This is a genomic window from Actinoallomurus sp. NPDC050550, from assembly GCF_040655075.1.
Classification (GTDB): domain Bacteria; phylum Actinomycetota; class Actinomycetes; order Streptosporangiales; family Streptosporangiaceae; genus Actinoallomurus.
In genome coordinates this window covers 54,706-108,882 of sequence record NZ_JBFAJC010000034.1, presented here as the reverse complement: position 1 = coordinate 108,882, position 54,177 = coordinate 54,706, and the positions used below count along the sequence as shown (strand labels likewise).

Sequence of the window (54,177 nt, the reverse complement as noted above, 5' to 3'; positions counted from 1 at the left end):
GGTCGGCGTCGGTGTTGACGATGAACGCGTCCTTGCCGCCGCACTCGGCGACGATGGGGGTGAGGCGCTCGGCGCAGGCCGCCATGACCTTGCGGGCGGTCGGCGACGACCCGGTGAAGGCGATCTTGTCGACGGCGCCGCGGGCGAGCGCCGCGCCGGTGTCGCCGAGGCCGGTCACGACCTGGAAGACCGGCTCCTCCGGGATGACCTCGGAGATGATCTCGGCGAGCAGCAGGCCGACGCCCGGGGTGTACTCCGAGGGCTTGAAGACCACCGCGTTGCCCGCCGCCAGGGCGTACGCGATCGAGCCGACGGGAGTGAAGAGCGGGTAGTTCCACGGGCCGATCACGCCGACGACGCCGAGCGGCTGGTACTCCAGGACGCACTTCTGGTTGATGGCGACGATGCCGGGGAAGACGCCGCGCGGGCCGAGGACCTTCTGGGCGTTGCGCGCGGCCCAGTCCAGGTGCGTGATGGCCATGACCGTCTCGAGCTGGGCGTCCGCCACCGGCTTGCCGGTCTCCCGGTGGATCGCCGTCGCCACGCGGTTGAGCGCGCGGGTCAGGGCGCCCTTGACGTTGAGCAGCCTGACCTTGCGCTCCTTCCAGCCGAGGCCCGCCCACCAGATCTGCGCCGTGCGGGCGCGCTCGATGGCGGTGTTCACCGCGGCCTCGTCGTGGACGGGATGCTCGCCGACGACCTCACCGGTCGCGGGATCGAAGGAGCGGAACGTCTCGGCGGTCTTCTCGTTCGCGGTCGCGGTCATCGGCGTCACCCGGTCTATAACGAGGTTCGGTTTCCTCGTAAGTTACCCGTTTCGGCCGGGTGGAGGCAGGATGCCGCGTTCGAGCGCCGCGGTCACCGCGGCGGTCCGGTCGGAGACCCCGAGTTTGCCGAACGCCCGCAGCAGGTGCGTCTTCACCGTCGCCTCGCTGATCAGGAGTTCCTTGCCGATCTCGGCGTTCGTACGGCCGCGGGCGACGAGTCGCAGCACGTCGATCTCCCGGCGCGTCAGCTCCACCGGCGAGCGCATCCGGGACACGAGCTTGGCCGCCACCGACGGTGCCAGGACCGTCTCGCCGCGCGCCGCCGCGCGTACGGCCTGCGCGAGGTCGTGCCGCGAGGCGTCCTTGAGCAGGTAGCCCGCGGCGCCCGCCTCGACGGCGCGCAGGATGTCGGCGTCCGTGTCGTACGTCGTCAGCACCACGACGCGGGTCTGCGGGCGCTGGACGAGCACCCGCGCGGTCGCCTCCACGCCGTCCCCGCCCGGCATGCGCAGGTCCATCAGCACGACGTCCGGTTCGTGCGCCCGTACCGCCGCGACCGCCTCGGCGGCGCCTCCGGCCTCGGCCACGACCGTCAGGTCGTCCTCGGCCGACAGCATGCCGCGCAGCCCCTCACGGACGACCGGGTGGTCGTCGACCAGCAACACCTTGATCACGCCGGCACCTCCACCACGACCGCGGTTCCCGCTCCGGGCTCGCTCCGTACGTCGAGGGTGCCGCCGACCTGGCCGACGCGTTCGCGCATGCCGTGCAGCCCGAATCCGTGCGACGCGCCCGGCGTGAAACCGACGCCGTCATCGCGTACCTCGAGGCGCACCGACTCCGCCGCGTATGCCAGGCCGACCTCGACCCGATCGGCCTTCGCGTGCTTGCGGACGTTGGACAGGCTCTCCTGGGCGACGCGCAGCAGCACGACCTCGGCTCCGGCCGTCAGCCGTCGCGGCTCGCCGGTCAGCGTGTAGTCGGCCGTCACCCCCAGCTCCTCGCGGAGCCGCTCCGCCAGCCGCTCCACGGCCTCATCCAGCGAGGACCCGCCGAGCGGTGCGGGCGGCAGGGCGGCCACCAGCGCACGGGCCTCGGCGAGGTTCTCCCGCGCGGTGCGCGCCGCCAGGCCGACCTGCCGTCGCGCCGCCTCCGGGTCGCGCCCGACGTACGCGTCGGCCGCCTGCAGCAGCATCAGGATGCTCGTGAAGCCCTGCGCGAGCGTGTCGTGGATCTCCCCGGCCATCCGCTCGCGCTCGGCCATCACACCGGCCTCCCGGCTGACCTCGGCCAGCTCCGCCCGCGTCGCCTCCAGTTGCGCGATCAGCTCCCGGCGCTCCCTGCTCTGCTGGATGATCCGCTCGATCCAGAGGCCGAAGAACGCCGAGAAGCCGATGACCACCACCGTCCAGACCAGGAACACCGCGATCGAACCGGCGTCCGGGCCGCCGCGGAGGAACCGCAGCGCGGGGATCGCGTTGAGGAACACCAACGCGACGACGCTGGACTGCCAGCGCATCAGCATGAAGCACTGCGGGGACGCGGCGAACAGCACGAGCGAGCTCTCCGGGGCGACGAGCGCCGCCGCGGAGCACAGCACGATCATCCCTGCCACGTAGACGTACGTCATCGGGCCGGGGCAGTCCCGCCGGAGGAGCCGGCGGCCGAAGAAGAAGTACCACGGCACCAGGGCGAGCAGGAGCACGGCGGTCGGCACGCTCCTGCTCGCCGGCTCGACCGCCAGCACGTACATGAGCGTGGAGACGAGGACCAGGCCGAAGTACGCCTCCCACCGGCCCAGTCCCCAGTCCCACGCGTCCTTGGTCGTCATCCGTCGCGGCGCCGTTTCCAGCGGAATGTCGTCAGGCACAGGGTCAAGCCTGCGGCACCCCAGGCCGCCAGCACCAGTCCGGTGCGCCCGTGCTCCCAGGAGTGCGCGGGCTCGGACGCCAGCAGGGCGTCCGGCAGCAGCGCCGACCGCAGGCCCTGGCTGATCCACTTGAGCGGGAAGAGCGCGCCGACGTGCTGGACGCCGGAGGGCAGGTCGGCGAAGGTGAAGTACACGCCGGAGATGAACTGCAGGACGATGTACGGCAGGTTGAGCACGGCCGCCGCGCCCCGCCCCGAACGCGGCACGCTGCTGATCGCGATGCCGAGCAGCGTGCAGACGGCGACTCCGGCGACGAAGACCCAGGCGAACGTGAGCCAGCGCTCCGGCGTGCTCGGCGGCTTCAGCCCGAACAGGAGGTTCCCGAGCACGAAGAGGATGACGGTCTCCAGCACCGACAGCGTCAGCGCCAGCACGGTCTTGCCGAGGAAGTACGCCGCCTTGGGCATCGGCGTGCCGTACAGCCGCTTGAGCGTGCCGTCGTCGCGTTCCTGCGCGATGGAGATGCCCAGGCTGACGAACGTCGTCGACATGATGCCGCTGGCGATGATCCCGGCCGCGAAGTACTGCCGGAAGTCCACGCCCGTATTGCCGACCTTTCCCTTGAAGATCATGCCGAAGATCAGCATCAGCATGACGGGCATGGCGAGCGTGAACGCCACGGCCGACTTCTCGCGGAAGTAGCCCCTCAGCTCGAGGCTCCCGCGGGACAGCCCGATCTGCAGCGTGGACGGCATGGCGGGGGTGGTCATCGCGCTTCTCCGATCATGGCGAGGTAGACGTCCTCGAGGGTGGGACGGGCGACGGTCAGCCCCGGCACCTCGCCGCCGAACTTGTGGCTCAGCTCGGCCACCACCTGCGTGGGGCAGTCCGTCGCGATGGACTGTCGCCCCTCCGGCCCGAACCAGCCGACCCGCGCGGTCGCGTTGGCCCGGCCGCCCAGCTTCATCGGCGAGCCGACCTCGAGGACCCGGCCGTCGGCGATGACGCCGACGCGGTCCGCGAGCGCCTCCGCCTCGTCCAGGTAGTGGGTGGTCAGGAGGATGGTCGTGCCGTCGTGCGCGAGCCCTTCGATGAGCTTCCAGAACTGCCGGCGCGCGTCCGGGTCGAACCCGGTCGTCGGCTCGTCGAGGAACAGCAGCTCCGGGCCGCCGATGATGCCGAGCGCCACGTCGACCCGCCGGCGCTGGCCGCCGGACAGGTGCGCCAGCCGCGCCCCGGCCTTCTCGGTGAGGCCGACCGCCTCGATCACCTCGTCGACGTTCCGGGGGCGGGGGTAGTAGCCCGCGAAGTGCCGGACGATCTCCCGGACGCTCAGCTCCGGCTGCTCGTTCGAGGTCTGCAGCACGATGCCGAGCCGGGTGCGCCACTCCCGGGTCGGCTTCCCGGGGTCGGTCCCGAGGACGGAGACCTCACCGCCGGTCCGCCGCCGGTGTCCTTCGAGGATCTCGACCGTGGTGCTCTTGCCCGCGCCGTTGGGGCCGAGCAGGGCGAACACCTCGCCGCGGAAGATGTCCAGGTCGACGCCGTTCACCGCGTCGACGTCGCCGTATCGCTTGCGCAGGTCGCGGACCCGCACCGCCGTGTCGTTCATGCCTCCAGCGTCGTGGCGGCGGGGCCGGTCCGGGATCGGCGGTCCGGTGATTCCCGTGTCCACCGTTCGGTGGACACGAGGCTTCAGCGGGACTCAGCCCGCGAAGCTGACGTTCTCCCAGAACCGGAACAGCCCGTGCCCGACCGAGACGAGGTCCTGGTCGATGCCGAACAGGTCGGTGAGGTGGTAGACGAGCGAGAAGAACTGCTCGTTGACCGCGGGGATCCACAGCAGGGCGAGCAGCGCCATGAAGGCGTAGCCGCCGATCCGGTCCGCCTGCGCGACCCAGCTGCGCGGCAGGTACGGCTCGACGATCCCGAAGCCGTCCAGGCCGGGTACCGGCAGCAGGTTCAGCACGGCCGCGGTGACCTGCAGGAACGCCAGGAATGCCGCGCCGGTCCAGAACAGCAGGTGTGCCGGGTCCTTGGCCAGGTTGGTGATGACGACGCCGAGGATGATCGCGAAGAGGAGGTTGGCGATCGGCCCGGCCGCCGAGATGAGGCTGTGCCGGATCCTCCCGGGGATCGCCCCCCGGTCGATGTAGACGGCGCCGCCCGGGAGACCGATCCCGCCGAGCAGCACGAACAGCACGGGCAGCAGGAAGCTCAGCGTGATGTCGCCGTACTTCAGCGGGTTGAGCGTCAGGTAGCCCTTGGTCGCGACGCTCCGGTCACCCGACCTGTAGGCGAAGAACGCGTGCCCGAACTCATGCAGGCACAACGACACGATCCAGCCGCTGACGACGAACACGAACAGGAACAGCCGGGCGGTCCGGTCCGGGCTTATGCCGTACCGCCAGACCGCCAGGCCGGACAGCGCGAACAGGCCGAGGACGAAGAGGAACGCCGGGCTGGGCCGTACGGCGGACCGCACCGCGCTTACATCGGACATCTATCTGCTCTCTACGAGGGCGGGGACGACATAGGTGCGCAGGAACTCCCGGGGGTCCCCGTCACGGGGGAGGGCGATCATCGAGGAGATGATCCGGAAGAGGAACTCCACCGCGCCGTCCACCGTAATGTCCGCGCGGAGCAGACCCTCACGCTGGGCCGTCGTGAAGTACGGCCGCACGCGGTCGGCGCACAGGCGCAGGACGTGCTCGGCGGCCCCGGCGATGGCGGTCTGGGTGTGCCCGGCGGCCTCCGGGGTGAGCAGGGCCGCCACCCGCGGCTCGCCGCGCACGAACGCGACCGCGTCGACGACCCCTTCGACGATGCCGTCGGAGACCGAGGTCTGCGTGCCGAGCCGGGCGGCCAGCCGGTCGAGGAAGCGGCGCATGTCGCGGAGGAGGACGGCGAGGATCACCTCGTCACGCCCGCCGGCGAAGCTGCGGTAGACGGTCGCCCGGGACAGCCCCGCCGCGGCCGCGATGTCCTCGACGGTCGTCTTACCGACGCCGTACCGCGCGAAGCAGTGCTCGGCGGCGTTGACGACCCGCTCCCGGACGTCGGTGGTGGCCTGCGGCATGCCTCGCAGGGTACCGGTCTCGTGAGACGCGACACATGATACGAATATTGCTTCTTGTCGCAAACGGCGTAACGTGGTCGTCGCGTCCCGAGGAGGCTGTATGAATCCGCGTACGTCGATCGATGAGGCGTTCTGGGCGATGCTGGCCGCCGCGCACCTGCCGGGCGAGCAGTACACCGACCCGCCCGGCGACCCCGGGCTGTTCGGCCCGGGCTCCCGGACTGGGCGCTCACCCTCCTCGGCGGGCGCCCGCCCTTTCCGCACGCGACCCGGATCGCCGGCCACGCCCTCATCCGCACGCTCCGGTACGGCGTGCGGTACCGGATGATCGACGAGGCACGGGCCCGCTGCGCCGCGACATCTGTTGAAACTACGGCCTGACGTGGCACGATGCCCGCATGAAGATCGCTAAGGCGACCGCCCTCATCACCGGGGCGACCGGGGGCATCGGCCAGGCCATCGCACGCGAACTCGCCGGCCGCGGCGCGTCGGTGGTGCTCACCGGACGCCGCGCCGACGTGCTCGAATCCCTCGCCGCGGAGCTCGACGGCCGGTCGATCGTCGCCGACCTCACCGACCGGGACGGAGCCGCCCGCGTGCTGGAGGAGGCCGGGCCGGTCGACATCCTCGTCGCCAACGCCGGGCTGCCCGCCAGCGGGCCCCTCACCGACTTCTCCGTCGAGGACATCGACCGTGTCCTGGACGTCAACCTGCGCGTGCCGATGGTCATGGCCCGCCTGGCGGCCGAGGAGATGACCTCGCGCAGGCGCGGACACCTGGTCTTCGTCTCGTCGATCGCGGGCAAGGTCGCGTCGGGAGGCACGGCGCTGTACAACGCGACCAAGTTCGGGCTGCGCGGTTTCGCCCTCGGTCTCCGCGAGGACCTGCACCCGCACGGCGTCGGCGTCTCGGCGATCTACCCGGGATTCATCCGGGACGCCGGGATGTTCGCCGACGCCGGGGTGGACCTGCCGCCGGGCGTGGGCACCAGCACGCCCGGCGACGTCGCCCGCGCGGTGACCCACGCCATCGAGCGCGACCGCGCCGAACTCGACGTGGCCCCGCTGCCCGTCCGCGTCGGGGTGGTGCTGGGCGGCCTGGCTCCGAGCCTGTTCGCCCGGCTTCAGCGGCGGGCCGGCGCGGACAAGCTGACCCAGGCGCTCGCCGAGGGCCAGCGCGACAAGCGCTGACGGGTCCTCAGCCCACCTCGTAGTCGAGCGTGTAGGAGTGGCCGCCGTCCTCAAGGATGATGATCTGGCCCTCGCCCTTGATCCCCTTGAGGTCGCCGGTGCCGCTCGTCTCCACGATCTTCCAGGTCAGCCACGGCTTGCCGTCCTCGCCGCCCGCGTTGTGCTGGAGCACGAACCCGCCCGTACGGCCGTCCAGTGCGCCCTGGAACCGCTCGACGCCGACGTAAGCGGCGGGGTTCTCGGTGACGACGGTGATCAGCTCGGCGGTGCTGGTGCCGACGAGGCCGCCGCTGAACGTCTTGTCGACATGGACACGCGTGAACGTGACCCCGTCGCGCTCGTCGTACGGGTTCTCGGCGTCCCAGGTGTCGAGGGTGAAGGTGCCTTCTGCTCGCTTGTTCATGCGACCAGCATGGCGGCGAAGACTGCCACCTTCTGTCAGCTATTTCGCTGGAGTCAGAAGAGCGTGCCGTCCCGCTCGATGCCGCGCAGCGCGTCGTAGTCCAAGGTGACGCAGCCGATGCCGCGGTCCTCGGCGAGCACCCGCGCCTGCGGCTTGATCTCCTGTGCGGCGAAGATCCCGCGGACGGGCGCCAGGAGCGGGTCGCGGTTCAGCAGGTCGAGGTAGCGGGTGAGCTGCTCGACACCGTCGATCTCGCCGCGCCGTTTGATCTCGATGGCCACCGTCCCGTTCGCGTCGTCGCGGCACAGGATGTCGACCGGGCCGATCGCGGTGGGGTACTCCCGGCGGATGAGCTTCCAGCCCTCGCCCAGCGTCGTGATGTGCTCGGCCAGCAGCTCCTGCAGGTGGGCCTCGACGCCGTCCTTCTGCAGTCCCGGGTCGACGCCCAGCTCGTGGCTGGAGTCGTGCAGGATCTCCTCGATCGTGAGGATCAGCTGCTCGCCCGACTTGCCGTGCGTGACCGTCCAGCGGCCCTCGTCCTCCTTGACGGAGCACGGCGGGTTCATCCAGTTGAGCGGCTTGAACGCGCGGTCGTCGGCGTGGATCGAGACACTGCCGTCGGCCTTCATCAGGACCAGCCGCGTGGCCAGGGGGAGGTGGGCGGTGAGCTTGCCGACGTAGTCGACGCTGCAACGGGCGATGACGAGGCGCACGGTCGCCCACCTTAGCCGCCGCGCGCGCCGCCCGCGCACGTTCCGGAGGGCGTCAACCGGTAAGTGCCGTTGCCGGGCAGGGGGTGTCATCTTTCACGGTCGTGCGGTGGGCACGTTCGATGGCCTGGCCCCAGTAGGTTCCGGCGACCATGAGCGCGGCGCCGAGGGCGGCCACGAGCGTGAGCCGTTCGCCACCGAGACCGATCCCGGCGGCCACGGCCCAGATCGGTTCGGTGCCCAGGAGAAGGCTCGCCCGGCTGGCGGAGGTGCGCTGCACCGCCCAGGTCTGCGCCAGGAAGGCGAACACGCTGCAGAACAGGGCGAGATAGATCAGCTGGATCCAGGTAGTGGCACTGCTGCGGACCAGCTCCGGCAGGCCGCCGAGGGCGGGCACCAGGAACAGCGCCGAGCCGACGAGGGTTTGGACGGTCGTCAGGTGCAGCGGATCCACGGTGCGACCTGTGGTGAGCCGCCCGACGAGCGCGACGTGGCCCGCCCGCACAACCGCGGCGGCGAGGATCAGCCCATCGCCGACCTGTGGGGCGTGCAGTCCGCGGCCGGACACGAGGAGTCCGATGGCCAGGGCACAGACGCCGGCGGCGAGAAAGAACCGCAGCGGCAGCCTGCCGCGGCCGCCGGCCCGGTCCAGCAGGGGCGTCAGCACGATGGTCAGGCTGATGATCAGCCCGGCGTTGGCGGCGCTGGTATGCGCCACCCCGTAGGTCTCCAGCACCAGAACGGCAGCCTGGGTGACTCCCAGCAGCGCCCCGGCTCGGATCTCCTCGCGCGTCCAGCGCCGGAATCCGCGACGAGCGGCGACGAGGGCGACACAGGCGAGCGCGGAAATCGCATACCGAGCGAACAGCAGCGCCAGGACGGGGATGGCAGCAGCGGCCGTCTTCGCCGCCAGGTAGCTGGAACCCCAGACGAGCGCGACGAGCAGGAGGACGGCGTCGGTACGGCGAGCATCAGGCACGTCCTCACGGTGCACCACCAGGACAATGAAGCCAACCACCAACTTCTGAAACGAACCTTTAGTTCATCTACACTGTTCGAGTGGACGAACGGCAGTTGCGGATCCTCCGCGAACTGGGAGAGCTCGGCAGCGTCAGCGCGGTCGCCGAGGCCATGCACGTGACGCCCTCGGCGATTTCACAGCAGCTGCGACTACTGCAACGTTCGAGCCCCGTCCCGCTCACCGAACGCGCCGGACGGCGGATTGTGCTCACCGACGCCGGGCAGGCCTTGGCAGGTGCGGCGATCGAGGTGGAGACCGCCCTTGCCCGCGCGCGGCGCACCATCGCCGACTTCGCCGAGCAACCGGACGGCGACGTGTCGGTGGCGGCCTTCCACAGCGCGGCCACGGTGTTCTTTCCGCTCCTGCTGCGCGGTCTGGCCGGGCCGGGCCGTCCCCGCTTGACTCTTGCCGACGAGGACGTGGCGCAAGACCGCTTCCCCCGTCTCACGCGGGACTACGATCTCGTGCTCGCTCACCGGCTCGACCATGCTCCGGCGTGGCCGCGCACCGTGACCGCTGCCACACTGCTGCGCGAGCCGCTCGACGTCGCTCTGCCGACCGACCACCCTCTGGCTTCCAAGCGGCAGCTCCTCCCGCGCGACGTGGCCGATCAGCCCTGGATCACCGTTCACGACGGCTTCCCGCTGATGGCCACCATCGAGGCCATCGCCACCGTCGCCAACCGCCAACTCGACGTCGTCCACCGCATCAACGAATTCTCAGTGGTCGCCGAGGCCGTGGCCGCCGGCGGTGGCCTGGCACTGATGCCCCGCTGGACCTCGCGTCCGCACCCCGCGGTGGTCCTCAAGCCGCTGAGCGGTGTGAACGCCAAGCGCCATATCGACGTACTCCACCGCCCTGAGCGCACCGCACGAAAGGCCGTCCGAACCGTCCTCGACGAGTTGCATCGCGCCGCCGCCGCCATTCAGAGCCGAGACACCAGCGCGCCTCAGCCAGGTGTCGACACCCGCAACGCGTCCTGATCGGGCGACCAGGAGCACCGGCGTCACCCGCCGAGCACCGCACGGCGGTGCCGCAGGAAGTCGCGTTCGGCGGTGTTCTCGGTGCGGGCGATCGCCGCCTCGTACGCCAGGGCCGCCTCGCCGGTACGGCCGAGACGCCCCAGCAGATCGGCCCGGATGGCGTGGTACAGGTGGTGCCGGTCGAGGTCCAGGCCGTCGACGAGGGCGAGCGCCGGCCCGGGACCCTCCACCTCGGCCACCGCCACGGCGCGGTTCAGGGCCACGACCGGGCTCGGGGCGAGCGCGAGGTGCAGGTCGTACAGCTCCAGGATCTGCCGCCAGTCCGTGGCGGCCGCGTCCGGCGCGTCGCTGTGCACCGCGTTGATCGCCGCCTGGATCTGGTACGGCCCCGGCCGGTCGCGCCGGAGACATCGCCGGACGAGGGCCTGCCCTTCGGCGATCAGCTCGCGGTCCCACCGGTTCCGGTCCTGCTCGGCCAGCGGGACCAGGGATCCGTCCGGTCCGGTCCGCGCCGCCCGGCGCGACTCGACCAGCAGCATCAACGCGAGCAGGCCCGTCACCTCCGGCTCGTCGGGCATCAGCTCGGCCAGCAACCGCCCGAGGCGGATCGCCTCCGCGCACAGCTCCGCGCGGATCAGCCGGTCGCCCGAGCCGGCCACGTACCCCTCGTTGAAAATCAGGTAGATGACGGCCAGCACGGCCCGCAGGCGATCCGGCAGGTCCGCATCCTTCGGGATCCGATACGGGATGCGCGCGTCGCGGATCTTGCCCTTGGCCCGGACCAGGCGCTGGGCCATCGTCGCCTCGGGCACGAGGAACGCCCGGGCGATCTCCGCGGTGGTCAGCCCGCCCAGGAGCCGGAGCGTCAGCGCCACCCGTGCGGCGGGCGCCAGCGCGGGGTGACAGCAGGTGAAGATCAGGCGTAGCCGGTCGTCGCGCACCGGTCCCTCCTCGGCCGGTTCGTCGGGGGTCCGCAGCAGGGTGGCCTGCGCGTGCCGGTCCGTGCGGGACGCCTCACGGCGCAACCGGTCGATCGCGCGGTTGCGGGCGGTGGTGATGATCCACCCCGCCGGGCGCGGGGGCGCTCCGGCCGACGGCCAGCGCCGCAGCGCCTCGGCGAAGGCGTCCTGGACCGCCTCTTCGGCGAGTTCGATGTCGCCGAAGACGCGGACCAGGACGGCCACCGCGCGGCCGTACTCCTCGCGGAAGACCGCCTCGACCTGCGCGGTGGCGGACACGTCAGTCCTCGCCCAGCATCGGCCGTACCTCCACCGGAAGGGAGGTGATGCGGGTGAAGGCCCCCGCCCATTCGAGTGCGGCGTCGAGGTCGGCCGCCCGGACGACCGTGAAGCCGCCGACGTACTCCTTGCCCTCGGCGAACGGGCCGTCGGTCGTGAGCACCTCGTCGTCGCGGAGCCGTACGACCGTGGCCGTGCTCGGGGCGTGCAGGCGCCCGGTGAACACCCACGCACCGGCGGCCTGCAGCTCCTGCTGCCAGGCCTCGACCTCACGCATGATCCGCTCCAGGTCGGCCGGGGGCTCTGCTCCCGAAGGCTGGTAGATGCTGAACAGGTATTGCTTCATCGCGTGCTCCTCTTCCGGACCGGCTCTCACCCTCTATACGAACGGCCCCGGGCAGGATCGACAGACGGCGGCGTCGAACATCTCACGGTTCTCAGTTCGTTCTCATCCAATCTTCATGGGGCGCGGATAGCGTCGCTCGACGCGGGGGCCGACTGATCGTCATAGCCGTTGTCAACCCAAGGTGGCGAACGCATGACCGAGCACGAAGACCACACGCAGTCGCCGGAATCCAGCGCGGTGAACCGCCGCGCCGCGCTGACCGCCCTCGGCGGCGCGGGCCTCGGAGCGGCCGGAATCGTCGCGCTGGGTCGTGCGGCGGCCGGTGCCTCCACCACCCACGGGCCCACCGGTCCGAAGCCGGCGTGCGTGCTGGTGCAGGAGCTGACCGAGGGCCCCTATTACCTCGACTACGAGCTCTTCCGCCGCGACATCACCGAGCACAAGGAGGGCGTGCCCCTCATCCTGCGCGCCACCGTCGTCGACGCGACCACCTGCGCGCCCATCCCGGGGGCCGCGCTGGACATCTGGCACTGTGACGCCCTCGGTGAGTACTCCGGCTACACGGCCATGGGCATCGGCGGCGCGAACGGCGGCGGTCCGGGCGGCGGCACCCCGCCCACCGGCACGCCGACACCTCCGCCCGGCTCCCCGCCGCCGGGCGGCGGCGGAGGCCACGCCGAGCCGACCGACAAGCTCACCTTCCTCCGGGGCGTCCAGCTCACCGACCGGCGCGGCGTCGTGGAGTTCCGGACGCTGTATCCCGGCTGGTACATGGGTCGGGCCATCCATATCCACGCCAAGGTCCACATCGGCGGCAAGGTCGTCGGCAAGAAGTACACCAGCGGCCACGTGGCCCACACGGGCCAGTTCTTCTTCGACGAGAAGGTCACCGAGCGGATCGCCAAGCTCCAGCCGTACGCGATCAACACCACGCACCGCACGACGCTGGACGAGGACGGCATCTACCGGGGCGGAGGCTCGGCCGGCCTGGTCACACTGCGCCCGCTCCACAAGGGACCGATCACCCACGGCCTGCTCGCCACCATCGTCGTCGGCGTGAACCCCGACGCCACTCACTGACCCTTCCGGACGCCCGCCCCGGCCCGCCTCGGGGCGGGCCCAGACGACCTTGGATCATGCTGGTGCCAGCACCGCATGGATCCCGGCGAGCAACTCGAGCACGTCGTCCCGCGACTCGGCCTCGAACGCGGCCTCGACGGCGTTCGCCAGACGGCCATCCGTCAGCCACGCGGTGACCTGCCGATATCCGGGACCGTGCCGGTCCCAGAACAGGATGAGCCGCGGGCCCGGACGCCATTCGACCTCATCGGTCACGAACTCGTGCAGGTGCCGGATCGCAGCGGTGGTCGCCAACCAGCTCCAGGCGTCGCCGCGGCACGAAGTAGCGGAACTCCTCGACACCGCCCCAGGTGTTCAACGCCTTGGCCGCATACCGCGCCAGATCCTCGGGCGGCAGCGAGCGCAGCGGCCGGTCCAGCAGACACCGGTCCTCGTCGGGGCACACACCCCATCATCTCGTTCACGTATGATCAGAGATCTGTATGATATGTTTCTCATAAGATATCCTCGGGGGGTGCAACACACAGGAGGCGTGGTCGCCATTGAGGAAGAAGCTGGCTCTGTCGGCGATGGTCGTTGAGCGTGCAAATGCTTTCGGCCGTTTCGGCCCATGCTGAAGGCCCGAAGATCGGTGCGCTGGCGCGGGGTGCGAGCGGAAGCGTCAATAACTCGAAGAACTTCATCGCCTGATCCCGACAAGGGATACGGCCGGGTTACCCTACACCGGATTCGCCGGCGGTCGGTCGGCCTCTGACGGTAATGCGGATATCGAAAAGGAACTGAATATGCGTATACGTGCAGCGCTCGCGAGTGCGGGAATCGCCGTCATGGCGGTCGGTGGAATGACCGCTCAAACCGCCCATGCGGCTTCATGGCACTTCACTGGAAACCTTTATTCTACCAAGTTTGACTGCGTGGACGCTGGTCAGCAGTATGAGCGTGAAGGTTACCCGTACAAGTGCCTCTATTCTTGGTATTCCAATCAAACCCTTTACTGGCTTTACATCTACGAGTAATGCCTAATTCGATGCATCGCGGAAGGCATCGCACGCGCCAAGGAGATCGCCACTGCCGGGCCGGTACCGTCGATCGCGGTCTGCACCACCACGCCGACGGCATCCGAACCGCGCACCGCGCTCAGTGGCACGCGGCCGGATCGGGCGTCATTGACGCTTAAGCCAAGTCATCAGGTCCGTGGCGTCAGGTGTTCGATCGCGCACTGTCGGAACTCGGCCACCAGACGCCCGTTGTCGTCGGCCCGGGTCGCCAGCACGACTCTGCTCGGGGCGACCCCGAGCAGAGGGATCAGTGTCAGATCCGATCGGGTGGTCTGGACGTGGTCGGGGGTGGCGACGGCGAGGGTGTCGCCGGAGGCTACGAACTCCCACGTGTCGTCCAGCGAGTTCATGATGGGCCCGGCGGGAGCGGGACGGCCGTCCGGCCGCGGTTCCAGGTGCCAGAAGGCGCGGCACACGGAGTCGAGGCCGGATACCTGGGGCAAGGGTTCGTCGGCGATGTCCTCGAGGACGACGAACGGCCGTCCGGCCAGGCGGTGATCGCGGGGGACGACCACGACGCGTGGCTCGTCGTAGAGCGGCGTGACCTGAAGCCGATCGGCCGGGAACAGCAGGCGGGTGACGACCGCGTCCACATGATGGTCGAGGAGGGCCTCAGCGGGCCGGCGCCACCCGAGGTACACCGTCCGCACTGTTGCGTCCGGGTGCCGGCGACGCAGTTCGCGGGTCGCCGCGGTGACGACGAGGCCTGGCATGTATCCGATCGATACGCTGCCGAGCCCGGCTGCCGCCCGCGCCGTGGCGATGGCCTCATCCGCGGCTCGGAGCAACGCCCTGGCCCTGGGCAGAAACGCTTCCCCAGCCGCGCTGAGGCGGCTGCCCGCACAGTGTCTCCTGGTCCGAATACGGTTGCACGACCGGGGTGTGGCGGCTGCTCGAGATCCTGCGATCCCATCGCATGCCCGCCACCTTCGGTGTCAACGGTCTGGTGGCCGAACGGTTCCCCGAGGCGGTGCTGGCCGTACACGACGCGGGACACGAGATCGCCGCGCACTCCTACGCGCAGGACGTCATACCGGCGCTGCTCGACGTACCGGCCGAACGCGCGAACATCCGCCGCTGCACCGAGATACTCGAAAGCCTCACCGGCGTCCGTCCGACCGGCTGGATGAGTCCCCGTGCCTCCGGCACCGCAGGCACTCCGGAGCTGCTGGCCGAGTCAGGCTACTTGTGGTCGGGGGACTACAACGACCACGAACTGCCCCAGGTGATACCAACCTCGGCCGGCCCGCTCGTCACGATCATGCACAGCGAGCTGTCCGACGTCCGCGGCGCCGCCGGACCGCGGGCCTTTCTCGACAGCCACGCCGACCTGCTGGACCACCTGCTCGGCGCATCCCGTCCTGGGGTGTTCAACCTGACCGTGCACGCACACGTCGGCGGAAGACCGCTGCCGTCCAGCATGTTCGACCGGATCCTCGAGCACGTCGAGCAGGCGCGCAACGACGTGTGGATCGCCACGCACCAGCAGGTCGCCGAGCACGTTCTCGGACATCTAACGAAAGGACCGGTTACCAGTCATGGGTGACACACTCGTCATCGGCGGCACGGGCGCGATGGGACGCAGGGTCGTCTCCCGCCTTCTCGAATCACCGGATGCGACGGTTGCCGTGCTCACCCGCGATCCTCGTTCGGAGCGAGCCACCGACTTGCTCGCGCGGGGCGGCGGCCGGGTCCGGATGCTCCAGGGCCACCTGGACGATCCCGGCAGCATCCACGCGGCTGTGTCCGATGTGGACCAGGTGTTCTGTAACACCGACTTCTTCTCCAGCGGCAGCGTACTTGGCGAACACCGGCAGGGGATCACCGTTCTCGAGGCCGCGAAAGCGGCCGGCGTCGAGAGGTTCATCTGGTCGTCGCTCGACAGCGCTGTGACCCTGACCAACGGAGCCATCCCCGTCCCGCACTACGACGCCAAGGCCGCGGTCGCGGCACACATCAACCTGCTCCGGTCGGAGGAGATGATGCGGGAGGAAAAGGACGGCTGGTACAGCGAACACGTGTCGATCCTGACGACATCGCCGTACTTCGAGAACCTACGAGTGCGGCTCGCGCCGGGTCGCGGCCCGCTGCCCGACGGTCGTTCCGGGCTGCTGTTCTCACTCCCGCTGGGAACAGGGAAGTACCCGTTGATCGGTCTGGACGACATCGCCCGGTTCAGCGACTTCATGTTCAAGCACTGGCAGAGCTGGGGCAGTCGCGATCTGGCCGTCACGGGAGACAGCCTCACCGGCGAAGAGATCGCCGCGACCTTCGAGCGCGTCACAGGAACGCCATGCGGATACAACCCGGTGCCCCTCGACGTCCTGAGATCCTCCATTCCGGATGTGGGACACGATTACTCAGCCATGTTCCAGTTCTTCCAGGCACGCGACGTCTTCGGTCTGGATCGGGACATTCCACTCCTCCGTGAGATCCACCCCGAGATGATGACTTTCGAGGGCTGGCTGCGCTGGACAGGATGGGACGGGACCGAAGTAGTGGCCGACCGATGAGTTCTGGTCGCCTGGGACGTTTCACTGGGCAGAGGAACCCACCGGGAGGTCCACATGGCCAAGGTCTACACCCACATGACGATGTCCCTGGACGGCTACATCGCCGACCCGAAGGACGGGACCGATGAGCTGTTCGGCTGGTACGGCGCCGGCGGCGTCACGGTGCCGAGTGCCGACGAGCGCTGGTCGTTCCAGGTCGACGCGAACAGCGCGGAGATGCTGCGCGAGATTCTCTCCGGCGTCGGTGCGCTCGTCTGCGGCCGCCGGCTCTTCGACCTGACCAACGGCTGGGACGACAGTCACCCGATCGGGGCCCCGGCCGTCGTCGTGACCCACAACGCGCCCCAGAACGCGGCGAAGTGGCCGCGAACCACCTTCGTCGACCGCGTCGCGGAAGGCGTCGCGCGGGCCAAGGAGATCGCCGGCGAGAAAGACGTCAGTGTCGCGAGCGCCGACATCGCGCGGCAGGCCCTCGATCTGGGACTGGTGGACGAGGTCTGCGTCAGCCTCGTACCGGTGCTACTCGGCAAGGGCATCCCGTACTTCACCGACCTGGCCGGCGCCCCGCACCGCTTCGACGACCCAGTCGTGATCCAGGGCAATCGCGCCACCCACCTTCGCTACCGCGTGCGACGCTGAGCCTTTGAGGACGGCGATGAGTTCACGTCGGCTCTCCGGTCAGTACGGTCGAACCGACCTATGGAGATGACTCATGGAACTCGCACAGGGCGACCTGCGCCTGTTGGAGACGGACACCGCCCAGCGCCTCCTGCACTCGACGATCCCGGCTCGGCTCGCCTACGTGGCGACGGATGGGACGCCCCGGGTGATGTCGACGTGGTTCGTCTGGACCCGCGGCGAACTCGTGATGGCGACGTACGTCCACTGCCCGCCGATGGGGATCACGCGCCCGGCCGCGCGGCTGCGCGCCCTGCGCGCGAACCCCGCCGTGGCCGTCACGATCGACACGGAGCCGCAGCCGCCGGAGGTGCTCCTCCTGCGCGGCCGGGTGTCGATCACCGAGGTCGACGGCATGGTGCCTGAGCAGGCGCAGGCGGCACGCCGTTTCCTCGGAGAAGCGGGCGGTGCCGGGTACGTCGCCCAGGCCTCGCACCCGGATACGAGGATGGCACGCATCGCGCTACGCCCCACGTGGGCAGGCGTGCTGGACTTCCAGAACCGGCTCCCCGGCATCCTCGGCGGCTGACACCTGGGCGTTGGGAGACGGCCCCGAGCCCAGGTCGCAACGTACGTTCAGCCGGCCTCGGTCCGGAGCGGCAAGGGAACGAGAGCCGCCGTCTCTTCGGCGAGATGCAGGCCCTCGTACACCCGGCGGAAGGCGGTGGACCACAGCGCGACCTCGTGCTCGTCGGCGCCGCAGGCGCGGACGAAGCCCTGCACGTACCTGAGCTTCGCCCGCGTCCTGCCGTTGAGCACCGAGGCGATGGTGGTGTGCGAGAACGCGCCGTTCGACCAGGTGCTGAGCTGGCGGGGTGGAGTGGTCGCCCGCCCACTTGCGGAACGCCCGCATCACCGCCACGAACTCCTGTTCGTCGGTGGCCCGCGTCGGCTTCGGAGCGGTCCGCCGCCACTGGTCCAGGACATCGTCGGTGCCGAGTGCAAGCCGCCCTCAGGTTCGGTCGCCGGGACGCAGGCCCTGGCCGGCCAGCAGGCCGACCAGCATCATCTCGGCCTGCCGAACGTCCCCGCCGGTGTAGACCACGAGCAACAGCCCGCCTATCACCGCCAGGACGGCCATCGGCCGCGGTCAGGAATAACTGTTGCTGCTTGATATTCGGCCGCCTTCTAAAGACTATTTCCGTGAGCGTTCGCCCTTCGATCGGTACGAGACCCGACAGGAGACCGAGGCGCTCACGGTGTGTCAGTTGCGGCTGGCCCACCCTCGACGAGCGGCGGCGGGCGATGCGCCCGAGGCGCCTCGCCCGCCGCGCGTTCCGCAACTCGGCTCACCGAAGACCGCATCAGCCGTCATTCGTCCGCCGGAGGTACAGGGTCGCGAACCCGAGCGTGCCGCGGTAGCCGTGAAGCCAGGCGGAACGATGGTCGTCGGAGGCCTTGAGCGCCTGACCGCTGTCCGGATGTTCCGGGTGGTCGAGGGCCCACCGTGACAGGGCGCCGGCCCAGGACCACTCGTAGTCGTCCCACTCCTGCTGCGTGCTGACGTGCCCGTACAAGAGGACCCATCCGCGCGACCGGATGTGATCGACGGTCATGGCAAGGTTGTCGTACTCGTCGTCGGCGAAGCCGCAGTCGAGAGTCGCCTGGCCGGGCGGGCGCTCCCAGAACCCGTCGCCGATGAGGACACCGCCCCCGGCGGCGAGATGGCGGGCGGCCGCGTCGAGCGTCGACATCAGGCGCCCGAAGGCATGCACGGCACCGACGCTGATCACCAGGTCGAATCGGTGCGGAGACGTGAACTCGCCGGCATCCACTTCATGGAAGACGACCCGATCGGCCACTCCGGCGGCGCTCGCGGCCTTGCGAGCCCGAGCGATCGCCGAGGCGTCCACGTCGACACCCTCGGCCCGAAGCCCGGGACGCCCGGCCAGCGCGCGTACCAGCCAGGTTCCCTGCCCGCACCCGAGATCGAGGATCCGCTCGTCACCGCGTCGCAGAGCCCGATCGAGCAGCGTACGCACTGAGTCATCGGCGAGAGGAGCCATGATCGGATGGTCACCGTGGGCGATCCCGCTGATTTCCTGACGATTCATAGGCGGCATCCTGCCCGCGACTTCGTGGAGCGTCTTCCGAATATCCGCACCCACGGCCCGTACGAGCACTGCCGCCGGCGGCAGTATCCGTCGGGACGCCGTCGATCGTCGCACCCATGCTCAATAATTCCGGCCATGGGATTTTGGGGAACCTTCCTGGTGGCGCGCGCTGATCGGCCTCTCCCGGACCTCGACGGTGTCCGAGACCTGGCCGACCACATTGTTTGGCACGGCAAGGGCCAGGACGGCTGGCAGGCGGTTCAACTGCACCGAGCACCGGAGGACTGGCACCCGCCGATGACCGGTGCGGACGACAGGGAACACCTGCTGAAGTCGGTGCTGGCCCAGACCGGTCGGCCGGTGCTGGCGGCCATCGTGCTGGCCAGCGACGGCGCCCAGCTGATCGGTTACAGCCCACTGGCCGGCCGGTGGAGCGGCTGGCTGACGCTGGAGGTGCTCATCGACTACCTCGACTCGCAGTACACCGAGTGCCTCGAAGTGGATGACGACGAAGAACTCCCTGCCGACCTCGACGAGTTCTGGCAGAGCCGTTATCGCGAGGCCTGTCGCCCGCTGTACGAGCTGGTGCCGCCCGCCGACATTGCCGCACCGCATGCCGTGGCATGGGCGGTCGAGGCGGGTTACGCGCCGAGTGCGGAGGCGGTGGCGGCGGTCCTCGACGGCGGCGATGTCATGGTCGAGGATCAGTTCTTCAAGCTCCTAGCGGCGCTGGGGCTACCCGCGCTGACCGGGTCCGCCTGACAGGCCGTGGTGTCCGGTGACCGAACGGACTTACCGGTACGTGGGCCCCTCCGACCTTCTCGCCACGGTGCGACCCGGGGGTGAGGGCCGTGCGATCCGTTCCCCGGACGACCTCACCGCCTGGTCGACCGGTCGTGGCGACGCCGAACTCGACGAGCCCTTCACCTACGTCGTGGATCTGAGTGGAACGTTGCGGCTGGCGCCGAGGCGAAGCGAACACGTCGCATGCGCGGGCGGAGCCCCGGTTCTGGGCGCCGGAGAGGTCGCGTTCCGCCGCGAGCGGGGCCGCTGGGTCGTCGATGAGATCAGCAACCAGTCGACCGGCTACTGCCCGGACGTCACGAGCTGGCCAGCGGTCCGCGACGCCCTCGACCACGCGGGTATCGCCTACCCGGGCGGCTTCACCCATCCAGTCATCTTCCGCCGCTGCCCGACCTGCCACGAGCGGAACATCGTCCGCGACGACGACTTCCACTGCGCTCTCTGCGACACCGAACTCCCCGCCACGTGGAACATGGACCCGCGCGCCTGACCGGTGGGTTGGCGGGCCTGTCATCAGCTCAAATCAAAGCCGTATGACAGCGACCTGCACGCACTCGCCGCCCTGATCCGCGCTATGGCTGCTGGTACGCCACACGGCGGCGACCTGCACGCATGTCCCGCCTTGCTCGCCGCTGCGCTTGCTCGTCCGCCAAGCAGCAGCTGTGAGATCGGTCTGTGTCATAGCTTCGACATTAGCCTCTCGATCATCGCGCGGGAATGGTCTTCGGAGAGGGCCTTGGCACGCAGGTGTTCGAATGCGGTCATGTACACGTGGACATCTTCAACTTCCTCGCGGTACGAGATGGAAGTCAGCGAATCGACGGTTACGAGTGTGAGGCTGCCAGGAGGGGCTATGTCCATGATCGTGAACGAGCCTGTCATCCCCTGATATTCGCCGACCGCAAACGGTAGAACCTGCAGGGTCATGTTCGATGCCTCGGATGCCTCTACCAAACGTCGGAGCTGGCTCTTTGTGGTTGCCGGCCCGCCGACCAGCCGTCTCACCGCAGCCTCATCAACGATCGCATGGACCCGGGGCGGATTCGCTCGGCGGAGGACCTCTTGTCGTTTCATCCTCACGGCGATCAAGCGCTCTACCCGATCAGAGAGGTGCGCGAACGGGCCGACTTTGAACAGCGCGCGAGCGTACTGCTCGGTCTGAAGCAATCCGGGGATGAGCATTACGTCGAAGAAATCAATGGACGTGGCATCGGATTCGAGGCCAATGAAGTCCATCATTTCGGGGGAGAGGTCGGTGGCGTAGCGCTGCCACCAGCCCTTCTTACGGCCGTTGCGGCACCAGTCGAACAGGCGGCCAGTGATGGCGGCGTCGGTGACGCCATACTTGCCGAGGATGTACTCCAGGTCGCGGACCGGGAGGTGGTGCAGGCCCTTCTCGATTCGGCTCAGCGACGAGGGCGAGCGCATCAGGACGTGGGCGGCGTCGTCTAACGTGAGGCCGGCCGCTTCGCGGTGGTCGCGAAGGGCCATACCCAGCCTGCGCAGCCGGATCGTCGGCGTGATGGTGGCCATGGCGGCATTGTGACCAGGCGCGAGTCGCGTCGCCACGCGAATCGGCGATGTGCAAATCGGCTCCTCGCCGTCACTCCCCTTTGACGAAGCGTGTTGAACGCATTACCCGGCGCGACGATGCTTGCGGCGACATCGGCGAGAGGAGTCGTCATGGGGGCGATGATCGTGCTGGGAACTCTGACGCTTCCGGGCAGCGAGCGGTGCGTCGTCCACGCCCGGCGCTTCGTCCGCGACCTGATGGGCGAGGCCCATCCGGCCGTCGACGACGCCGAACTGTGCACCAGTGAGCTGGTCACCAACGCCGTCGTGCACACGAAGTCGGGCCGAGGCGGCCACGTGACCATCACCGTCGCGCGGGACGGCGACTTGGTCGAGATCTGTGTCGGGGACGACGGCGCGGGCGGCGAGGTGCCGCACGTACGGGATGAGCCCTTCGCGGAGGACGGCCGGGGCATGGTCATCGTGACGGCGCTCGCCGCCGAATGGGGCGTGGAGGCCGAGCGCGGCGGCACCACGACCTGGTTCCGCCTCCGCAGCTGAAAGGCGGGCTCGGGGTAAGGCCTACGCGGACGACGAGCGGAGCTTGGCCATGATCCGGTCGAGGGCGGCGAGTTCGTCCGGCTCGAGGGCGAGCAGGGAGCGGGGCGGCCGGGCCAGGATGTCGTGCGCCTGACGGGCGACCGCCGCCCCGGCCGGAGTGAGCGAGACGATCTTGGAGCGGCGGTCCTCGGGATGGACGCTGCGCTCCACGTAGCCGCGTTTTTCGAGGTCGTCGACGACCAGGGTGGTGTACGGCTTCTCGGTCTGGAGGCGGGCGGTCAGCTCGCGCATCGTGAGCGGGCCGGGCAGCAGGCGGCGCAGCGCCTTGACGCGGAAGAAGCTCATGCCGAGCGTGTCGGTGATCTCCTTGCGGCGATCCTCCTGCCGTAGGACGAGGTCGCCCATGGCCGCCCAGACGCGGACGGCCGCCTCCGGCTCCGCCACGCCGGAGGCCGACGGGCCGGTTGCGTCCGCGGGGCCGTTCGTCGCGTCGCTCATGAGGTGTCCGCCGTCCTGATCGAGCCGTGGTCGAGCCGCTCCGCGGTGCGCGCGGCGGTCTGCCTGGCCCAGCGGCCGGTCGTGAGGATACCGAGAGCCAGGATCACGCTGCCACAACCCACGCTGACCCACCATCCGAGGTGGCTGGCCTGCGGGAATCCGGTGCGCAGCGGCCCGTGCACGGCCGAGGTGACCAGGGATCCGATGACGGCGACGCCCAGGGACTGACCGATCTGGCGGCTCGTGGAGGCGACGGCGGCGGCGACTCCGGCCTGGGCGCGCGGCATGCCGGAGACGGCGGTGTTGGTGATCGGCGCGTTGACCATGCCGAACCCGAGCCCGAACAGCACGTACGCCGCCATGAGACGCCACGTCGGGGTGTGGCCGGTGAGGCTCGTGAGGATCAGCGCGCTCGCGGCCATCGTCCCGCCCGCGACGATCAGCGGTACGCGCGGCCCGGCCCTACCGACGATGCGGCCGGACAGCGGTGCGCAGAGCAGGGTCATCCCGGCCATCGGCAGGGTGAGCAGACCGGCGTGGAACGCGGAGTGGCCGAGGACGTCCTGCAGGTAGAGGGTGTTGACGAAGAGGAAGCCGCCGAGCGAGGCGAACCCGCAGATGGCGATGACCGTCGCGCCCGCGAACGGGGTGCTGCGGAAGAACCGCGGGTTGATCAGCGGCTCGGCGCGGCGCAGTTCGTACGGGATGAGGCCGGCCAGCGCGAGGGCGGCCGCCGCGAGGCAACCCACCGTCTGCGCGGAGCCCCATCCGGCGCTCGGCGCCTCGATGATCCCGTACGTGAGGCCGGCGAGCAGCACGACGATCAGGAGCTGGCCGACCGGGTCTACCGGCCGCGGGCGCGGGGCGCGCGATTCAGGTACGAACCGTGCGCACAGCACGAACGCGGCCAGGCCCACCGGAATGTTGATCCAGAAGATCGCCTGCCAGCCGGCGGAGGCGGCGAGCGTACCGCCGAGCAGCGGGCCCAGCGCCATGCTGATGCCCACCACGCCACCCCACACACCGATGGCGCGGGCCCGTTCCCGGGGGTCGGTGAAGGTGTTCGTGATGATCGACATGGCGACCGGGTTGAGCATGGAGCCGCCGACCGCCTGCACCATGCGCGCGGCGACCAGCCAGCCCAGGCTCGGCGACAGGGAGCACAGCAGAGAGCCCAGGGTGAACAGGATCAGGCCGGTCTGGAACGTCCGCCGCCGCCCGATCCGGTCCGCCGTCGAGCCCGACAGCATCAGCAGGGCGGCGAGCACGACCGTGTACGCGTCGATGATCCACTGCAGGCCGGAGACGGATGCGTGGATATCGCGCTGAATGGAGGGCAGGGCGACGTTCACGATCGTGTTGTCCAGGCCGACGATGAACAGGCTCATGCAGCAGATCGCGAGGATCAGTAGGCGCCGCCGCTGGTCCGGCGGGGCGGTGTCGCCTGGGGCGGGAGAGCGGTCGGCGCGTCGTCTAGTTCCGTACATATAACTATTATACAGATATAACCAACCTGACCGGGTCGGCCTTACAGCTGGACCAGAAGCTCTGGGAGACTGCGGGCATGGGTGCTTCGCTGAACAAGGTCGGGGTCGTAGGGCTCGGCACGATGGGGGCAGGGATCGCCGAGGTGCTCGCTCGGAGCGGGCTGGACGTCGTCGGGATCGAGGTGGGCGACGAGGCGCTGAAGCGCGGCCGCGGGCACCTGGAGAGCTCCACCGGCCGGGCCGTGAAGCGCGGCAAGCTCTCGGCCGAAGAACAGCAGGCGATCCTCGACCGGATCGAGCTGTCCACCTCGTTCGGCGCCCTGAGCGACTGCGACCTGGTCGTCGAGGCCGTGCCGGAACAACTGGCGCTCAAGCGCCGGGTGTTCGAGCAGCTCGACGAGGTCTGCCGGGCCGACGCCGTCCTCGCCACCAACACGTCGTCGCTGTCGGTCACCGAGATCGCCGTCAGCACGAACCGCCCCGAGCAGATCGTCGGCGTGCACTTCTTCAACCCCGCGCCGGTGATGAAGCTCGTGGAGATCATCCACACCGTGCTGACCCGGCCGGAGGCTCTGGCCGTCGTCCAGGACCTGGTCGAGCGGCTGGGCAAGGTCGGAGTCACCATCGGCGACCGCGCCGGGTTCATCGCGAACCGGCTGCTGTTCGGCTACCTGAACCAGGCCGCGGCGATGTACGACTCCGGGCACGCGACCCGCGAGGACATCGACGCCGCGATGAAGGCGACCGGCCTGCCGATGGGGCCGCTGACGCTGATGGACCTCATCGGACTCGACGTCTCCCTGGAGGTCTGCGAGGCCATCTACCGGGAGACACGGGACCGGCGGCACGCGCCCGCGCCGATTCTGCGGCAGTTCGTCACCGCCGGGCTCCTGGGCCGCAAGACCGGCCGCGGCTTCTACTCCTACGACAGGCCGGCCGTGCCGACCGCGCAGGCCGAGGCCGGGGCCGTCGAGCCGCCGCCCCGGGTCGGGGTCGTCGGGTCGGGCCCGCTGGCCGTCGCCCTCATCCGAGGGTGCCTGCGCGCCGGCGCCGACGTCCGATTCGTCGCCGGCGACACAGAGAAGGCCCAGGCCGTGGCCGCGGCGCTGGAGCAGCCCGTCGAGGGCGGCACCGAGCTGGCGCTACTCGCCGAGTGCGACCTGATCATCGAGGCGGTGGCCGAGGACACGTCGGTGAAGCGGTCGCTGTTCGCCGCCGTCGACGACGTGGCCAAGCCGGGTGCCATCCTCGCCACGACGGCCACGACCGTGCCGGTGATCGAGCTGGCAGCGGCCACGGACCGGCCGCAGGACGTCGTCGGGCTGCACCTGCCCGATCCGGAGGGCGAGCTCGCCGAGATCGCCACGACCGTGGTGACCGCGACGGAGGTCGCGCGCCGGGCGACCGAGTACGTCACCGCGCTCGGCAAGCATCCGGTGCGCTGCCGGGACCGCGCCGGCTTCATCGTCGACGCGCTGCGCGTCCCGTACCTGGGCGACGCCGTACGGATGCTCGAGTCCGGGTACGCCGACGCCGACGCGATCGACGCCGCGATGCGGTACGGCTGTGGATACCCGATCGGTCCGATCGCCGACCTGGACCGGATCGGCCTGGGCCACGCGGTGGAGGTGCTGCGCGCCCTCTACACCGAGCACCGCGAGCCCGCGTACGCGCCCTCCGCACTGCTGGAGGAGCTGTTCACCGCGGGCCGCACATTCCGCTGAGCACCGGCTCGTCCCGTACGACGCTGGCCCCTGAGCACCGGTTCGTCCCGTACGACGCTGGCCCCTGAGCACCGGTTCGTCCCGTACGACGCTGGCCCCTGAGCACCGGAGCGATCCGTACGGCGCCGCCTCCTGAGGAGGCGGCGTGACCCGTACGGCACTGGCCCTCCGAGAACCGGTTCGTCCCGTAAGGCACCGACCACTGCAGACCGGCGCGACCGGTGCGGGCCGATTCGTCCCGTACGGTCCCGGTCCCCGTACCCTGAACGGCATGAGTCCGCGCAAGAACCGCCGTGACCGCGATGCCGTCCGGGAGACCGGGCCCGGCGCGTACGGCGGTCCGCAGCGGAGCGAAGAGGGGTCCGACGGCGACTGGATCGTACGGCCGATCGCGGGCGGGACGAAGGCGTACCGCTGCCCCGGGTGCGACCAGGAGATCGCGCCGGGCGTCGGGCACATCGTGGCCTGGCCCGCCGAGGGCGGCGGGCTCGACGACCGGCGGCACTGGCACCGGCCGTGCTGGAACCATCGCCTCAACCGGCTGCCGAACGTTCAGCGGTCCCGCCGCGGCCCGCGCTACTGAAGGGACGGAGATGGGGGAGATCCGGGCGAGCACGGTGCTGCCCGCGCGCCGCACCGACATCGAGTTGGGGACCGCCGACGGCCTCACCCTCGTCGGCGAGCTGGCCCTGCCGGAGGACCGGCCGCCGGTCGCCACCCTCATCTGCCTGCACCCGTTGCCGACACACGGCGGCATGATGGACAGCCATGTCCTGCGCAAGGCGTCGTACCGGCTGCCGGCGCTCGCCGGGCTCGCCGTGCTGCGGTTCAACACGCGCGGCACGAGCAGCGACCGGGGGACGAGCGAGGGGGAGTTCGGCGGGGGCGACTCGGAGCGGTACGACGTCGCGGCGGCGCTCGAGTACGCCGAGTACCACGACCTACCGCGTGCGTGGCTGCTCGGCTGGTCGTTCGGTACCGAGCTCGCGCTGAAGTGGGGCCGCGACCCGCTCGTGGAGGGCGCGATCCTGCTGTCCCCGCCGCTGCGCCGGGCGACCGACGCCGACCTCGACGCCTGGGCGGAGTTCGGCCGGCCGCTGGTCGCGGTCGTCCCGGAGCATGACGACTACCTGAAGCCGGCGGAGGCGCGCGAGCGCTTCAAGCGGGTGCCGCAGGCGCAGGTCGTGGCCGTCGACGACGCCAAGCACCTGTGGGTCGGCGAGCCGTACGTGCGGATCGTGCTGAACGAGATCGTGCGGCAGGTCGCGCCGGAGGCGTACCCGTTGCCCACCGACGTGGAGTAGAACTTTCGTCGCATCGGCGTAAGAGGTTTTCCACCGCCGTGGACGGTTTCTAAACCTCTGCGACCGAACTCGGCCACGCTCTCGGCGGATCGAATCGCAGCGGTGAGGATGAGCTGTGCTCGTGCGTTCGCCGGGCTGGGCCGCATTCGTACCTGATGAGGTGATAGTCGTGCCGCTGTACAGCCGCGACGTCGGGAACGGAACACCGCTGGTACTTCTGCACGCGTTCCCGCTGTCGTCGGCCATGTGGCTGGCCCAGCGCGAGGCCCTGGCCGAGCGGTTCCGGGTGGTGACGCCGGACCTGCGCGGCTTCGGCGGCTCGCCCCTCGGCACCGCCGAACCCTCGGTCGACGTCATGGCGGACGACGTGGCCGCGCTGCTCGACGCCAAGGGCATCGACCGCGCCGTCGTCGGCGGCCTGTCGATGGGCGGCTACGTCACGCTGGCGTTCTGCCGGCGGCACCCGGACCGGGTCCTCGGCGTCGTGCTCGCCGACACGAAGGCCACGCCGGACACCGAGACGGCGCGGGCCGACCGGCTGCGCATCGCCGAGCGGCTGGAGGCGGACAAGACCGTCGACGTCCTCCTCGAGGAATTATTGCCGCGGCTGGTCGGGCCGACGACCATGCGGCAGCGGGCGCTGATCTATGGACGCGTGCGCGGCCTGGTGCAGTCGGCGCCCCCGTCCGCCGCGGCGTGGGCGCAACGCGCCATGGCGGCCCGCCCGGACGCCCTCGAGTCACTCGCCGGGCTGCACGCCCCCGCCCTCGTCGTCCACGGCGCGGAGGACGAGATCACGACGGAGGACGATGCCCGGGCGATGGTCGAGGCGCTCCCGAACGCCGAGCTCACGCTCGTACCCCGCTCCGGTCACCTTCCCCCCGTCGAGCAGCCGCAGCTGTTCAACGAGGCGGTCGGGGAGTTCGTCGCCGCGCTGGGCCGTACGATCCGCTGACGCCGGATCACACCCGCTCCTGGCGAGGCATGAGGACCTCGCGGATGATCAGCGCGACCGCGGCCGCCGTGGGGATGGCGAGCAGCGCGCCGATCATGCCGAGGAGCGCGCCGCCGATCAGCGCCGCGATGACCGTGACGGCCGGCTGGACGTCGACGGACTTCTTCATCACGCGCGGCTGGACCACGTAGTTCTCGACCTGCTGGTAGATCAGGAAGAAGATCGCGGACGCGATGCCGATCCAGAAGCCGGAGAAGAACGCGATGGCGGTGACGAGGACCGCACCGATCGTCGCGCCGATGAGCGGAATCAGGTCGGTGATGGCCACGAGCAGTGCCAGCGCGATGGCGTACGGCACGTTCACGATCAGCAGGAAGATGTACGACGTGACGCCGGCGATGATCGAGATCAGCACGTTGCCGGCGACGTACCCGCCGATGCGGGAGAGGATCTCGTCGCCCAGCAGCGCGACGCGGGCCCGCCGCGACCGGGGCGCGAGGCGGTACATGAAGCCCGTGATGCTCGGCAGCGACCCCAGGAAGTAGAGCGTCAGGATCAGCACGGTGAACGTGCTGAACACCCCGCTGATCACCACCTGGCCAACGCCGAGGATGCCGTTGGCGGCCTGCTTGCCGAGGTCCTTGCTCTGCAGCGCGTCCCTGGCGCGCTGGAGCAGGTGGTAGCGGTGGTCCCAGTCCTGCAGCTTCGGGTTGTTCTGCAGCTGTTCGAGGTAGCCGTTGCCGCTGGTGAGGTTGTTGACGAACGCGGTGATCTGCTCGGTCAGCGGCGGCACGATCGCGAAACCGAAGCCCACGAAGAAGCCGACCAGGCACAGGAACACGATGAGCACGCCCCACCGACGGCCCACCCCGACCCGCGTCAGCGCCTCGACCGCCGGGTTGAGGCCGACGGCGAGGAACAGCGACACGATGATCAGGATGATCACATCCCGGGCGTCGCCGACCGCCTTGACGAGCATGTACGCGGCGAGCACGCCGAGCGCGCCCCAGAAGCCGAAGATGAACGGGTGGCCGCGGGTGAGCGGTCGGCCGGGGCGGCCGAAGGGGAAGAGCGCGTCGACGCCCGCCTCACGCTGCCGGGCCTCGAGGTCGGTGACCGGATCGACGGCGGCCACCTCGCCCCCGGACCCGGGACTCTCCGTGAGGGTGCCGGTCTCCTCGCGCTGCTCGCCGTCGATGTGGGGTTCGGCAGGCACGCCCGTCTCCTTGCGTTTGTCCCGAAATGATGACAAGAGCCTAGGAGATCACTCCTAGGCTCTTCACCATCTCGTGCACCGATCCGCGGTGACGCAGGTCACCGCGGATCGGTCATCGCCTGCAGCCCAGCGGAGCCGACCGTCAGGTCAGCTCACTCCTGCCACCAGTCGTCGTCATCGTCCTTCTTCTTGGCCTCCGCCGGCGGCGGGGTGGCCGCGGCGGGTGCCGGCTTGGGTGCGGGCTTCGGCTCGGCCGGAGCGATCGCGGGCTTCTCCGGCGGGGCGGAGATGGCCTCGTCGCCTCCGCCGCCGCCCAGCGGCGCGGAGACGCCGCCGATGAGCTGACGCAGCTGGTTGAGGTGGCTGGTGATGCTGTCGCGCTGGCGCGTGAGCTCGTCCACCTGACGCTGCGCGGTGGTGCGCATCTTCTCGGCTTCGTTCTTGGTCTCGGTGAGCAGCTGCTCGGCCTGGGACTTCGCCTCGGCGATGATCTGCTCGGAGCTCTTGCGGGAGTTGGCGACGAGCTGCTTGGCGTGGTTGTCGGCCTCGCGGCGCGTCTGCTCGGCCTGCTGGGTCGCCTTGGTGGCCCGCTGCTCGGCGGACGCGGCGCGCTGCTCGGCCTCGGCGACGAGCTTCTGGGTGGCGCTCTGCGCCGCCGCGTGCCGCTCGGTGTCCTGCCGCTCGGCCTCTTCGCGCCGGGCGGCCAGCTGGATCTCGAACTCGGCCTCGGCCTGAGCCCGCTGCGCATCGCTCTCCTCGAGGATGCGCTGGGCCTGGGCCCGCATCTCGTCGGCCTGGCGCTTGGCCGTGGTGAGGATCTCGTCGCGCTCCCGCTTGGTGGACGCCCGCAGCTGGGCGACCTCCCGCTCGGTGGTGGTGCGCAGCTTGGCGATCTCACGCTCGGCGCCGGCGCGCTTCTCGGCGACCTCGTGGTCGGCGGTGGCGCGCAGCTTCGCGACCTCGCGCTCGGTCGTGGAGGTCAGCTCGTCGGCGTGCCGGCGAGCCGTCGTGCGTACCTCCTCGGCCTCGCGCTCGGCGGTCTGACGCATGTCGTCGCCCTCGCGCTTGGCGGTGGCGCGGACGTCGGACGCTTCGCTCTCCGCGGCGGCGCGCAGCTCCGCTGCGTCGACCTTGGCGGCGGCCTTGATCTCGTTGGCCTCCGTGCGGGCGGCCTGGACGAGCTCGGTCGCCTGCTCCTCGGCGAGGCGCAGCAACTGCTCGATGCGCGCGCCGAGACCGGAATAGGTGGGTCGCTCCTGCTCCTGGAGCTGGCGATGCGCGTCGGAGAGCTCGCGCTGCAGCGCCTGTGTCTGCTCGCGGCTCTGTCGGACCTCGCCGTCGAGCTGCTTGATGTGCTCTTCGACCTGGTGCCGGTCGTAGCCGCGCAGCACCACGTCGAACTCGCGTGGGGGCGTGCTGTCTTCGAAGAAGTTGCTGAGCTGGGCGTCGATGTCGGACTGCATGAGGCTCAATCCTGCTGTGACGAGACGGCTACAAGTGGTGGAGGTACCAGACGATGGCCGCACGAGTACTGCGTGTTACGGGGTAAGGCACGGGCGGGACCACTTTCCGGCGACAGCAGAGTACTCCGGACACTGCCGTGTTGGGGGCTCAACTTTACGTCCTGGGCAGTTTGTCGTGATTGTCAGAGCCCATGTAGCGCCCGGGTAAGGCAACCGTCCGTGGTGTCGAGCCTTGAGGTCAGTGCTCGCGCGGTCGCGCCTGGACGAGTTCGGTCAGCACGCCGCCGACGTCCTTGGGGTGCAGGAACGCGATCGACGCTCCCATGGAGCCGTGCCGGGGACGCTCGTCCAGTAGCCTGACGCCCTTCGCCCCGATGGCCTCCAGCGCCGCCGTCACGTCGTCCACGCCGTATCCGACGTGGTGCACGCCTTCTCCCCGTTTCGCCAAGAACTTCCCCACCGGCGTATCGGCGTGCAGCGGCTCCAGCAGCTGGACGTACGACGAGCCCGCGGGCCCGTCGGCGACGTGGAGCATCGCCTCCTTGACCCCCTGCTGCTCATTGACCTCCCGGGACACCACGATCAGACCGAACGTGCTCTCGTAGAAAGCGATCCGCTCCTCCAGATCATGGCATGCGATCCCGACATGATCGATCCGCGTGAGCATGGCGCCGACCTCCCTGGAAAGTCCTGGCTTCCTTATGGGTATGTTGGCAAACGTCGCCCCCATCATTCGCGGAGGTCTCGTTCCCATGGCCGGATCCGTCATCGTCGCCGGAGCGCGGACGCCCATCGGGCGCCTGCTCGGCTCTCTCAAGGACTTCGCAGCGGTGGACCTCGGCGCGATCGCCATCCGGGCCGCCCTCGAGCGCGCCGGCCTCACCGGCGACCAGGTCGACTACGTCATCATGGGCCACGTGCTGCAGGCGGGCGCAGGGCAGATCCCGTCCCGCCAGGCCGCCGTCAAGGCCGGCATCCCCATGAACGTCCCCTCCCTGACGATCAACAAGGTCTGCCTGTCCGGCCTGGACGCCATCGCCCTCGCCGACCAGCTCATCCGGGCCGGTGAGTTCGACGTCGTGGTCGCGGGCGGCATGGAGTCGATGACCAACGCCCCGCACCTGCTGCCGAAGGCGCGCCAGGGCTACAAGTACGGCTCGATCGAGGTGCTCGACGCCACGGCCCACGACGGCCTCACCGACGCCTTCGACGGCGTCTCGATGGGCGAGTCGACCGAGCGGTACAACGCGAAGCTGGGCATCTCCCGCGAGGAGCAGGACGAGTTCGCCGCCCGTTCGCACCAGCGGGCCGCCGACGCGATCAAGAACCAGCTGTTCGACGACGAGATCGTCCCGGTCGAGATCCCGCAGCGCCCGGGGGCGGCGGGGCGCAGCCAAGGGGGTGGAAACCGGCGCGACCCGGTCGTCTTCTCCGCCGACGAGGGTGTGCGCGCCGACACGACGGCCGAGTCCCTCTCGCGCCTGCGGCCGGCCTTCAGCAAGGACGGCACGATCACCGCCGCCTCGTCCTCGCAGATCTCCGACGGCGCGTGCGCGGTCGTCGTCATGTCCAAGGCCAGGGCCGAGGAGCTCGGGCTGACCTGGCTGGCCGAGATCGGCGCGCACGGCAACGTCGCCGGTCCGGACAACTCCCTGCAGTCCCAGCCCTCCAACGCGATCAAGCACGCGCTCGGCAAGCAGGGGCTGACCGTCGGCGACCTGGACCTCATCGAGATCAACGAGGCGTTCGCGTCGGTGGGCATCCAGTCGATGCGCGACCTCGGCGTCGACGCGGGCAAGGTCAACGTCAACGGCGGGGCCATCGCGCTGGGGCACCCGATCGGAATGTCGGGCGCCCGGATCGTCCTGCACCTGGCGTACGAGCTGCGCCGCCGGGGCGGCGGGATCGGCGCCGCCGGGCTGTGCGGGGGCGGCGGTCAGGGCGACGCCCTCATCCTGAAGGTTTGAGGGCACGGGGTGGCGCGCAACGTCGACGTCGAGGATCTGGTCGAGCGGGCGAGGAAGGGCCAGCCGCGCGCGCTGGCGCGGCTGATCTCCCTGGTGGAGAACGCCTCGCCGCAGCTGCGTCCCATCATGGCCGCGCTGAACCCGCTCGCCGGCCGCGCCCGGGTCGTCGGCCTGACCGGCGCGCCGGGCGTCGGGAAGTCCACGTCGACCGGCGCGCTGGTCACGGCGTTCCGGAAGCGCGCGTTGCGCGTCGGCGTGCTGGCGGTCGACCCGTCGTCCCCGTTCACCGGCGGCGCGCTGCTGGGCGACCGCGTCCGGATGCAGGACCACGCCGCCGACTCCGGCGTGTTCATCCGCTCGATGGCCAGCCGCGGCCACCTCGGAGGCCTGTCCTGGGCGGCCCCGCAGGCCATCCGCGTGCTCGACGCGGCGGGCTGCGACGTCGTGCTCGTGGAGACCGTCGGGGTCGGTCAGGCTGAGGTGGAGATCGCCTCGCTCGCGGACTCGACGATCGTGCTGGTGTCGCCGGGCATGGGCGACTCCATCCAGGCCGCCAAGGCGGGGATCCTGGAGATCGCCGACGTCTTCGTGGTCAACAAGGCCGACCGGGACGGCGCCCAGCAGACCGTACGCGACCTGCGCAACATGATCGCGCTGGCCGGTGACGTGGGATGGAAGCCGCCGATCGTGCCGACCGTCGCGGTCAAGGGCGAGGGCGTCGACGACGTCGTACGGAGGCTGGACGAGCACTACGCGTGGATGGAGGAGTCCGGCGAGCTCCAGCGGCGGCGGCTGGCCCGGGTCCGCGACGAGATCGAGGCCATCGCCGTCACCGCGCTCCGCGAGCGCATGGGCGACCTGCACGGCCACCAACGCCTCGACGTCCTCGCCGGAAAGGTCCTGTCCGGCGACTGCGACCCCTACTCCGCCGCCGACGAGCTCATCGCGGGCCTCACGAACGACAACTGATCCGGCCGGTCACCGGGACGGCGAGGCGACGTAGCCGTCCTCGGGGAGCGGGTCGGCCGCCGGACTCGACTCCGTACGGGGCGGGTGGCGGTGGCCGAACTCCAGGGTGAGCAGCGCCGCCGCGACGGGTACGAGGCTCGCCCACGACGGGAAGGCCACCGCGCGCGGCACGTACCGCGGCCGGAACTTCCGGTTGAACAGGTACAGCGACTCCACCTTGATGAACGGGTCGAGCAGGTGGATCAGGCGGTAGCCGCTCTGTTCGAGGAGCCCGCGCTCGGCGGTGTCGAACAGTTCGCGGAACGCCGCGAAGTTGAGGGACACCTCGTCGATGCCGCTTTCGCGCGCGTACGCCATGACGTCGGCGATCATGCGCTCGTTCAGCCCGTTCGGGGCGTCGGGTACGCGGCGCATCGCGTCGAGGGACAGCCGGCGTCCGCAGGCGCTCGGCAGGTACCGCTGGAAGCCGATGGACGCGCCCTCGGCGTCGCGGGCGACCACGATGACCGAGGAGGCGTGCCGGCCGGTCAGCAGGTCGTCGAGGTTCATCGAGAAGCCGCGCTCGTCCGTGCCGCCCATGGCCTCGGTGGCCACCGCCTGGAGCCGGGCGCGCTCGTCGGCGCTCAGGTCGCCTTCGCGCACGACCTCGGTGGTCACGCCCGCGTTGCGGGTGCGCTGCACCGCCTGCCGGACGTTGCGCATGCTCCGGCCGCTCAGGCCGAACTCGGTCGGGGTAAGGACGACCTCGTCGCCGATGCCGATCGAGCGCAGGCCGTACGGGCGCCACAGGTCGAGCAGGTCGCCGCGGGCGGCGAGCACGGCCATCCGCCACCCGGAGCGCTCGGCCATCGCGGCGAACTCGGCTACGGCGGCCGGGTAGGAGCGCGGGTCGCCGGCCGGGTCGCCGCCCGCGACGGCGACGCCGTACAGCACGCGGTACCCGATGACGGCGCGCCGGTCTGGGCTGAAGACGTACGACTTGTCACTGCGCAGCACGAAGGGGGCCAGCGTGTCGGAGCCCTCGTCGTCGACGAGGCGTGCCGCCTCGGCGCGCTCGTGTTCGGAGCCCGCCGGCGGCGGTGGCGCGGGCGTGAGCATGGTGACCAGCATGGCGAGCAGCCCGCCGCCGCCGACCAGGCTCAGGCTGGCCTCGAACCAGTGGTCGGCCGAGCCGGCGAAGTGGACCGGGCCGGGGCCCGAGGCGGTCAGGCCCGCGAGGAGCTCACGGCCCGCGTCGCCGGGCGTGGGCCCGGGGCTGATCTGGTGCCACTGGAGGATCATGACCGCGAGGCCGTACGCGATCGCGAGGCCGTACGTGATGGCGCCGGCGCGGACGGCGGTGCGCACCCGGCTGGGCGAGGCCGTGAACTCCCCGCGGAAGCGGATGAACGCGGTGAACGCCGCGACGAGGAGCATGAGGCGGCCGAGCTGCCGGGTGTTGAGGGCGTCCAGGGTCGACAGCCCGGTGAGCAGGAGGACGACGTAGTAGGCGACCCGGCGGCGCAGGAGCACTCCGCGCGCGGTGGCGAGGAGGATCAGCGCCAGGAGGAACTCCTGGCCGTTCGGGAAGAGCTCGCCGATGACGAGATGGGCCGGACGTTCGGGCGTGGAGCCGCCCAGGGCCGGGAGTGCGACGGCCACCGAGGCCGCCGCGATGGGAATGGCGAGCGGCCAGGTGGGTCTGCGATGAAGTGTTGACGTGCCTGCCACGGACACAGCGATCACCCCGGTTTATCCGTAACCGGCCCTTATTTCTTGCTATTCCCCGGTGGGCCGTCTCGATAAGATCACGGCGCTGTGGCGTAAGTCACCGTAACGTTTTTGAAGCCCAAACCCCGCAGCAGGTTCGTGATCATTTGCTTGGTGTTCTCGTCGGCCCGCGCCGCCAGGCCACTGGCCCCGGCCGCGTCCTGGATCTTCTGCGCCGCCAGCTGGTACAGCTGCTGCTGCTGATTCGGGTTCGAGCTGAAGAAATCGCCGATTCGGTCGAACAGACCGCGTTCCTGAGCGAAGACATAACTGTGTTTCGGATCGAGATTGGTCTTCTCGAGCCGGGCGTGCGGCAGCCGGATCGTCACCGACGTGCGGTTCTTGTCCGTGGCCACCGCCCCGTTGCCCAGGTGCGAGAAGTCGACGTAGGAGTCGACGCTCCCCGTGCCCACGAACAGCGTCCGCCGACCCCGGACCTGGCTGGGCAGGAACTGCGCGTCCTTCTCCAGGTCCACGACGACCTGGAACTGGCCCGTCGCGGCCTCGTACCGGGAGATGTTCTGGATCGACTGCAGGACGGCGGGCCCGCTGCGGTCCTTCGTCTGCTCGCTGAACGGGTCGAGCCAGTGCGGGAGCGCGTGCACCGCCTGCAGCGCGGCGTACGCCAGCGCGACGAGCACGACGAGAAACGCGATCAGGCGAAGGCCCGGCCGCCGCGGCTGCCGGGAGGACGGCTCGTCCTCGGGGGCTTCCGGTCGCACCATTCGTCTCACCTCTGGGGGGTTCGGCTAACACCGGATTACCCCGAAGAAGCCGGCTCATCCCACGGCGGGGCAGTGATCAATAGCGCAGCCCGTACCCGTTTGGGGAAGGGCCGATGATGATCACCGGCGGCCGGCCGCCGGGCTGCCGGCCGAAGACCACCTCGGCGGCCGCGCGGTGCGGCGGCCGCGTGCGAGACGTCGGCGGACGCGGCTATCCGGCGGTCTCGGCGTGCGGGGAGACCGCCGCCTGCTCGACCTCGATCAGCGACTCGCCGCGCCGCTTCGCCTCGTAGGCCTCCTTGCCGCCGCGGATGCCGAAGAGCCGCTTCGAGATCAGGAGGTACAGGACCAGCCCGACGTTGATCGCCAGCGCGCCGATGCGGACGGCCGTGATGCGCTCGGTGAGCTCGTAGATCTCCAGCGGCAGGCCGAACGACGTGGCGACCACCGCGAAGTACTCGCCCCACCGCTGGCCCAGCCACAGGCCGACCGCCTCGATCAGCTCGATCACGGCGTACGCCAGCAGCCCGATCGCGAACCAGGTCAGCGTGGTCGCCTTCAACGTGAAGACATGGTGGATGCTCTCGACGATGCGTGAGTGGTCGAGGTCCCAGCCGACCTGATTGGCGAGGGGTTTCAACAGCGGGACGTCCTTCTCGAACGCCCGCTGGATCGAGCCGCGGTTGGCCGAGAAACGCCACACGCCGTACGCCGCCGCGACGATCAACAGGCCCCGGATCACCCGCTCGAGCGCGAAGAAGCGCATCAGCAGCTGGTCGCGCAGCTCCCGGCCCCGCATGACGAGCGGGGCGTGATCGGCGGGGCCCCGGCCGTGTGGCTCGCCGTGGACGTAGGTGCCGCAGCGCAGGCAGCGCCACGCCTCACCGGCGGGCGTGGCGACATGCAGCCGGTCGCGCAGCGCCGGCTCGTCGGGGGCAAAGGTGACGTGCCCTTTGCGGGCACACTTCAGCAGGCTCCAGTCCACGGCCCGACGATAGTGAATACCGGGGGAAAGAGCACGTTAGTCGCAGTGTTTGTGACTCAACGTGACGCCCCTCGCTCACGTCACCGCTCGTGGAAGTCTCTGCCACGCAGGGTGCAGGCGTGGTAGCGAGCGTAGCGGATGCGCAGCCATCGGCGCCGGCGCTGTTCGTCCCAGCGGGCGAAGGTGCGGGCGGTCACGGCGTCGTCGAGCCGTGGCGGGCCCTCGTCGAGCAGCCATGCCGAGACGAGCGCGCTGTAGCGCGCGCCGAGGGCGTGCCGAGGGTCGCCGCAGGTCCGCGCGTCGAGCAGGCTGATCTCGATCTCCTGCGCCGCGCGGTGCGCGTACCCGGGGGACAGGTCGCTGAGGTGGATGTAGACGACGCCGTGGCCGGGGCGAGGGAAGTCGTCGTCGGGCCGGTGCTCGACGCGGACGAAGCGGCCCGGCGTGCCGCTCAGCCGCGCGGCGAGGGGGGTCAGCGCCGCCTCCAGCGACGGCAGGGCCGTTTGCAGGGCGGGGTGCACGCAGACCGTGAGCGGCCACTGGCGGCAGGAGTACGCGAAGGCGCGCGGCACGGCGGCCGGGGTGCGCTGCTGCCCGTGCAGCCACAGGGTGGTGCCCGTGACGACGCCCGCCGCCGCGATCGTCGGCAGTGCCAGCCAGGCGTGCCGGGTCAGCGCCCACAGGTAGCCGGCGACCAGGACGGTCCCCAGCCCGAGCGACCACAGGGCCTGGGCCGCGAGCAGTTCGGTACGCAGTGCGGCGAACAGCCCCACGTGCCCCACTCCCGGGGGTGGCAGCAGGTCCGCCCACGGCTCGGGGCGGGCGGCCGCCCACAGGTAGGTGACCACCGCGACGACCGGAACCGTCGGCAGGCGCGGGACAAGGCGGCCGGCGAGATAGCCCACGACGGTGTACACCAGCAGCGTGAGCGCGCCGGCGAGCGGCCCGATCGGCTTCGGATGGCCGGCCTCCACGTGGATCATCGTCTTGGCGGCCACGACCGCGGCCACGACGGTGTAGGCGCAGAGCGTGACGATCCCGAGCAGGAGAAGGTCGAGCAGGGGACCCAGGGCGGGTGAGCGGGCGGTCAGCCCTCGCAGGTAGTCCAGGCGATGCTCGCGCAGGGCCACCCACGCGGCGAACCCCGCCGACGCCGGACCCAGCAGGCACACCGACGAGAACAGCGCCGCGACGGCGTCGTCCCAGTAGGCGACACCCGGCAGCATCGCCCGCCAGGCCGCCACGGCACCGAGGAACGCCAGCGCCGGCACGGCCAGGAACAAGGCCGTACGACGCGCGTCGATCCGCAGCACCCGCCCAAGGTCAGACACCGGCCGGCACCCGCGCCCCGGGGAGGCGGACGCACGGCGACTCGATGAGGCGCCCCCGGACCATGCCGAAACTCAGGTCGCACCACCCCGTGAGCTCCGCGGGATCGGCGGCCGTGACCACCACGGCCGGGGCGAGGCCCCGCAGCAACGGGATCAGCTCTTCGCGCTCGGAATCGCCGATGCCGGTGAGTGGCTCGTCGAGAAAGACGAGCTCCGGCTCGTGCACACACGTGGCCGCCAGACCGGCGCGCAACCGCATATCTTGCGGGAGCATGTCCATTTCGATCGACGCCGCATCGCTGAGTCCGAATCGCTCCAGAATCGCGTCGACCGCCCGGCGGGGTGTGCATTTGTAGTAGGACGCGTAGGCGACGAAGTCGTGGGTCGACAACCCCGACGCCCACGCGAATCGCGCGGGCAGCAGCCCGATCCGGGCGCGCGCCGCGCGCCGCCCGGCCCGCCGGCTCACGTCGTGGCCCAGCACCTCCAGGTCGCCCCTTGACGGGCGTCGCAGGGTCGCCAGTGTCTCCAGCAGCGCCGACCTGGCAGGCCCGGCCGGGCCGGTCAGGCCCACGACACCGTGTGTCACCTCGAACGTGGCGGGACGCAGCAACCACCGCCTGCCGCGGCGGATCCCCAGGTCCCGTGCCACGATCGCGGAAAAATCCCCGATCATAATTACCCCCCGAATTGGCGACGCGTGCGCGAGGGCCGGGGGCGATCACCGCGCTGAACGGTTGCGTGGACGCCCCTCTTTGCCGTCGTCCGCACGCGTCGACAATGGAACTATAACTTGCCTTGATGATGAGTGTCAGCGTTCCTTTGTCGGCCGCCGGGATTGCGGCTGATTCGCGGTGATTAGCGGGGCGGACACGTCGATATCAAGCGTGATTCGGCGGATCCGGGGCCGGTCAGGCGATAGCGTAGGTGAGTGGCAAAGCCGCTCAACCTGCCTTTCGATCCGATCGCCCGTGCCGGAGATCTCTGGGAGCGTCGCTGGGGGCGGTCGCCCGCCATGCTCGCGGTGACCTCGATCATGCGGGCGCAGGCCATCCTGATCGCCGAGCTCGACGCCCTGCTGAAGCCGTACGGCCTCACCTTCGCCCGGTACGAGGCCCTGGTGCTGCTGACGTTCAGCCGTAAGGGCGCGCTGCCCCTGTCGAAGATGGGCGAGCGGCTGATGGTGCACCCGACGAGCGTCACCAACACGATCGACCGGCTGGAGCGCCAGGGGTACGTCCGGCGCCGCCCCAACCCCCGCGACGGCCGCGGCGTGCTCGCGGAGATCACCGACAGCGGCCGGGAGACGGTCGAGCGCGCCACGGCGGACCTGCTCGCCGCGGACTTCGGCATGGGCGCGTACGGCGACGGCGAACTGGATCAGATCGTCGACGTACTGCGCGGCCTCCGCGTCGCCGTCGGCGACTTCGAGGACTAGAAGCCGCTCACGCCCTGCTTGACCGCGCTCGCTCCGCGAGCGCGGTTCGCGGCGCCCCACGCGCCGTCCTCCCTCGTCTGGTCGCCGCTCCCGTCGCTCCTCAGTCCAGACGACGCGCGCCGCTCACGGGGAGTGGGAGTGGTGGCCGGCTAGATACTAGGACATCCTAGTATCTAGGGAGTCATCGGCCTGAGGAGCGCTCATGGAGATCCGGGACATCGAAGAGGGCCGCCGTCGCTGGCAGGAGCGGTATGACGCCTCCCGCCGACGCGACGCGGACTTCACCACGCTCTCCGGCGTCGAGGTCGAGCCGGTGTACGGGCCGCCCGCCGCGGACCCGCGGTTCGAGCGCATCGGCTGGCCGGGGGAGTTCCCCTACACGCGCGGCCTGTACGCCACGGGCTACCGCGGGCGCACCTGGACGATCCGGCAGTTCGCGGGGTTCGGCAACGCCCGGCAGACCAACGAGCGCTACAAGATGATCCTCGGTGCGGGCGGTGGCGGCCTGTCGGTCGCCTTCGACATGCCGACGCTCATGGGCCGCGACTCCGACGAACCGAAGTCGCTCGGCGAGGTCGGCCACTGCGGCGTGGCCATCGACTCCGCCGCCGACATGGACGTCCTGTTCGACGGCATCCCGCTGGGCGACATCACGACGTCGATGACGATCTCCGGGCCCGCAGTGCCGATCTTCTGCATGTACCTCGTGGCGGCGGAGCGTCAGGGCGCCGATGTCCACGGCCTCGACGGCACGCTGCAGACCGACATCTTCAAGGAGTACATCGCGCAGAAGGAGTGGCTGTTCGCGCCGGAGCCGCACCTGCGCCTCATCGGCGACCTGATGGAGTTCTGCGCCGCCGAGATCCCCGCCTACAAGCCGCTCAGCGTCTCCGGCTACCACATCCGGGAAGCCGGTTCCACGGCCGCTCAGGAGCTGGCGTTCACGCTCGCGGACGGCTTCGGGTACGTCGAGCTGGGCCTGTCGCGCGGGCTGGACGTCAACGCCTTCGCTCCCGGCCTGTCGTTCTTCTTCGACTCGCACGTCGACTTCTTCGAGGAGATCGCGAAGTTCCGGGCCGCGCGGCGGATCTGGGCGCGCTGGCTGCGCGACGTGTACGGCGCGACGTCGGAGAAGGCCCAGTGGCTGCGGTTCCACACCCAGACCGCCGGGGTGTCGCTGACCGCCCAGCAGCCCGACAACAACGTCGTGCGTACCGCCATCGAGGCCCTCGCCGCCGTGCTCGGCGGCACGAACTCCCTGCACACCAACGCCCTCGACGAGGTCCTCGCCCTGCCGAGCGAGAAGGCCGCCGAGATCGCCCTGCGCACCCAGCAGGTGATCATGGAGGAGACCGGCGTGGTCAACGTCGTCGACCCGCTCGGCGGCTCCTGGTACGTCGAGGCGCTCACCGACCGCCTCGAAGAGGAGGCCGAGCGCATCTTCGTGCGGATCAAGGACATGAGCCCGGACGGCTCCATGACCGGCGGCATCCTGCGCGGCATCGAGGACGGCTGGTTCATGGCCGAGATCGCCGACGCCGCGTTCACGTACCAGCAGCAGCTGGAGAAGGGTGAGAAGAAGATCGTCGGCGTGAACTGCCACACCCAGGGCATCGAGGAGCCGCTGGAGATTTTGCGGGTCGGCCACGAGGTCGAGCGGGAGCAGAACCGCCTCCTCGCGGAGCGGCGCGGGAGCCGGGACCGCGCGGCCGTCGAGGCGGCGCTGCGGCGAATGATCGAGGTGGCCCGGACCGACGACAACCTGATCCCCGCCATGCTGGACGCGGTACGGGCCGAGGCGACCCTCGGCGAGATCTGCGGCGTGCTGCGGGAAGAGTGGGGCGACTACTCCGAGCCCGCCCGATTCTGACGACCGGTTGCTCCGAGCCCGCCGGTTCCCGGCGACCGGCCCGGCCCACCCCCCGGTGACGTGGGAGGTTCTCCGCGGCCGCGGCTCATCCGCGCGGCTGTGGAGACGGCTTGATCGATCACCTGGCGGGCGCGCGTATTCGTTCGGCGGCGCATGCGGCAGGATGGACTCATGACGTCATCGGACTTCTCGTTGCACGGTGCGATCGACCTCGGTGCGCGACGTGCCGCGGCTCAGAAACAGCAGCAGCGTGCCGCCTCGGGTTCCTCGGGGGACTCGGGAGGCTCTCCTCACGTCATCGACGTTACCGACGCGACGTTCAACACCGAGGTCGTCGAGCGGTCGCGCAGCGTCCCGGTGCTCATCGACTTCTGGGCCGACTGGTGCGAGCCGTGCAAGCAGCTCGGCCCCATCCTGGAGAAGCTCGCGGGCGAGGCGGCCGGCAGCTGGGTGCTCGCCAAGGTCGACATCGACGCGAACCCCGCCCTGGCCCAGCAGCTCTCCCGGATGGGCGTCCAGGGCATCCCGTTCGTGGCGGCCGTGGTCGCGGGCCAGATGCTGCCCGTCCTCAACGGCGCCGCACCCGAGTCGCAGGTGCGCCAGGTGCTGGACCAGCTGTTCGAGGCGCTCCGCCAGCAGGGCCTGCTGCCCGAGGGCGCCGGGCCCGAGGCCGCCGAGCAGCCGGCCGCCGATCCGCTGGAGATCGAGGCGGAGGCCGCTCTCCAGCGGGGCGACCTCGACGCGGCCGGCGCGGCTTTCGGCCGGATCCTGGAGACCAGCCCGAACGACCCGTTCGCCAAGAGCGGCCTGGCCCTCGTCGAGCTCCAGCGCCGTACGCAGTCCTACGACCCGGCCACCGTGCGCAAGGACGCGGCCGAGCGCCCCGGGGACGCGGCCGCCCAGGCCAAGGCGGCGGACCTGGAGCTGGTCGAAGGACGGGTCGAGGAGGCCTTCGACCGGCTCATCGGCACCGTGCGCCGCACCTCCGGGGACGAGCGGGATACCGCCCGCAAGCACCTGGTCGCGCTGTTCGAGGTGTTTCCGCCGGACGACCCGCGCGTGGGCCACGCCCGGCGAAAGCTCGCCTCGGCGCTCTTCTAGGGTCGTGAAATGAGCGTGTGATGGCCGTAGTCGTCACGATCTCCGCGGCGTTCGGGGCCGGTGGCAGCGTCATCGGTCCCGCCGTCGCAGAGCGCCTCGGCGTGCCGTTCGTCGACCGGGCCATCCCCTACACCGTGGCCGCCGACATCGGCTGCTCGCTGGAAGAGGCGCTCGTCCACGACGACCGCGCCGAGCACGGTCTCGGCCGCATCCTGGCCAACGCCGCACGCCTGCCGAACGTCACGCTCGGCGGCATGGACGTCTACCTGCCGCAGCGCGGCGTCGTCCCCGAAGAGGAGTTCGTCACCCGCACCGAGCAGGTGATCGAGGAGGTCGCCGACCGAGGCGAGGGAGCGGTGATCCTCGGCCGCGCCGCGCAGATCGTGCTCGCCGGGCACCCCGCGACGCTGCACGTCCGGCTCGACGGCCCCCGCGAACGGCGGATCGCCCGCATCGAGGAGTCCCTGGAGGTCTCCGCCGAGGAGGCCGAGCGCCTCCTGGACGACAACGACCGGGCGCGCACCGCGTACGTCAAACACTTCTACCGGGCAGACCCGGCGGATCCCGGGCTTTATCATCTGGTCATCGACAGTACGCGGCTGGCCGCGGCGGCCTGCGCCGACATCGTGGTGACGGCTGCACACGCGATCAGCTGACCTCACCATCACCTCCGCACGCAGGGATGACACCATTGGCGTGCGGAGTCTCGCCTCACAAAGGAGCAGTTGACGTGGCCACCGTGCCGAGCGTGTCATATTCGATCACCGTCCGCCTCGAGGTCCCCGCGGGGGGCAAGGCCGTGAGCCAGCTCACCGGAGCGGTGGAGGGCGCCGGCGGCATCGTCACGGCGCTCGACCTGACCCCGGCCGCCCACGACCGGCTCCGCATCGACGTCACCTGCGCCACCCGCGACACCGAGCACGCCCAGGAGATCGTCGACGCCCTCGAGCAGCTCGACGGCGTCACGATCCACAAGGTGAGCGACCGCACCTTCCTCATGCACCTCGGCGGGAAGATCGAGATGCAGTCGAAGGTGCCGCTGCGCAACCGTGACGAGCTGTCGATGGCCTACACCCCTGGCGTCGCGCGGGTGTCGCTGGCCATCGCCCGCAACCCGGAGGACGTCCGTCGGCTGACCGTCAAGCGCAACAGCGTCGCGGTGATCACCGACGGGTCCGCGGTGCTCGGCCTCGGCAACATCGGGCCGGAGGCGGCGCTGCCGGTCATGGAGGGCAAGGCGGCGCTGTTCAAGCGGTTCGCCGGCATCGACGCCTGGCCGATCTGCCTCGACACCCAGGACACCGACGAGATCGTCCGTACCGTCCAGATCCTCGCTCCGGCGTTCGGTGGCATCAACCTCGAGGACATCTCCGCGCCGCGCTGCTTCGAGGTCGAGCGGCGGCTCCGCGACCTGCTGGACATCCCCGTCTTCCACGACGACCAGCACGGCACCGCGATCGTCGTGCTGTCCGCGCTGACCAACGCCCTGCGCGTCGTCGGCAAGGACCTCGCCGACGTGCGCATCGCCATGGCCGGCGCCGGCGCGGCCGGCAACGCCGTCCTCAGGCTGCTCCTGCACGCCGGCGCCAAGCACGTCGTGGTCTGCGACATGTACGGCGCGGTGCACTCCGGCCGCGACGACCTCGACGACTCCCTGCGCTGGGTCGCCGAGAACACCAACCCCGAGGGCTACGACGGCGACCTACGCGGAGCGGTCCGCGGCGCCGACGTCTTCATCGGCGTGTCCGCCCCCGGCATCCTCAACGGCGACGACATCGCCACGATGAACGACGGCGCCGTGGTCTTCGCGCTGGCCAACCCCGACCCGGAGGTCGACCCGGCCGCCGCGCGCGAGCACGCCGCCGTGGTCGCCACCGGCCGCAGCGACTACCCCAACCAGATCAACAACGTGCTCGCCTTCCCCGGCGTCTTCCGCGGGCTGCTGGACGCGCAGAGCCGTACGGTCACGCTGGAGATGCTGCACGCGGCCGCCCAGGCGCTGGCCGACGTGGTCACCGACGGGGAACTCGGCCCGAACTACATCGTGCCGAGCGTCTTCCACCCGGACGTCGCCCACGCCGTCGCCGCCGCCGTCCAGAAGGCCGCCACCGCGGCGCGTTAGATGGCGCTCGCTCCGCGAGCGCGGTGAGCGGGCGCCCAACGCGCCGTCTTCCCTCGTCACTCCGGTCGCTTCGCTCCCGGCGCTCCTCAGTCCAGATGACGCGCGCCCGCTCACGCGGTGGTCAGTGGGTGTCGTCGAACATCTTGCCGCGGCGGCGTGGCCACTGGCGGCCGTACCAGAAGATGATGATGCCGGTGAGCATGGCGGCGATGCCGGTCGCGACCCGGGCGACGATCATCCCGCTGTCGGGGCCGGTGTGGGGCAGGGTCTGATCCGAGGTCTTGTGGACGCAGTTCGCGTGCCGGTCGACGCTGTCGACCGGCAGGTTGCGCCAGGTCACGGCGACGGTCGTCGTGTGGTCCTCTTTGACGTTGACGCTCGACCTGCGGGTCGCCCCCGCCGGGATGCGATCCGCCACGGAGATCGATCCGTCGGTCAGGATGGCGTAGTCCTGGGCCTGCGCGCTGCTGTTGACGACCGACACCAGGACCGTACGGCCGGGGCACCGGACCTTGCCGATCTGCACCTTGAGCGGCGCCGACGTGCTGACGGTCGGCATCGGCTCCGTGGTCGAGTGCCGGGTGGACGTGTGCGAGGGGGAGGCCTTGTGCTTCGGCCGGGAGCTCTTGGTCGGACGCGGCGTCGTGCTGGCGGAGACGCTGACGCTGGGCGATGGGGTGCCGGCCGCATGCGATGACGACGACGAGTTCGCGACCATCGGGAAGACGATCAGCGCCCCGACGATGAAGAACACGGCCGCTATCGCGACCCTGGACAGCGGCATCGCATCCTCCGGGGGGGTGATGATCTACGCCGGTATTCTGCCGATTACCCACGCTCCTCGCGCGCGTAACCGACCGACCCGACCGTCCTGTGTTCCCTCCGCCCTCGAGCAAAGCATGATGAAGGCATGGACGACGGCATTTCCACCGGCCGGCTGCTCGTAGCGACGCCGCAGCTGGTCGACCCGAACTTCCGGCGCAGCGTGGTGCTGATCGTGGAGCACGAGCAGGAGGGCGGCACGCTCGGTGTCGTGCTCAACCGGCCGACCGAGGTGCCGGTCGATCAGGTCCTGCCGCCCTGGTCGGAGCTGGTCACCGGGCCTTCGGTGGTGTTCCAGGGCGGGCCGGTGGCGCTCGACAGCGCGCTCGCCCTGGCGCACGTGCCGGGCACCGACGAGCCGCTCGGCTGGAGGGCGCTGAACGGCAGCCCGGCGGTGGCCAGAGTCGGCCTCGTCGATTTGGACGTGCCGCCGGAGATCCTCGCGCCGGAGGTCATCCGGTTCCGGGTCTTCGCCGGATACGCCGGCTGGGGGACCGGCCAGCTTCGGTCAGAGATCGAGGAGGGTGCCTGGTACGTCCTTCCGGCGGAGTCCGGAGACGTCTTCGCCGAGGACCCGGACGGGCTGTGGCCCGCCGTTCTGCGCCGCCAAGGCGGCGAACTCGCCTTCGTGGCGACGTTTCCCGAGGATCCGTCACTAAACTGAGCTCGTGAGTACGAAGATCCTTCCTGAGAGTGACACCAGGCCTGATCTCTCCCACGGCGATGGTGATCACGAGCGGTTCGCGCACTACGTGCAGAAGGACAAGATCATGGAGAGTGCCGTCAGTGGCACTCCCGTGATCGCGCTCTGCGGCAAGGTCTGGGTGCCCAACCGCGATCCGAAGAAATACCCGGTGTGTCCGGAGTGCAAGGAGATCTACGAATCGATGGCCGCCGGCGACGGCCAGGAGTGATCGTCAAATCGGCGTGAAGGACCCGCGCGTCGGGCGTCGCCCGACGGCGTGACGGCTAGCCTCTCCGTCTCGGGGGGATCATGTTGAGACGGAGAGGTCTGAGCGGGCTCTTCGGCGTCGTCCTGGCGTCGTGCGCAGCGGTGCCCGGGAGCACCGGCGGCCGGCCGGCGTACGGTACGGCGCCCTCGTGCGCCCGCCGTACGACGGTGGCCCGGTCGGAGCGGCCCGCGGACGGCGACACGCTGACCCCGGACCAGATCGGGGCGATGCTGCGCGACTTCGCCGCCAGGCTCCGCGCGCGGTACGGCAGCACCGACGAGCACGCGCTGGCGGCCGCTCACCGGATTCCGCCGCGGATCGTGGTGCCACTGTGGTTTCACGTGCTCACCGACGGCCAGAACGGCCGGCTGTCCCGCGCCGCCGTGGAGCAGCAGGTGGCCGTCCTCAACGCCGCATACGGCGGGCGGCTGGCGGGTGCGGCGCGGTCCACCGCCAGGAGGGTTCAGGCCGCCGACACGGGGGTGTCCTTCCGGCTCGACGGAGCGGACGAGACGACCAACGTCCAGTGGTTCCAGCGGCCGCACGACTACCGAATACCGATCGAGGCGGCGCTCGCGCGGGGCGGGCCCGGCACGCTGAACCTCTACACCGCCGCGGTCGGCTTCGACATGCTCGGGTTCTCGACGTTCCCGCAGTGGGCCCGGGGCCGCCCAGGCCTCGGCGGCGTCGTGGTCGACTACCGGAGCCTTCCCGGCGGGACCTTCCCGCACTTCAACCGCGGGCTCACCGCGGCCCATGAGATCGGTCACTGGCTCGGACTGTTCCACACGTTCGAGAACGGCTGCCAGCCGCCGGGCGACGGCGTCGACGACACGCCGTACGAGGCGCTGCCCACCATCGGCTGCCCGGTGTCCAAGAAGACCTGCCCGGGGCCCGGCACCGACCCGGTGCACAACATCATGGACTACGCCTTCGACAGCTGCATGTGGGAGTTCACACCCGGCCAGGGCCGACGGATCCGCGCGATGCTGGCCTTGTACCGGATCGGCGTTCCCGCCTCGTCGGCCCGCCAGGCGACGTACCGGTGACGGCGCGGTGCGACAGGGGTAACGAGGGTTCCAAGCGTCTCGGACATCACTCGACGCGGGGCCCGTCCTGTCAGTGGGGCGCGGTAGCCTCTTTTCACCGTGAGCACGTTCGCCGCATCAGACACCCCACCCGCGCTGCCCGACCGGGCACCCTGGGGCACCGCGACAGCGCTGCGTGCCTGGCAGCAGGGCGCCCTGGAGGAATACTTCCGCACCGGTCCGCGCGACTTCCTCGCCGTCGCCACGCCCGGCGCCGGTAAGACGACGTTCGCGCTGCGCCTCGCGGTCGAGCTTCTGCACCGCAAGGCCATCGCCCGCATCACCGTCGTCTGCCCGACCGAGCACCTGAAACGGCAGTGGGCCGATTCGGCGGCCCGCGTCGGCATCAAGCTCGATCCGGAGTTCAAGAACTCCCAGGGTCGTACGGCCAAGGACTTCCAGGGCGTCGCGGTGACGTACGCCCAGGTCGCCGCCCATCCCGCGCTGCACCGCAACCGCACCGAGACGCAGAAGACCCTCGTCATCCTCGACGAGGTCCACCACGCGGGCGACGGCCGCTCGTGGGGCGACGCGATCCGGGAGGCGTTCGAGCCGGCCGCCCGGCGGCTGTCGCTCAGCGGCACGCCGTTCCGCACCGACATCAACCCGATCCCCTTCGTGCTGTACGAGGAGGGCCCGGACGGCGTCCGCCGCAGCCGCGCCGACTACACCTACGGCTACGGCCCGGCGCTCGCCGACGGGGTCGTCCGCCCGGTGATCTTCCTGGCGTACGCCGGCGACATGCGCTGGCGCACGCGCGCCGGAGACGAGATCACCGCCAGCCTGAGCGACCCGCTCACCCAGGACCAGACCGCCCAGGCGTGGCGCGCCGCGCTCGACCCGAAGGGCGACTGGATCAAGCAGGTGATCGCCGCCGCCGACCGGCGGCTCACCGAGGTGCGCCGAGGGGTCCCCGACGCCGGCGGCCTGATCATCGCGTCTGACCACGAGACCGCGCGGGCGTACGCCAAGATGATCCGCGAGATCACCAACACCAAGGCGACCGTCGTCCTGTCCGACGACCCGACGGCGAGCAAGAAGATCAAGCAGTTCGCCGGGTCGGAGGACCGCTGGATGGTCGCGGTGCGGATGGTGTCCGAGGGCGTCGACATCCCGCGCCTCTGCGTAGGCGTCTACGCCACCTCGACCTCGACGCCGCTGTTCTTCGCCCAGGCGATCGGTCGTTTCGTCCGAAACCGTAAGCGCGGCGAGACGGCGTCGGTGTTCCTGCCGTCCGTGCCCACGCTGATGGGGCACGCGGCCGAGATGGAGACCGAGCGCGACCATGTCCTCGACCGGCCGGTCCGCGAGGACGGCCTCGACGACGACCTGATCGCCGAGGCCAACCGGCAGCGCGACAACCCCGACGTCGGCGAGGAGTTGCCGTTCGAGACGGTCGAGGCGTCGGCGACGTTCGACCGGGTGGTGTTCGACGGCGGCGAGTTCGGCATGACCGCCGCGCCCGGATCGCCCGAGGAGGAGGACTTCCTCGGCATCCCCGGCCTGCTGGACCCGGACCAGGTCGCCAAGCTGCTGAAGCAGCGGCAGGCCGAGCAGCTCGCCGCCCAGCGGAAGACCAAGGGCGAGGGGCCGACGGCCGAGGATCACACCGCCGCCGAGGACCTCCACGCGCTCCGCAAGGAGCTCAACAACCTCGTCGGCGCCTGGCACCACCGCACCGGCCAGCCGCACGGGGTGATCCACGCCGAGCTCCGCAAGGTCTGCGGCGGGCCGCCCAGTGCGCAGGCCAGCAGCGAGGACGTCCGCAAGCGCATCGCCAAGATCCGGGAGTGGGCCGCCCGCCCGACACCACGCGTCCGCGACTGACCCGCACCACCGGGTCCGCACCCTGCGCCGCCCGCGGCCTCGTGGGTGCGGTCACCGCGGGCGGCAGCCTCGGCCGACCGGGCGAGGCCGAGGCGGCGCGGGCGGGCCGGGGCTCAACGGGCGAGGCCGAGCCGTTCGTGGATCTCCTCGACGATCTTCTCGATCGGCTGGTCGATCGAGACGGTCAGCGCGTCCTCGTCCGCCTGGGGTGGTTCGAGGTCGGCGAACTGGGTGTCCAGCAGCTGCTTGGGGAAGAAGTGCCCGTGCCGCGCGGCGAGGCGCGCGGAGATCAGCTCCTTGCTGCCGTCCAGGTAGACGAGGTGGAGATCCGGGCGGTCCTCGCGTAGCAGCTCCCGATACTTGCGCTTCAGCGCCGAGCAGGTCACCACGGCGGGGTCGGTCTGCTCCTGCATCCACGCGCCGATGGCCCGCAGCCACGGCCAGCGGTCCTCGTCCGTCAAGGGGATGCCGTTGTGCATCTTCTCGACGTTCGCGGGCGGGTGGAAGTCGTCGGCCTCGGCGTACTTCCAGCCGAGCCGGCCGGCCAGCATCGCGCCGATCGTCGTCTTCCCGCTGCCGGAGACGCCCATGACGAGGACTATCGGGTTCTGCATACCTCGCAACGTACCGACAGATCAGGACACGCGCGCGTACGGGCCCCGAGGAGCGGTCAGCCCCGGACGATCGGCTACCCGGACAGCTGGACGCCCGCGGCGCCCATCTCCTCCAGCGCCCGCTCTGTGGTCTGCTCCGCCACGCCGGCCGTCATGCCCAGCAGCACCCGGGTGGTGAACCCGGACCGTACGGCGTCGACGGCGGTGGCGCGCACACAGTGGTCGGTGGCGATGCCGACGATGTCCACCGAGTCGACCTCGTGCTTGCGCAGCCACTCGGCCAGCGGCGTGCCGTCGTCGGCGGCGCCCTGGAACCCGCTGTAGGCGGCCTCGCGCTCGCCCTTGCTGAACACCGTCTCGATCGGCGCCAGCTCGAGGTTCGGGTGGAAGTCGGCCCCCGGAGTCCCGATCACGCAGTGCGCCGGCCAGGTACTCGCGAAATCCGGCTCGTCGGAGAAGTGGTCGCCCGGTTCCAGATGGAAGTCCCGGGTCGCCACGACATGGTCGTACGCCCGGCGGTTGTCCTGTACGTACGTGGAGATCGCCGTGGCCACGGCGGCCCCACCGTTCACGGGCAGTGACCCGCCCTCGCAGAAGTCGTTCTGCACATCAATGATGATCAACGCTGTGCTCACGGCAGCCTCCCCGCCAGATCTCCAACGACAGGAAGCTACCCCGCCAGGGCCGGAAACATCAGCGAGCGATCTCCGAGATTTCGAACAGGACTCCGGCGTGAAAGGCGTGGAAGACGATCTCCGCGTCCGGCGAAGCATGGGTGACGTTGATCCCCTCACCTGGAGGCACCGTATGACGGAGGCAGCGAAATGACCGCCGACGTGGGCGAGCAAGAGAGCGACGCCGACCTCGCCGACGGGTTCCGCCGGGATCCGGACCGGTTCACCGCCGTCCACGATCGGTTCTTCCGCGACATCTACCGGTACGCGGCCGGGCGGCTGGACGCGCAGACGGCGGAGGACATCGCCGCGGAGACGTTCTGCGTGGCGTTCCGTGATCGTCACCGGTTCGATCCACGGCGCGGCGAGCTGCGTCCCTGGCTGTTCGGCATCGCCACCAACCTCGTGGCCCGGCACCGGCGCAAGGAGGCACGGCACTACAAGGCCCTCTCCAGGTCGGGGGCCGAGCCGGCGGCCGACAGCCACGAGAACCGCGTCGTCGCGTCGGTGACCGCCGCCCGCATGCAGCCGCAACTGGTCAGGGCCCTGTCCCGGCTGTCGCAGGGCGAGCGCGACGTCGTCCTGCTCGTCGCCCTGAGCGAGCTCAGCTACGACGAGGTGGCCCAGGCGCTCGGGATCTCCACCGGAACGGTCGGCTCCCGGCTCAACCGCGCCCGCAAGAAGCTCAAGGAGGCAATCAATGGATGAACTGACGATGCTCGCGACGGCGCTCAAGACCCCGGAGCCGTCCCGGGAGGCCGCCGACCGCAGCCGACACCGGCTGCAGAACACGATGCGCGGCGGCCCGGCCCGCAAGCGCAGGATCGCCTGGCTGGCCGGCGGTCTGGGCCTCACCGCCGCGACGGCCGCGACGGCGATCCTGGTCACCTCGACCGGGACGGCACCCACCGCCACGCCCAACAGCCCGCCATCGACGGCCCCGCTGTCCGCGCGACAGGTCCTCCTCACCGCCGCCACCAGCGCTGAGAAGGCGCCGGCGGCGATTGGCACCTACTGGTACCTCCGGCTGGAGGAGAAGGATGGCGCGAACGGCAAGCCGGGCGTCTCGGAGGAGTGGACCCGCCGCGACGGCCAGGTGTGGCGCAGGGACGACAAGACCGAGGGCGAGGTGTACCACGAGGGCATCCTCCGGGGCTGGCCGAAGGACCGGCCGTTCGACCTGGGCACTGACTATGTGAGCTTCCAGCAGATCCAGAAGCTGCCGACCGACCCGGACCGGTTGAAGGCGTGGCTGGCGGACTCTGCGGAGCACAGCGGCAGGATGACCGGCGCGGGCCCCCTCACCGGCGAGCGGCAGAAACTGCAGGTGTTCGAATCGCTGCTCACGTTGATCAGCACGCTTCCGGCCCCGCCGAAGGTCCGCGCCGCCGCCTTCCGCGCCCTTGCGTCGTACCCGCACGTCAAGGTGACCGGCCGGCGGAACGGCGGCCTGGTGGTTCAGTTCACGCCGCCCGAAGTGCCAGAGCCGGCCCGGCCGTCCCCCTCGACCGCCGCGGAACGGAAGCAGGAGGCTCAGTGGGCGAAGGACCGGGCCCTGCAGGCCAAGGCCCAGGCGGCGAAGGGCGAGACCCACGACGATCCGCCCACGATGGTCGTCGATCCGGTGACGGCCGAGGTCCGTGAGACGAACTTCCTCGCCCTCGGCAGCGGAGAGGAGACGTTCCCCGACGGCGGTGGCGCGCGGATCACCACCGCTTGGACCAACGACCTGCCCAAGTAACGCAATCGGCTCTCCCGTTGAGTGTGGGAAGTCCACCGAGGTCGCCGCGATGGGCGGGACTCCTCTGGTTCCGCTCCGGTCCGGCCGCTCGCCGCGCGAAGAGGATCCCGGCGAGCCACGAAGAAGGTGTTGAGAGCCGGATCCCCTCTCGCGGCCTGAATCCGGAACTCGCAAGGTTCGGCGGACAGTACAGGTTCGTACCGGGCGTCGCGGCCCGGCGCCGATGCAAGAAGGCACGGCACGACAAAGGAGACCGACTTCGTGACCTCTCGTGTTCCCTTGCTTTCCTCGCCTCCCGTGCCTGTCCGCCGAACCGGCGGCGGGACGGGCCGCGCCTGCCGGCGGTCGTACTGATCGGGGCCGGACTGGCACTGATCCCGTGGCTGTTCGTGCTCGCGTTCGGGCTCCCGGCCACAGCGGTCGCCGCGCACTGGTCGACCGCATGGGCGGGGTTCGACGGCCTGGAGGCACTCGGCCTGATCACCACGGGCGTGTTTCTCCAGCGACGTGACCCTCGCGGCTGCCTGGTGGCGGCGGCGACCGCTCCGCTGCCGGTCGTGGACGCCTGGTTCGACGTGGTCACGGCCACACCGGGCGGCGACCGGGCCACGGCTGCGGCGATGGCCGTCTTCCCCGAACTGCCCCTGGCGATCACATGCGCCGTCCTGGCCATCAGGACGTACCCACGCCTCGATCCCGCGCCGACCCTTCCCCGGAGCGCCTGACGCTTCGGGTTCCCACCCCTACGACTCACTGGAGCAGACATGACCGTACTGACCGCTCGCCGTACCCGCTGGGGACTGGCCGCCGCCGGCGGCGCCGCGGCGGCAGCGTGGTGGTTCGGCGACAGGGCGCCCTATCCGTACGCCCAGCGGGGCCTGCTCGACATCCCGCTGCCGTACCTGACCTGCGCCGGTCTCGACGAGGTGCTCCGCCCGCGCCCCGGCGAACGGGTCCTCGAGATCGGCCCCGGCACCGGCCTGCAGTCACTGCACGTGGCGCCGCAGCTCCGCCCGGCGGGGCGGCTGGACGTCGTCGACATCCAGCCGGAGATGCTCGACCACGTGACCCGCCGCGCCGAGGAGCGCGGCATGACGAACATCGCCGCGACCGAGTCCGACGCCCGGACGCTGCCGTTCGGCGAGGAGACCTTCGACGCGGTCTACCTCGTCACCGCGCTGGGCGAGATCCCGGAGCCGGAGCGGGTCCTTCAGGAGGCCGCTCGGGTGCTCGCGCCGACGGGACGGCTCGTGGTGGGGGAGTTCTTCGACCGCCACTGGATCCCGTTCGGCCGGCTCCACCGCCTCGCCGACGCAACAGGCCTCCACCTGGAGACACGGCGCGGCCCGACCCTGGCGTACCTGGCCCGCTTCCAGCCCTGCCGCCGTTCGCACCCGGTCCCCGTCCCGGCCTGACGAACCCATCAGCGGTGCGTGGCCTCCCAGATGATCCCTGGCAGTCGCTGCTGCCTATGCGCAGTAGTCGCCAGGGATCAGGTCCTCGCTAATCCCAGTGTGTCGGATCACTGCGATTTCAACGCAGTTGGTCTCCTCGGCACTGTGAACGGACTTGCGCCATGCCACGCCAGAGACATCCATGCCGTCCCTCAGCTTTCGTACTCGTTGGCTACGGAGGCGATGAACTCAGCTGAACGAATGGGATCAAACGCGACGTCTTGGAGCAAGTC

63 protein-coding genes and 1 pseudogene (2 of these 64 cut by a window edge) are annotated in these 54,177 nt (G+C 70.4%); 31 read left to right on the top strand and 33 right to left on the bottom strand.

What is annotated here, in order from left to right; all coding sequences use genetic code 11:
• From AB0I04_RS36050 to AB0I04_RS36020, 7 genes are all read right to left on the bottom strand, one after another.
• Positions 1 to 766 carry the 5' portion of an aldehyde dehydrogenase family protein gene (locus AB0I04_RS36050; protein ID WP_360895014.1) on the bottom strand. 737 nt of this gene lie to the left of the window's left edge, so the window shows 766 of its 1,503 coding nt (coding positions 1-766); the start codon lies at positions 764 to 766; its stop codon lies beyond the left edge, outside the window.
• 42 nt (positions 767 to 808) lie between these two features.
• Positions 809 to 1,441: a response regulator transcription factor gene (locus tag AB0I04_RS36045; protein WP_360895011.1), complete on the bottom strand. Its 633-nt coding sequence runs from the start codon at positions 1,439 to 1,441 to the stop codon at positions 809 to 811.
• Positions 1,438 to 2,637 (bottom strand): sensor histidine kinase, encoded by a 1,200-nt coding sequence (locus AB0I04_RS36040; protein ID WP_360895008.1) that lies wholly within the window; start codon positions 2,635 to 2,637, stop codon positions 1,438 to 1,440. Before AB0I04_RS36040 ends, AB0I04_RS36045 begins: the two co-directional genes overlap by 4 nt.
• On the bottom strand, positions 2,595 to 3,407 hold the full coding sequence (locus tag AB0I04_RS36035; protein ID WP_360895004.1) for an ABC transporter permease: 813 nt from the start codon (positions 3,405 to 3,407) through the stop codon (positions 2,595 to 2,597). The genes AB0I04_RS36040 and AB0I04_RS36035 overlap by 43 nt, the downstream gene beginning before the upstream one ends.
• Entirely contained in the window at positions 3,404 to 4,249 is an 846-nt protein-coding gene (locus AB0I04_RS36030; RefSeq protein WP_360895001.1) for an ABC transporter ATP-binding protein, read from the bottom strand. Before AB0I04_RS36030 ends, AB0I04_RS36035 begins: the two co-directional genes overlap by 4 nt.
• Positions 4,250 to 4,342: 93 nt before the next feature.
• The gene (locus AB0I04_RS36025; protein ID WP_360894999.1) at positions 4,343 to 5,140 is read right to left on the bottom strand and encodes a site-2 protease family protein; all 798 of its coding nucleotides are present in this window, start codon (positions 5,138 to 5,140) and stop codon (positions 4,343 to 4,345) included.
• Positions 5,141 to 5,716, bottom strand: a complete 576-nt coding sequence (locus AB0I04_RS36020) for a TetR/AcrR family transcriptional regulator (protein ID WP_360894996.1) — start codon at positions 5,714 to 5,716, stop codon at positions 5,141 to 5,143.
• A gap of 100 nt (positions 5,717 to 5,816) precedes the next feature.
• On the opposite strand from AB0I04_RS36020, the gene AB0I04_RS36015 reads away from it, so the two are divergent.
• Positions 5,817 to 6,044: a hypothetical protein gene (locus AB0I04_RS36015; RefSeq protein WP_360894993.1), complete on the top strand. Its 228-nt coding sequence runs from the start codon at positions 5,817 to 5,819 to the stop codon at positions 6,042 to 6,044.
• Positions 6,045 to 6,114: 70 nt separating this feature from the next.
• The gene (locus tag AB0I04_RS36010; RefSeq protein ID WP_360894990.1) at positions 6,115 to 6,906 is read left to right on the top strand and encodes an SDR family NAD(P)-dependent oxidoreductase; all 792 of its coding nucleotides are present in this window, start codon (positions 6,115 to 6,117) and stop codon (positions 6,904 to 6,906) included.
• Between the two features lie 7 nt (positions 6,907 to 6,913).
• Here AB0I04_RS36010 and AB0I04_RS36005 read toward each other — a convergent pair whose 3' ends face one another.
• Genes AB0I04_RS36005 through AB0I04_RS35995 form a run of 3 tightly spaced genes read right to left on the bottom strand, consistent with a single transcriptional unit; the run spans position 6,914 to position 8,998 of the window.
• The gene (locus AB0I04_RS36005) at positions 6,914 to 7,309 is read right to left on the bottom strand and encodes a DUF3224 domain-containing protein (RefSeq protein WP_360894987.1); all 396 of its coding nucleotides are present in this window, start codon (positions 7,307 to 7,309) and stop codon (positions 6,914 to 6,916) included.
• Positions 7,310 to 7,362: 53 nt separating this feature from the next.
• On the bottom strand, positions 7,363 to 8,022 hold the full coding sequence (nucS, locus tag AB0I04_RS36000) for an endonuclease NucS (RefSeq protein WP_360894985.1): 660 nt from the start codon (positions 8,020 to 8,022) through the stop codon (positions 7,363 to 7,365).
• 52 nt (positions 8,023 to 8,074) lie between these two features.
• Positions 8,075 to 8,998 (bottom strand): DMT family transporter, encoded by a 924-nt coding sequence (locus AB0I04_RS35995; RefSeq protein WP_360894982.1) that lies wholly within the window; start codon positions 8,996 to 8,998, stop codon positions 8,075 to 8,077.
• Between the two features lie 80 nt (positions 8,999 to 9,078).
• Here AB0I04_RS35995 and AB0I04_RS35990 point away from each other — a divergent pair, with 80 nt between their 5' ends.
• Positions 9,079 to 10,023, top strand: coding sequence for a LysR family transcriptional regulator (locus AB0I04_RS35990; RefSeq protein WP_360894979.1), 945 nt, complete (start codon positions 9,079 to 9,081; stop codon positions 10,021 to 10,023).
• A gap of 23 nt (positions 10,024 to 10,046) precedes the next feature.
• On the opposite strand, the gene AB0I04_RS35985 is transcribed toward AB0I04_RS35990, so the two are convergent.
• Positions 10,047 to 11,261, bottom strand: coding sequence for an RNA polymerase sigma factor (locus AB0I04_RS35985; RefSeq protein ID WP_360894976.1), 1,215 nt, complete (start codon positions 11,259 to 11,261; stop codon positions 10,047 to 10,049).
• Between the two features lies 1 nt (position 11,262).
• Positions 11,263 to 11,607 (bottom strand): YciI family protein, encoded by a 345-nt coding sequence (locus AB0I04_RS35980; RefSeq protein ID WP_360894973.1) that lies wholly within the window; start codon positions 11,605 to 11,607, stop codon positions 11,263 to 11,265.
• Between the two features lie 192 nt (positions 11,608 to 11,799).
• Here AB0I04_RS35980 and AB0I04_RS35975 point away from each other — a divergent pair, with 192 nt between their 5' ends.
• Positions 11,800 to 12,687: an intradiol ring-cleavage dioxygenase gene (locus tag AB0I04_RS35975; RefSeq protein ID WP_360894970.1), complete on the top strand. Its 888-nt coding sequence runs from the start codon at positions 11,800 to 11,802 to the stop codon at positions 12,685 to 12,687.
• A gap of 54 nt (positions 12,688 to 12,741) precedes the next feature.
• Here the strand turns inward: AB0I04_RS35975 and AB0I04_RS35970 are convergent, their stop codons facing one another.
• The 3 genes from AB0I04_RS35970 to AB0I04_RS35960 all read right to left on the bottom strand — a co-directional run bounded on the left by AB0I04_RS35970 (position 12,742) and on the right by AB0I04_RS35960 (position 14,533).
• Complete coding sequence (locus AB0I04_RS35970; protein WP_360894969.1) at positions 12,742 to 12,981, bottom strand: hypothetical protein; 240 nt, start codon at positions 12,979 to 12,981, stop codon at positions 12,742 to 12,744.
• Positions 12,932 to 13,132, bottom strand: a complete 201-nt coding sequence (locus tag AB0I04_RS35965) for a hypothetical protein (RefSeq protein ID WP_360894966.1) — start codon at positions 13,130 to 13,132, stop codon at positions 12,932 to 12,934. Before AB0I04_RS35965 ends, AB0I04_RS35970 begins: the two co-directional genes overlap by 50 nt.
• Positions 13,133 to 13,873: 741 nt before the next feature.
• Positions 13,874 to 14,533 (bottom strand): LysR family transcriptional regulator substrate-binding protein, encoded by a 660-nt coding sequence (locus AB0I04_RS35960; RefSeq protein WP_360894963.1) that lies wholly within the window; start codon positions 14,531 to 14,533, stop codon positions 13,874 to 13,876.
• 89 nt (positions 14,534 to 14,622) lie between these two features.
• On the opposite strand from AB0I04_RS35960, the pseudogene AB0I04_RS35955 reads away from it, so the two are divergent.
• The 4 genes and pseudogenes from AB0I04_RS35955 to AB0I04_RS35940 form a co-directional block, all read left to right on the top strand.
• Positions 14,623 to 15,291, top strand: a pseudogene (locus AB0I04_RS35955) (polysaccharide deacetylase family protein); the annotation flags it as partial.
• On the top strand, positions 15,284 to 16,258 hold the full coding sequence (locus tag AB0I04_RS35950; RefSeq protein WP_360894960.1) for an NmrA/HSCARG family protein: 975 nt from the start codon (positions 15,284 to 15,286) through the stop codon (positions 16,256 to 16,258). The pseudogene AB0I04_RS35955 and the gene AB0I04_RS35950, both read left to right, overlap by 8 nt.
• 54 nt (positions 16,259 to 16,312) lie before the next feature.
• The gene (locus AB0I04_RS35945) at positions 16,313 to 16,897 is read left to right on the top strand and encodes a dihydrofolate reductase family protein (protein WP_360894957.1); all 585 of its coding nucleotides are present in this window, start codon (positions 16,313 to 16,315) and stop codon (positions 16,895 to 16,897) included.
• A 73-nt stretch (positions 16,898 to 16,970) separates the two neighbouring features.
• Entirely contained in the window at positions 16,971 to 17,465 is a 495-nt protein-coding gene (locus AB0I04_RS35940; protein WP_360894954.1) for a pyridoxamine 5'-phosphate oxidase, read from the top strand.
• A 47-nt stretch (positions 17,466 to 17,512) separates the two neighbouring features.
• On the opposite strand, the gene AB0I04_RS35935 is transcribed toward AB0I04_RS35940, so the two are convergent.
• The 3 genes from AB0I04_RS35935 to AB0I04_RS35925 form a co-directional block, all read right to left on the bottom strand.
• Positions 17,513 to 17,695, bottom strand: coding sequence for a hypothetical protein (locus AB0I04_RS35935; RefSeq protein WP_360894952.1), 183 nt, complete (start codon positions 17,693 to 17,695; stop codon positions 17,513 to 17,515).
• Positions 17,696 to 17,888: 193 nt separating this feature from the next.
• On the bottom strand, positions 17,889 to 18,017 hold the full coding sequence (locus tag AB0I04_RS35930) for a hypothetical protein (RefSeq protein WP_360894949.1): 129 nt from the start codon (positions 18,015 to 18,017) through the stop codon (positions 17,889 to 17,891).
• A 223-nt stretch (positions 18,018 to 18,240) separates the two neighbouring features.
• The gene (locus AB0I04_RS35925) at positions 18,241 to 18,990 is read right to left on the bottom strand and encodes a class I SAM-dependent methyltransferase (protein ID WP_360894947.1); all 750 of its coding nucleotides are present in this window, start codon (positions 18,988 to 18,990) and stop codon (positions 18,241 to 18,243) included.
• Between the two features lie 135 nt (positions 18,991 to 19,125).
• Between AB0I04_RS35925 and AB0I04_RS35920 the strand changes: the two genes are divergently transcribed.
• Complete coding sequence (locus AB0I04_RS35920; RefSeq protein WP_360894944.1) at positions 19,126 to 19,752, top strand: hypothetical protein; 627 nt, start codon at positions 19,126 to 19,128, stop codon at positions 19,750 to 19,752.
• A gap of 16 nt (positions 19,753 to 19,768) precedes the next feature.
• Complete coding sequence (locus AB0I04_RS35915; protein WP_360894941.1) at positions 19,769 to 20,284, top strand: hypothetical protein; 516 nt, start codon at positions 19,769 to 19,771, stop codon at positions 20,282 to 20,284.
• 188 nt (positions 20,285 to 20,472) lie between these two features.
• Here the strand turns inward: AB0I04_RS35915 and AB0I04_RS35910 are convergent, their stop codons facing one another.
• Entirely contained in the window at positions 20,473 to 21,327 is an 855-nt protein-coding gene (locus tag AB0I04_RS35910) for a helix-turn-helix transcriptional regulator (protein ID WP_360894939.1), read from the bottom strand.
• A 150-nt stretch (positions 21,328 to 21,477) separates the two neighbouring features.
• Here AB0I04_RS35910 and AB0I04_RS35905 point away from each other — a divergent pair, with 150 nt between their 5' ends.
• Positions 21,478 to 21,867, top strand: a complete 390-nt coding sequence (locus AB0I04_RS35905) for an ATP-binding protein (RefSeq protein ID WP_360894936.1) — start codon at positions 21,478 to 21,480, stop codon at positions 21,865 to 21,867.
• A gap of 21 nt (positions 21,868 to 21,888) precedes the next feature.
• Here AB0I04_RS35905 and AB0I04_RS35900 read toward each other — a convergent pair whose 3' ends face one another.
• Positions 21,889 to 22,365 (bottom strand): MarR family transcriptional regulator, encoded by a 477-nt coding sequence (locus AB0I04_RS35900; RefSeq protein WP_360894933.1) that lies wholly within the window; start codon positions 22,363 to 22,365, stop codon positions 21,889 to 21,891.
• On the bottom strand, positions 22,362 to 23,852 hold the full coding sequence (locus AB0I04_RS35895; RefSeq protein WP_360894930.1) for an MFS transporter: 1,491 nt from the start codon (positions 23,850 to 23,852) through the stop codon (positions 22,362 to 22,364). Before AB0I04_RS35895 ends, AB0I04_RS35900 begins: the two co-directional genes overlap by 4 nt.
• Positions 23,853 to 23,929: 77 nt before the next feature.
• Here AB0I04_RS35895 and AB0I04_RS35890 point away from each other — a divergent pair, with 77 nt between their 5' ends.
• The 4 genes from AB0I04_RS35890 (at position 23,930) to AB0I04_RS35875 (ending at position 27,835) form a co-directional block, all read left to right on the top strand.
• The gene (locus AB0I04_RS35890; protein WP_360894927.1) at positions 23,930 to 25,576 is read left to right on the top strand and encodes a 3-hydroxybutyryl-CoA dehydrogenase; all 1,647 of its coding nucleotides are present in this window, start codon (positions 23,930 to 23,932) and stop codon (positions 25,574 to 25,576) included.
• A 271-nt stretch (positions 25,577 to 25,847) separates the two neighbouring features.
• A complete protein-coding gene (locus AB0I04_RS35885) occupies positions 25,848 to 26,159 on the top strand; it encodes an ATP/GTP-binding protein (protein ID WP_360894924.1) in 312 nt (103 codons plus the stop codon).
• A 10-nt stretch (positions 26,160 to 26,169) separates the two neighbouring features.
• The gene (locus AB0I04_RS35880) at positions 26,170 to 26,880 is read left to right on the top strand and encodes an alpha/beta hydrolase (protein WP_360894921.1); all 711 of its coding nucleotides are present in this window, start codon (positions 26,170 to 26,172) and stop codon (positions 26,878 to 26,880) included.
• A 169-nt stretch (positions 26,881 to 27,049) separates the two neighbouring features.
• Positions 27,050 to 27,835 (top strand): alpha/beta hydrolase, encoded by a 786-nt coding sequence (locus tag AB0I04_RS35875; RefSeq protein ID WP_360894918.1) that lies wholly within the window; start codon positions 27,050 to 27,052, stop codon positions 27,833 to 27,835.
• A 7-nt stretch (positions 27,836 to 27,842) separates the two neighbouring features.
• Here AB0I04_RS35875 and AB0I04_RS35870 read toward each other — a convergent pair whose 3' ends face one another.
• The 3 genes from AB0I04_RS35870 to mce all read right to left on the bottom strand — a co-directional run bounded on the left by AB0I04_RS35870 (position 27,843) and on the right by mce (position 31,181).
• A complete protein-coding gene (locus AB0I04_RS35870; RefSeq protein WP_360894915.1) occupies positions 27,843 to 29,051 on the bottom strand; it encodes an AI-2E family transporter in 1,209 nt (402 codons plus the stop codon).
• A 152-nt stretch (positions 29,052 to 29,203) separates the two neighbouring features.
• Positions 29,204 to 30,514, bottom strand: coding sequence for a DivIVA domain-containing protein (locus AB0I04_RS35865; protein ID WP_360894912.1), 1,311 nt, complete (start codon positions 30,512 to 30,514; stop codon positions 29,204 to 29,206).
• Between the two features lie 238 nt (positions 30,515 to 30,752).
• Positions 30,753 to 31,181 (bottom strand): methylmalonyl-CoA epimerase, encoded by a 429-nt coding sequence (gene mce / locus AB0I04_RS35860; protein ID WP_360894911.1) that lies wholly within the window; start codon positions 31,179 to 31,181, stop codon positions 30,753 to 30,755.
• Positions 31,182 to 31,266: 85 nt separating this feature from the next.
• Here mce and AB0I04_RS35855 point away from each other — a divergent pair, with 85 nt between their 5' ends.
• A complete protein-coding gene (locus tag AB0I04_RS35855) occupies positions 31,267 to 32,481 on the top strand; it encodes an acetyl-CoA C-acetyltransferase (RefSeq protein ID WP_360894908.1) in 1,215 nt (404 codons plus the stop codon).
• A 9-nt stretch (positions 32,482 to 32,490) separates the two neighbouring features.
• Positions 32,491 to 33,450, top strand: coding sequence for a methylmalonyl Co-A mutase-associated GTPase MeaB (gene meaB, locus AB0I04_RS35850; RefSeq protein ID WP_360894905.1), 960 nt, complete (start codon positions 32,491 to 32,493; stop codon positions 33,448 to 33,450).
• Between the two features lie 9 nt (positions 33,451 to 33,459).
• Here the strand turns inward: meaB and AB0I04_RS35845 are convergent, their stop codons facing one another.
• The 5 genes from AB0I04_RS35845 to AB0I04_RS35825 all read right to left on the bottom strand — a co-directional run bounded on the left by AB0I04_RS35845 (position 33,460) and on the right by AB0I04_RS35825 (position 38,892).
• On the bottom strand, positions 33,460 to 35,091 hold the full coding sequence (locus tag AB0I04_RS35845) for a phosphatidylglycerol lysyltransferase domain-containing protein (RefSeq protein ID WP_360894902.1): 1,632 nt from the start codon (positions 35,089 to 35,091) through the stop codon (positions 33,460 to 33,462).
• Positions 35,092 to 35,237: 146 nt separating this feature from the next.
• Positions 35,238 to 35,924 (bottom strand): DUF4230 domain-containing protein, encoded by a 687-nt coding sequence (locus AB0I04_RS35840; RefSeq protein WP_360894899.1) that lies wholly within the window; start codon positions 35,922 to 35,924, stop codon positions 35,238 to 35,240.
• Between the two features lie 211 nt (positions 35,925 to 36,135).
• A complete protein-coding gene (locus tag AB0I04_RS35835) occupies positions 36,136 to 36,909 on the bottom strand; it encodes a DUF2127 domain-containing protein (RefSeq protein ID WP_360894896.1) in 774 nt (257 codons plus the stop codon).
• Positions 36,910 to 36,989: 80 nt separating this feature from the next.
• The gene (locus AB0I04_RS35830; RefSeq protein ID WP_360894894.1) at positions 36,990 to 38,240 is read right to left on the bottom strand and encodes a hypothetical protein; all 1,251 of its coding nucleotides are present in this window, start codon (positions 38,238 to 38,240) and stop codon (positions 36,990 to 36,992) included.
• On the bottom strand, positions 38,233 to 38,892 hold the full coding sequence (locus AB0I04_RS35825) for an ATP-binding cassette domain-containing protein (RefSeq protein WP_360894891.1): 660 nt from the start codon (positions 38,890 to 38,892) through the stop codon (positions 38,233 to 38,235). Before AB0I04_RS35825 ends, AB0I04_RS35830 begins: the two co-directional genes overlap by 8 nt.
• 279 nt (positions 38,893 to 39,171) lie before the next feature.
• Here AB0I04_RS35825 and AB0I04_RS35820 point away from each other — a divergent pair, with 279 nt between their 5' ends.
• From AB0I04_RS35820 to AB0I04_RS35800, 5 genes are all read left to right on the top strand, one after another.
• Positions 39,172 to 39,678 carry a MarR family transcriptional regulator gene (locus AB0I04_RS35820; RefSeq protein ID WP_360894888.1) on the top strand — a complete coding sequence of 169 codons (507 nt, stop codon included), beginning with the start codon at positions 39,172 to 39,174 and terminating at the stop codon, positions 39,676 to 39,678.
• A gap of 202 nt (positions 39,679 to 39,880) precedes the next feature.
• Positions 39,881 to 41,548, top strand: coding sequence for a methylmalonyl-CoA mutase family protein (locus AB0I04_RS35815; protein WP_360894885.1), 1,668 nt, complete (start codon positions 39,881 to 39,883; stop codon positions 41,546 to 41,548).
• Between the two features lie 171 nt (positions 41,549 to 41,719).
• Positions 41,720 to 42,649 carry a tetratricopeptide repeat protein gene (locus AB0I04_RS35810; protein WP_360894882.1) on the top strand — a complete coding sequence of 310 codons (930 nt, stop codon included), beginning with the start codon at positions 41,720 to 41,722 and terminating at the stop codon, positions 42,647 to 42,649.
• 20 nt (positions 42,650 to 42,669) lie between these two features.
• Positions 42,670 to 43,305: a cytidylate kinase-like family protein gene (locus AB0I04_RS35805; RefSeq protein ID WP_360894879.1), complete on the top strand. Its 636-nt coding sequence runs from the start codon at positions 42,670 to 42,672 to the stop codon at positions 43,303 to 43,305.
• A 74-nt stretch (positions 43,306 to 43,379) separates the two neighbouring features.
• Positions 43,380 to 44,771 carry an NAD-dependent malic enzyme gene (locus AB0I04_RS35800; protein ID WP_360894876.1) on the top strand — a complete coding sequence of 464 codons (1,392 nt, stop codon included), beginning with the start codon at positions 43,380 to 43,382 and terminating at the stop codon, positions 44,769 to 44,771.
• Positions 44,772 to 44,892: 121 nt separating this feature from the next.
• Here AB0I04_RS35800 and AB0I04_RS35795 read toward each other — a convergent pair whose 3' ends face one another.
• The gene (locus AB0I04_RS35795) at positions 44,893 to 45,330 is read right to left on the bottom strand and encodes a hypothetical protein (protein ID WP_360894873.1); all 438 of its coding nucleotides are present in this window, start codon (positions 45,328 to 45,330) and stop codon (positions 44,893 to 44,895) included.
• Here AB0I04_RS35795 and AB0I04_RS35790 point away from each other — a divergent pair.
• From AB0I04_RS35790 to AB0I04_RS35770, 5 genes are all read left to right on the top strand, one after another.
• A complete protein-coding gene (locus AB0I04_RS35790) occupies positions 45,299 to 45,718 on the top strand; it encodes a hypothetical protein (protein WP_360894870.1) in 420 nt (139 codons plus the stop codon). The two genes, AB0I04_RS35795 and AB0I04_RS35790, sit on opposite strands and share 32 nt — an antisense overlap.
• Positions 45,682 to 46,257: a YqgE/AlgH family protein gene (locus tag AB0I04_RS35785; protein ID WP_360894867.1), complete on the top strand. Its 576-nt coding sequence runs from the start codon at positions 45,682 to 45,684 to the stop codon at positions 46,255 to 46,257. Before AB0I04_RS35790 ends, AB0I04_RS35785 begins: the two co-directional genes overlap by 37 nt.
• Positions 46,258 to 46,261: 4 nt before the next feature.
• Entirely contained in the window at positions 46,262 to 46,507 is a 246-nt protein-coding gene (locus AB0I04_RS35780; protein ID WP_360894864.1) for a DUF3039 domain-containing protein, read from the top strand.
• Between the two features lie 80 nt (positions 46,508 to 46,587).
• Positions 46,588 to 47,595 carry a zinc metalloprotease gene (locus AB0I04_RS35775; protein WP_360894861.1) on the top strand — a complete coding sequence of 336 codons (1,008 nt, stop codon included), beginning with the start codon at positions 46,588 to 46,590 and terminating at the stop codon, positions 47,593 to 47,595.
• 99 nt (positions 47,596 to 47,694) lie between these two features.
• The gene (locus AB0I04_RS35770) at positions 47,695 to 49,461 is read left to right on the top strand and encodes a DEAD/DEAH box helicase (RefSeq protein WP_360894858.1); all 1,767 of its coding nucleotides are present in this window, start codon (positions 47,695 to 47,697) and stop codon (positions 49,459 to 49,461) included.
• A 113-nt stretch (positions 49,462 to 49,574) separates the two neighbouring features.
• On the opposite strand, the gene AB0I04_RS35765 is transcribed toward AB0I04_RS35770, so the two are convergent.
• Positions 49,575 to 50,075: a gluconokinase gene (locus tag AB0I04_RS35765; RefSeq protein WP_360894855.1), complete on the bottom strand. Its 501-nt coding sequence runs from the start codon at positions 50,073 to 50,075 to the stop codon at positions 49,575 to 49,577.
• Positions 50,076 to 50,149: 74 nt separating this feature from the next.
• Entirely contained in the window at positions 50,150 to 50,710 is a 561-nt protein-coding gene (locus tag AB0I04_RS35760) for a nicotinamidase (RefSeq protein ID WP_360894852.1), read from the bottom strand.
• Positions 50,711 to 50,899: 189 nt separating this feature from the next.
• Between AB0I04_RS35760 and AB0I04_RS35755 the strand changes: the two genes are divergently transcribed.
• From AB0I04_RS35755 to AB0I04_RS35740, 4 genes are all read left to right on the top strand, one after another.
• A complete protein-coding gene (locus tag AB0I04_RS35755; RefSeq protein ID WP_360894850.1) occupies positions 50,900 to 51,457 on the top strand; it encodes an RNA polymerase sigma factor in 558 nt (185 codons plus the stop codon).
• Complete coding sequence (locus AB0I04_RS35750) at positions 51,450 to 52,490, top strand: CU044_5270 family protein (protein WP_360894848.1); 1,041 nt, start codon at positions 51,450 to 51,452, stop codon at positions 52,488 to 52,490. Before AB0I04_RS35755 ends, AB0I04_RS35750 begins: the two co-directional genes overlap by 8 nt.
• A 389-nt stretch (positions 52,491 to 52,879) precedes the next feature.
• Positions 52,880 to 53,215: a hypothetical protein gene (locus AB0I04_RS35745; RefSeq protein ID WP_360894845.1), complete on the top strand. Its 336-nt coding sequence runs from the start codon at positions 52,880 to 52,882 to the stop codon at positions 53,213 to 53,215.
• A gap of 39 nt (positions 53,216 to 53,254) precedes the next feature.
• Positions 53,255 to 53,905: a methyltransferase domain-containing protein gene (locus tag AB0I04_RS35740; protein ID WP_360894842.1), complete on the top strand. Its 651-nt coding sequence runs from the start codon at positions 53,255 to 53,257 to the stop codon at positions 53,903 to 53,905.
• Between the two features lie 191 nt (positions 53,906 to 54,096).
• Here AB0I04_RS35740 and AB0I04_RS35735 read toward each other — a convergent pair whose 3' ends face one another.
• Positions 54,097 to 54,177 carry the end of a helix-turn-helix transcriptional regulator gene (locus tag AB0I04_RS35735; protein ID WP_360894839.1) on the bottom strand. It continues 822 nt past the right edge of the window, so only the last 81 of its 903 coding nucleotides appear in the window; the start codon falls outside the window, past its right edge; it ends in the stop codon at positions 54,097 to 54,099.

Coding starts and splice junctions, on each gene's coding strand:
- AB0I04_RS35775 (WP_360894861.1), top strand. CDS start 46,588: ATGTTGAGACGGAGAGGTCTGAGCGGGCTCTTCGGCGTCGTCCTGGCG.
- AB0I04_RS35950 (WP_360894960.1), top strand. CDS start 15,284: ATGGGTGACACACTCGTCATCGGCGGCACGGGCGCGATGGGACGCAGG.
- AB0I04_RS35940 (WP_360894954.1), top strand. CDS start 16,971: ATGGAACTCGCACAGGGCGACCTGCGCCTGTTGGAGACGGACACCGCC.
- AB0I04_RS35895 (WP_360894930.1), bottom strand. CDS start 23,852: ATGTACGGAACTAGACGACGCGCCGACCGCTCTCCCGCCCCAGGCGAC.
- AB0I04_RS35855 (WP_360894908.1), top strand. CDS start 31,267: ATGGCCGGATCCGTCATCGTCGCCGGAGCGCGGACGCCCATCGGGCGC.
- AB0I04_RS35865 (WP_360894912.1), bottom strand. CDS start 30,514: ATGCAGTCCGACATCGACGCCCAGCTCAGCAACTTCTTCGAAGACAGC.
- AB0I04_RS36030 (WP_360895001.1), bottom strand. CDS start 4,249: ATGAACGACACGGCGGTGCGGGTCCGCGACCTGCGCAAGCGATACGGC.
- AB0I04_RS35755 (WP_360894850.1), top strand. CDS start 50,900: ATGACCGCCGACGTGGGCGAGCAAGAGAGCGACGCCGACCTCGCCGAC.
- AB0I04_RS36035 (WP_360895004.1), bottom strand. CDS start 3,407: ATGACCACCCCCGCCATGCCGTCCACGCTGCAGATCGGGCTGTCCCGC.
- AB0I04_RS35880 (WP_360894921.1), top strand. CDS start 26,170: ATGGGGGAGATCCGGGCGAGCACGGTGCTGCCCGCGCGCCGCACCGAC.
- AB0I04_RS35795 (WP_360894873.1), bottom strand. CDS start 45,330: ATGCCGACCGTCAGCACGTCGGCGCCGCTCAAGGTGCAGATCGGCAAG.
- AB0I04_RS35945 (WP_360894957.1), top strand. CDS start 16,313: ATGGCCAAGGTCTACACCCACATGACGATGTCCCTGGACGGCTACATC.
- mce (WP_360894911.1), bottom strand. CDS start 31,181: ATGCTCACGCGGATCGATCATGTCGGGATCGCATGCCATGATCTGGAG.
- AB0I04_RS35885 (WP_360894924.1), top strand. CDS start 25,848: ATGAGTCCGCGCAAGAACCGCCGTGACCGCGATGCCGTCCGGGAGACC.
- AB0I04_RS35975 (WP_360894970.1), top strand. CDS start 11,800: ATGACCGAGCACGAAGACCACACGCAGTCGCCGGAATCCAGCGCGGTG.
- AB0I04_RS36020 (WP_360894996.1), bottom strand. CDS start 5,716: ATGCCGCAGGCCACCACCGACGTCCGGGAGCGGGTCGTCAACGCCGCC.
- AB0I04_RS36015 (WP_360894993.1), top strand. CDS start 5,817: ATGAATCCGCGTACGTCGATCGATGAGGCGTTCTGGGCGATGCTGGCC.
- AB0I04_RS35740 (WP_360894842.1), top strand. CDS start 53,255: ATGACCGTACTGACCGCTCGCCGTACCCGCTGGGGACTGGCCGCCGCC.
- AB0I04_RS36010 (WP_360894990.1), top strand. CDS start 6,115: ATGAAGATCGCTAAGGCGACCGCCCTCATCACCGGGGCGACCGGGGGC.
- AB0I04_RS35840 (WP_360894899.1), bottom strand. CDS start 35,924: ATGGTGCGACCGGAAGCCCCCGAGGACGAGCCGTCCTCCCGGCAGCCG.
- AB0I04_RS36025 (WP_360894999.1), bottom strand. CDS start 5,140: ATGTCCGATGTAAGCGCGGTGCGGTCCGCCGTACGGCCCAGCCCGGCG.
- AB0I04_RS35765 (WP_360894855.1), bottom strand. CDS start 50,075: ATGCAGAACCCGATAGTCCTCGTCATGGGCGTCTCCGGCAGCGGGAAG.
- AB0I04_RS35925 (WP_360894947.1), bottom strand. CDS start 18,990: ATGAATCGTCAGGAAATCAGCGGGATCGCCCACGGTGACCATCCGATC.
- AB0I04_RS35785 (WP_360894867.1), top strand. CDS start 45,682: ATGGACGACGGCATTTCCACCGGCCGGCTGCTCGTAGCGACGCCGCAG.
- AB0I04_RS35910 (WP_360894939.1), bottom strand. CDS start 21,327: ATGGCCACCATCACGCCGACGATCCGGCTGCGCAGGCTGGGTATGGCC.
- AB0I04_RS35920 (WP_360894944.1), top strand. CDS start 19,126: ATGGGATTTTGGGGAACCTTCCTGGTGGCGCGCGCTGATCGGCCTCTC.
- AB0I04_RS35890 (WP_360894927.1), top strand. CDS start 23,930: ATGGGTGCTTCGCTGAACAAGGTCGGGGTCGTAGGGCTCGGCACGATG.
- AB0I04_RS36005 (WP_360894987.1), bottom strand. CDS start 7,309: ATGAACAAGCGAGCAGAAGGCACCTTCACCCTCGACACCTGGGACGCC.
- AB0I04_RS35900 (WP_360894933.1), bottom strand. CDS start 22,365: ATGAGCGACGCGACGAACGGCCCCGCGGACGCAACCGGCCCGTCGGCC.
- AB0I04_RS35815 (WP_360894885.1), top strand. CDS start 39,881: ATGGAGATCCGGGACATCGAAGAGGGCCGCCGTCGCTGGCAGGAGCGG.
- AB0I04_RS35750 (WP_360894848.1), top strand. CDS start 51,450: ATGGATGAACTGACGATGCTCGCGACGGCGCTCAAGACCCCGGAGCCG.
- AB0I04_RS35980 (WP_360894973.1), bottom strand. CDS start 11,607: ATGAAGCAATACCTGTTCAGCATCTACCAGCCTTCGGGAGCAGAGCCC.
- AB0I04_RS35805 (WP_360894879.1), top strand. CDS start 42,670: ATGGCCGTAGTCGTCACGATCTCCGCGGCGTTCGGGGCCGGTGGCAGC.
- AB0I04_RS35905 (WP_360894936.1), top strand. CDS start 21,478: ATGGGGGCGATGATCGTGCTGGGAACTCTGACGCTTCCGGGCAGCGAG.
- AB0I04_RS35930 (WP_360894949.1), bottom strand. CDS start 18,017: ATGGCCGTCCTGGCGGTGATAGGCGGGCTGTTGCTCGTGGTCTACACC.
- AB0I04_RS35810 (WP_360894882.1), top strand. CDS start 41,720: ATGACGTCATCGGACTTCTCGTTGCACGGTGCGATCGACCTCGGTGCG.